Annotated in this window: 49 protein-coding genes, 1 tRNA gene and 1 pseudogene (1 of these 51 only partly in view); 16 read left to right on the plus strand and 35 right to left on the minus strand. The window is 64.9% G+C overall.

All coding sequences use genetic code 11. The features are described 5' to 3' along the window. From hisA to MLE27_RS08230, 3 genes are all read left to right on the plus strand, one after another. Window positions 1–634 carry the 3' portion of a 1-(5-phosphoribosyl)-5-[(5-phosphoribosylamino)methylideneamino]imidazole-4-carboxamide isomerase gene (gene hisA, locus MLE27_RS08220; protein ID WP_243311583.1) on the plus strand. The gene continues 101 nt to the left of window position 1, outside the view, so the window shows 634 of its 735 coding nt (coding positions 102–735); its start codon lies beyond the left edge, outside the window; the stop codon is at window positions 632–634. A gap of 273 nt (window positions 635–907) precedes the next feature. After that, a complete protein-coding gene (locus MLE27_RS08225; protein WP_243311584.1) occupies window positions 908–2,191 on the plus strand; it encodes a S1C family serine protease in 1,284 nt (427 codons plus the stop codon). 94 nt (window positions 2,192–2,285) lie between these two features. Further along, window positions 2,286–2,498, plus strand: a complete 213-nt coding sequence (locus MLE27_RS08230) for a heavy-metal-associated domain-containing protein (RefSeq protein ID WP_243311585.1) — start codon at window positions 2,286–2,288, stop codon at window positions 2,496–2,498. A gap of 337 nt (window positions 2,499–2,835) precedes the next feature. Here the strand turns inward: MLE27_RS08230 and MLE27_RS08235 are convergent, their stop codons facing one another. The 3 genes from MLE27_RS08235 to ade form a co-directional block, all read right to left on the minus strand. Beyond that, window positions 2,836–3,495 (minus strand): carbonic anhydrase, encoded by a 660-nt coding sequence (locus MLE27_RS08235; protein ID WP_243311586.1) that lies wholly within the window; start codon window positions 3,493–3,495, stop codon window positions 2,836–2,838. Further along, the gene (locus tag MLE27_RS08240) at window positions 3,492–4,388 is read right to left on the minus strand and encodes an isocitrate lyase/PEP mutase family protein (RefSeq protein ID WP_243311587.1); all 897 of its coding nucleotides are present in this window, start codon (window positions 4,386–4,388) and stop codon (window positions 3,492–3,494) included. Before MLE27_RS08240 ends, MLE27_RS08235 begins: the two co-directional genes overlap by 4 nt. 510 nt (window positions 4,389–4,898) lie before the next feature. Next, window positions 4,899–6,635, minus strand: coding sequence for an adenine deaminase (gene ade, locus MLE27_RS08245; RefSeq protein ID WP_243311588.1), 1,737 nt, complete (start codon window positions 6,633–6,635; stop codon window positions 4,899–4,901). 111 nt (window positions 6,636–6,746) lie between these two features. Here ade and yedF point away from each other — a divergent pair, with 111 nt between their 5' ends. Together yedF and MLE27_RS08255 are read left to right on the plus strand one after the other, a co-directional pair. Beyond that, complete coding sequence (gene yedF, locus MLE27_RS08250; RefSeq protein ID WP_243311589.1) at window positions 6,747–7,364, plus strand: sulfurtransferase-like selenium metabolism protein YedF; 618 nt, start codon at window positions 6,747–6,749, stop codon at window positions 7,362–7,364. Between the two features lie 82 nt (window positions 7,365–7,446). Continuing rightward, window positions 7,447–8,223, plus strand: coding sequence for a pseudouridine synthase (locus tag MLE27_RS08255; RefSeq protein WP_243311590.1), 777 nt, complete (start codon window positions 7,447–7,449; stop codon window positions 8,221–8,223). Between the two features lie 84 nt (window positions 8,224–8,307). Here the strand turns inward: MLE27_RS08255 and MLE27_RS08260 are convergent, their stop codons facing one another. Continuing rightward, the gene (locus tag MLE27_RS08260; protein WP_243311591.1) at window positions 8,308–9,282 is read right to left on the minus strand and encodes a C-type lectin-like domain-containing protein; all 975 of its coding nucleotides are present in this window, start codon (window positions 9,280–9,282) and stop codon (window positions 8,308–8,310) included. A 194-nt stretch (window positions 9,283–9,476) separates the two neighbouring features. Between MLE27_RS08260 and MLE27_RS08265 the strand changes: the two genes are divergently transcribed. Next, the gene (locus tag MLE27_RS08265; RefSeq protein WP_243311592.1) at window positions 9,477–11,705 is read left to right on the plus strand and encodes an ATP-binding protein; all 2,229 of its coding nucleotides are present in this window, start codon (window positions 9,477–9,479) and stop codon (window positions 11,703–11,705) included. Between the two features lie 16 nt (window positions 11,706–11,721). Here the strand turns inward: MLE27_RS08265 and MLE27_RS08270 are convergent, their stop codons facing one another. The 6 genes from MLE27_RS08270 to uvrB are packed head-to-tail and all read right to left on the minus strand — an operon-like array spanning window position 11,722 to window position 19,984. After that, window positions 11,722–13,386, minus strand: a complete 1,665-nt coding sequence (locus MLE27_RS08270) for an NAD+ synthase (protein ID WP_243311593.1) — start codon at window positions 13,384–13,386, stop codon at window positions 11,722–11,724. Continuing rightward, entirely contained in the window at window positions 13,383–14,168 is a 786-nt protein-coding gene (gene dapB, locus MLE27_RS08275) for a 4-hydroxy-tetrahydrodipicolinate reductase (RefSeq protein WP_243311594.1), read from the minus strand. The genes MLE27_RS08270 and dapB overlap by 4 nt, the downstream gene beginning before the upstream one ends. Before the next feature lie 17 nt (window positions 14,169–14,185). Beyond that, window positions 14,186–16,243 (minus strand): NAD-dependent DNA ligase LigA, encoded by a 2,058-nt coding sequence (gene ligA, locus MLE27_RS08280; RefSeq protein ID WP_243311595.1) that lies wholly within the window; start codon window positions 16,241–16,243, stop codon window positions 14,186–14,188. Next, window positions 16,240–16,911, minus strand: coding sequence for a DUF3431 domain-containing protein (locus tag MLE27_RS08285; RefSeq protein WP_243311596.1), 672 nt, complete (start codon window positions 16,909–16,911; stop codon window positions 16,240–16,242). Before MLE27_RS08285 ends, ligA begins: the two co-directional genes overlap by 4 nt. Continuing rightward, window positions 16,908–17,960 carry a potassium channel family protein gene (locus MLE27_RS08290; RefSeq protein WP_243311597.1) on the minus strand — a complete coding sequence of 351 codons (1,053 nt, stop codon included), beginning with the start codon at window positions 17,958–17,960 and terminating at the stop codon, window positions 16,908–16,910. The genes MLE27_RS08285 and MLE27_RS08290 overlap by 4 nt, the downstream gene beginning before the upstream one ends. Beyond that, entirely contained in the window at window positions 17,957–19,984 is a 2,028-nt protein-coding gene (gene uvrB, locus MLE27_RS08295; RefSeq protein WP_243311598.1) for an excinuclease ABC subunit UvrB, read from the minus strand. The genes MLE27_RS08290 and uvrB overlap by 4 nt, the downstream gene beginning before the upstream one ends. Window positions 19,985–20,057: 73 nt before the next feature. On the opposite strand from uvrB, the gene MLE27_RS08300 reads away from it, so the two are divergent. Both MLE27_RS08300 and MLE27_RS08305 read left to right on the plus strand, forming a co-directional pair. Next, on the plus strand, window positions 20,058–20,546 hold the full coding sequence (locus MLE27_RS08300; protein WP_243311599.1) for a hypothetical protein: 489 nt from the start codon (window positions 20,058–20,060) through the stop codon (window positions 20,544–20,546). Beyond that, window positions 20,543–21,124 (plus strand): LOG family protein, encoded by a 582-nt coding sequence (locus tag MLE27_RS08305; RefSeq protein ID WP_243311600.1) that lies wholly within the window; start codon window positions 20,543–20,545, stop codon window positions 21,122–21,124. The genes MLE27_RS08300 and MLE27_RS08305 overlap by 4 nt, the downstream gene beginning before the upstream one ends. Before the next feature lie 89 nt (window positions 21,125–21,213). On the opposite strand, the gene MLE27_RS18135 is transcribed toward MLE27_RS08305, so the two are convergent. The 8 genes from MLE27_RS18135 to MLE27_RS08345 all read right to left on the minus strand — a co-directional run bounded on the left by MLE27_RS18135 (window position 21,214) and on the right by MLE27_RS08345 (window position 27,631). Beyond that, complete coding sequence (locus tag MLE27_RS18135; protein WP_243311601.1) at window positions 21,214–22,242, minus strand: thioredoxin domain-containing protein; 1,029 nt, start codon at window positions 22,240–22,242, stop codon at window positions 21,214–21,216. A 258-nt stretch (window positions 22,243–22,500) separates the two neighbouring features. Then, entirely contained in the window at window positions 22,501–23,244 is a 744-nt protein-coding gene (aat, locus tag MLE27_RS08315; RefSeq protein WP_243311602.1) for a leucyl/phenylalanyl-tRNA--protein transferase, read from the minus strand. Between the two features lie 58 nt (window positions 23,245–23,302). Beyond that, the gene (locus tag MLE27_RS08320) at window positions 23,303–24,019 is read right to left on the minus strand and encodes a discoidin domain-containing protein (protein ID WP_243311603.1); all 717 of its coding nucleotides are present in this window, start codon (window positions 24,017–24,019) and stop codon (window positions 23,303–23,305) included. A gap of 12 nt (window positions 24,020–24,031) precedes the next feature. Next, on the minus strand, window positions 24,032–24,796 hold the full coding sequence (locus tag MLE27_RS08325; protein WP_243311604.1) for an OmpA/MotB family protein: 765 nt from the start codon (window positions 24,794–24,796) through the stop codon (window positions 24,032–24,034). 121 nt (window positions 24,797–24,917) lie between these two features. Continuing rightward, window positions 24,918–25,565 carry a fructose-6-phosphate aldolase gene (gene fsa, locus MLE27_RS08330; RefSeq protein ID WP_243311605.1) on the minus strand — a complete coding sequence of 216 codons (648 nt, stop codon included), beginning with the start codon at window positions 25,563–25,565 and terminating at the stop codon, window positions 24,918–24,920. Window positions 25,566–25,569: 4 nt separating this feature from the next. Next, window positions 25,570–25,845 (minus strand): transcriptional regulator, encoded by a 276-nt coding sequence (locus MLE27_RS08335; RefSeq protein WP_243311606.1) that lies wholly within the window; start codon window positions 25,843–25,845, stop codon window positions 25,570–25,572. Window positions 25,846–25,872: 27 nt separating this feature from the next. Next, window positions 25,873–26,442 carry a 2-amino-4-hydroxy-6-hydroxymethyldihydropteridine diphosphokinase gene (gene folK / locus MLE27_RS08340; protein WP_243311607.1) on the minus strand — a complete coding sequence of 190 codons (570 nt, stop codon included), beginning with the start codon at window positions 26,440–26,442 and terminating at the stop codon, window positions 25,873–25,875. A 16-nt stretch (window positions 26,443–26,458) separates the two neighbouring features. Beyond that, a complete protein-coding gene (locus MLE27_RS08345) occupies window positions 26,459–27,631 on the minus strand; it encodes an LL-diaminopimelate aminotransferase (protein ID WP_243311608.1) in 1,173 nt (390 codons plus the stop codon). 81 nt (window positions 27,632–27,712) lie between these two features. Here MLE27_RS08345 and xerD point away from each other — a divergent pair, with 81 nt between their 5' ends. The 3 genes from xerD to MLE27_RS08360 all read left to right on the plus strand — a co-directional run bounded on the left by xerD (window position 27,713) and on the right by MLE27_RS08360 (window position 32,060). Further along, complete coding sequence (gene xerD, locus MLE27_RS08350) at window positions 27,713–28,660, plus strand: site-specific tyrosine recombinase XerD (RefSeq protein WP_243311609.1); 948 nt, start codon at window positions 27,713–27,715, stop codon at window positions 28,658–28,660. Further along, the gene (locus MLE27_RS08355) at window positions 28,657–31,347 is read left to right on the plus strand and encodes a CBS domain-containing protein (protein ID WP_243311610.1); all 2,691 of its coding nucleotides are present in this window, start codon (window positions 28,657–28,659) and stop codon (window positions 31,345–31,347) included. Before xerD ends, MLE27_RS08355 begins: the two co-directional genes overlap by 4 nt. Before the next feature lie 95 nt (window positions 31,348–31,442). After that, on the plus strand, window positions 31,443–32,060 hold the full coding sequence (locus MLE27_RS08360; RefSeq protein WP_243311611.1) for a methyltransferase family protein: 618 nt from the start codon (window positions 31,443–31,445) through the stop codon (window positions 32,058–32,060). A gap of 7 nt (window positions 32,061–32,067) precedes the next feature. Here the strand turns inward: MLE27_RS08360 and MLE27_RS08365 are convergent, their stop codons facing one another. The 8 genes from MLE27_RS08365 to MLE27_RS08400 are packed head-to-tail and all read right to left on the minus strand — an operon-like array spanning window position 32,068 to window position 38,334. Then, entirely contained in the window at window positions 32,068–32,610 is a 543-nt protein-coding gene (locus tag MLE27_RS08365; protein WP_243311612.1) for a DUF4279 domain-containing protein, read from the minus strand. A gap of 50 nt (window positions 32,611–32,660) precedes the next feature. Continuing rightward, the gene (locus MLE27_RS08370; RefSeq protein WP_243311613.1) at window positions 32,661–33,629 is read right to left on the minus strand and encodes a tyrosine recombinase XerC; all 969 of its coding nucleotides are present in this window, start codon (window positions 33,627–33,629) and stop codon (window positions 32,661–32,663) included. Next, a complete protein-coding gene (locus MLE27_RS08375) occupies window positions 33,604–34,560 on the minus strand; it encodes a GGDEF domain-containing protein (RefSeq protein ID WP_243311614.1) in 957 nt (318 codons plus the stop codon). Before MLE27_RS08375 ends, MLE27_RS08370 begins: the two co-directional genes overlap by 26 nt. 2 nt (window positions 34,561–34,562) lie before the next feature. Beyond that, window positions 34,563–35,402, minus strand: coding sequence for an HDOD domain-containing protein (locus MLE27_RS08380; protein WP_243311615.1), 840 nt, complete (start codon window positions 35,400–35,402; stop codon window positions 34,563–34,565). A 42-nt stretch (window positions 35,403–35,444) separates the two neighbouring features. Next, window positions 35,445–35,783: a hypothetical protein gene (locus MLE27_RS08385; RefSeq protein ID WP_243311616.1), complete on the minus strand. Its 339-nt coding sequence runs from the start codon at window positions 35,781–35,783 to the stop codon at window positions 35,445–35,447. Window positions 35,784–35,805: 22 nt separating this feature from the next. Continuing rightward, a complete protein-coding gene (dprA, locus tag MLE27_RS08390; RefSeq protein ID WP_243311617.1) occupies window positions 35,806–37,053 on the minus strand; it encodes a DNA-processing protein DprA in 1,248 nt (415 codons plus the stop codon). A 7-nt stretch (window positions 37,054–37,060) separates the two neighbouring features. After that, window positions 37,061–38,149 (minus strand): tetratricopeptide repeat protein, encoded by a 1,089-nt coding sequence (locus MLE27_RS08395; RefSeq protein ID WP_243311618.1) that lies wholly within the window; start codon window positions 38,147–38,149, stop codon window positions 37,061–37,063. A 17-nt stretch (window positions 38,150–38,166) separates the two neighbouring features. Then, on the minus strand, window positions 38,167–38,334 hold the full coding sequence (locus MLE27_RS08400; protein WP_243311619.1) for a hypothetical protein: 168 nt from the start codon (window positions 38,332–38,334) through the stop codon (window positions 38,167–38,169). 34 nt (window positions 38,335–38,368) lie between these two features. Here MLE27_RS08400 and MLE27_RS08405 point away from each other — a divergent pair, with 34 nt between their 5' ends. Continuing rightward, window positions 38,369–39,295, plus strand: a complete 927-nt coding sequence (locus MLE27_RS08405; protein ID WP_243311620.1) for a hypothetical protein — start codon at window positions 38,369–38,371, stop codon at window positions 39,293–39,295. A 78-nt stretch (window positions 39,296–39,373) separates the two neighbouring features. Here MLE27_RS08405 and MLE27_RS08410 read toward each other — a convergent pair whose 3' ends face one another. From MLE27_RS08410 to MLE27_RS08440, 7 genes are all read right to left on the minus strand, one after another. Continuing rightward, window positions 39,374–42,358 carry a chemotaxis protein CheA gene (locus tag MLE27_RS08410; protein WP_243311621.1) on the minus strand — a complete coding sequence of 995 codons (2,985 nt, stop codon included), beginning with the start codon at window positions 42,356–42,358 and terminating at the stop codon, window positions 39,374–39,376. Window positions 42,359–42,388: 30 nt separating this feature from the next. Beyond that, on the minus strand, window positions 42,389–42,757 hold the full coding sequence (locus MLE27_RS08415; protein ID WP_243311622.1) for a response regulator: 369 nt from the start codon (window positions 42,755–42,757) through the stop codon (window positions 42,389–42,391). 9 nt (window positions 42,758–42,766) lie between these two features. Further along, complete coding sequence (locus tag MLE27_RS08420) at window positions 42,767–43,468, minus strand: chemotaxis protein CheW (RefSeq protein ID WP_243311623.1); 702 nt, start codon at window positions 43,466–43,468, stop codon at window positions 42,767–42,769. Next, window positions 43,465–44,235 carry a ParA family protein gene (locus MLE27_RS08425; protein WP_243311624.1) on the minus strand — a complete coding sequence of 257 codons (771 nt, stop codon included), beginning with the start codon at window positions 44,233–44,235 and terminating at the stop codon, window positions 43,465–43,467. Before MLE27_RS08425 ends, MLE27_RS08420 begins: the two co-directional genes overlap by 4 nt. A 73-nt stretch (window positions 44,236–44,308) precedes the next feature. Continuing rightward, on the minus strand, window positions 44,309–45,187 hold the full coding sequence (locus MLE27_RS08430) for a CheR family methyltransferase (RefSeq protein ID WP_243311625.1): 879 nt from the start codon (window positions 45,185–45,187) through the stop codon (window positions 44,309–44,311). Next, window positions 45,187–47,115: a HEAT repeat domain-containing protein gene (locus MLE27_RS08435; RefSeq protein ID WP_243311626.1), complete on the minus strand. Its 1,929-nt coding sequence runs from the start codon at window positions 47,113–47,115 to the stop codon at window positions 45,187–45,189. The genes MLE27_RS08430 and MLE27_RS08435 overlap by 1 nt, the downstream gene beginning before the upstream one ends. 42 nt (window positions 47,116–47,157) lie before the next feature. Next, entirely contained in the window at window positions 47,158–48,249 is a 1,092-nt protein-coding gene (locus MLE27_RS08440; protein ID WP_243311627.1) for a protein-glutamate methylesterase/protein-glutamine glutaminase, read from the minus strand. A gap of 176 nt (window positions 48,250–48,425) precedes the next feature. Between MLE27_RS08440 and MLE27_RS08445 the strand changes: the two genes are divergently transcribed. Beyond that, window positions 48,426–48,503, plus strand: a tRNA-Pro gene (locus tag MLE27_RS08445). Window positions 48,504–49,146: 643 nt separating this feature from the next. Beyond that, entirely contained in the window at window positions 49,147–50,931 is a 1,785-nt protein-coding gene (locus tag MLE27_RS08450; RefSeq protein ID WP_243311628.1) for a UDP-N-acetylglucosamine 2-epimerase, read from the plus strand. A 339-nt stretch (window positions 50,932–51,270) separates the two neighbouring features. Here MLE27_RS08450 and MLE27_RS08455 read toward each other — a convergent pair whose 3' ends face one another. Beyond that, complete coding sequence (locus MLE27_RS08455) at window positions 51,271–51,795, minus strand: phospholipase D family nuclease (RefSeq protein WP_243311629.1); 525 nt, start codon at window positions 51,793–51,795, stop codon at window positions 51,271–51,273. Between the two features lie 224 nt (window positions 51,796–52,019). Between MLE27_RS08455 and MLE27_RS08460 the strand changes: the two genes are divergently transcribed. Continuing rightward, entirely contained in the window at window positions 52,020–52,466 is a 447-nt protein-coding gene (locus MLE27_RS08460) for a 4Fe-4S binding protein (protein ID WP_243311630.1), read from the plus strand. Further along, on the plus strand, window positions 52,453–54,219 hold the full coding sequence (locus tag MLE27_RS08465; protein ID WP_243311631.1) for an aldehyde ferredoxin oxidoreductase N-terminal domain-containing protein: 1,767 nt from the start codon (window positions 52,453–52,455) through the stop codon (window positions 54,217–54,219). The genes MLE27_RS08460 and MLE27_RS08465 overlap by 14 nt, the downstream gene beginning before the upstream one ends. Before the next feature lie 69 nt (window positions 54,220–54,288). On the opposite strand, the pseudogene MLE27_RS08470 reads toward MLE27_RS08465, so the two are convergent. After that, a pseudogene (locus tag MLE27_RS08470) lies at window positions 54,289–54,522 on the minus strand (DJ-1/PfpI family protein); the annotation flags it as partial. Window positions 54,523–54,650 lie beyond the last annotated feature (128 nt).

Raw genomic sequence — 54,650 nt, forward strand, 5'->3', positions numbered from 1 at the left:
CGCCGCCGGGCACTGGCTGGGCCTAGGCGCCAAGGCTCTGCACGTGGTGGACCTTGACGGAGCCTTCGACGGCGAGCCCGTGAACATGAAGATCGTCGAGAAGATCTGCCGCTCATCCGGCGTGCCCGTGCAACTGGGCGGCGGCATCCGCGACATCGCCACGGCCAAGGCCTACGTGTCGGCGGGGGTCTCCCGCCTGCTCATCGGCACCCTGGCCCTGGCCGACCCGGACACCTTCGGGGCCATGTGCGCCGAGCTGCCCGGCAAGGTGGGCGTCTCCCTGGACGCCGACGGCGGCAGGCTCAAGACCAAGGGCTGGGTGGAGGACTCGGGCCTCACCGTGGACGACGTGATCCCGAGGCTCGAAGCCCAGGGCACGGCGTTCCTGGTCTATACCGATATCAGCCGCGACGGCATGCAGAGCGGGGTGAACCTCCAGGCCATGGAGTCCCTGCTTTCCAAGACCCGCCTGCCGGTGATCGCGGCCGGCGGCGTGGCCACCCTGGACGACCTCAAGGCCCTGGCTCCCCTGGCCTCGAAAGGCCTGGCCGGGGTCATCAGCGGGCGCGCCATCTACACCGGCACCCTGGATTTCGCCGAGGCCATGGCCTGGCTGGGCCAACAAGCCGCCTAGCCGCCGCGGTTCAATTGTCTGCCGGAAGGCCGGAGGGTTTCGCCCTCCGGCCTTTTTCTTTCCTGGGCGTGTGGCCTGCGGCGACCGGGCCCGATGTGCGTTTTCGCATACAATACCCGGGGAGGTGGAGCCGCAAGGGACCAACACTTCCGGCCGACATGTCGAACCACCACCATGATCTGGAATATCGGTACCATGCCTCATTGATTGACACGCGATATCGTGCACAGTACGGTTATTTCGAACGTTTTCACGCTTTTCAGGAGTACCGACATGCGCCAGTTGAAGTATTTCGCCTTCGCCGTGATCGCCTGTTGCCTCAGCGCCTGCGTCAGTTCTCAAACCGCATCCGTCAAGGATCATCCCGTCATCGAAGTGCCCGACGGCCGGGAGACCAAAACCATCGGCCTCGGCAGGGTGGTGGTCAAGCTGCCCCGGGGGCAGGTCTACGGCGACCTGAAATCCGGAGCGCTTTGCCTCCCCAATACCCAACTGGTGTGGGGGGCTGGCTCCAGGTCGCCCAAGGTGGAGGAATTCACCTCGATTTTCTATGAGGAGCTCCGCCGCAACAACTACAACGTCAAGGGCGATCCCACCGACCTCTTCAATCGTGAAGCCCCGGCCACAGAGATCACCGTGGGCGGGCTTATTACCGATCTGTACGTGGAAGCCTGTTTCCCGTGGTTCGGCTGGGGCAACGTGCGCAAGGGCACCTCAAAGGCCACCGTATCCGTTGAGTGGCAGGTCTACTCGAACTACCAGAAAAAAGTTCTGATGAAATCCACGGCTTCGGGCGAGGCCGAGTTCAAATTTGAGAACGGCAACTTCAACGAAGCCCTGTTCCTTGCTTTTTCCAGCGCGGTGCAAGGGCTGCTGGCCGACCCCAAGTTCAACAAGTTGCTTCTTGAACCAGAGAAGAACGCGGAGGCTCCCGACCCTGCGGTCCAAGCCGCGCCGCCGGCCGGCATCAAGGTCTCGGCCAATCCAAAGCAGACCTATTCCCTGGAGGAGGTCAAGAAGCGCGTGGTGGTGCTCCAGATGGGCGGCATGCACGGCTCCGGCGTCCTCGTGGGCGACGAGGGCTACATCCTCACCAACGACCACGTTGTCAAAGGCCTCAAGCGCATGAAGGTCATCTTCGAGAACGGAACGGCGACGGAGGGAATCGTCATTCGTTCCGACCCGGTCCAGGACGTGGGGCTGGTAAAAATCGAGAATCCACCTGTCAAAGGTCTAGCAGTGCGGCCTGAACGGGTCGCCACGGGCACGGAGGTGTTCGCCGTGGGCGCGCCCCTTGACGTCACCTTCCACGGGACGGTCACAAAGGGCATCATCAGCGCCTATCGCCCTAGGGAGGATGGCAGCCAGTGGATACAAAGCGATGCGATGATCAACGGAGGCAACAGCGGAGGCCCCTTGGTGGACGGGCAGGGCAGGGTTGTCGGGCTGACGTCCTGGAAGAGGATTGACACGAACAGCAACAACAGGAGCACAGGGCTCAACTTCTTTGTACCGATTGCGGAGGGCATGCGGGTCGTGGGCGTGGAGGCGAAATAAGGTTTGGGCTGTTCCAGTGCGGCAGGGCTAGGCTTTCCGCCCAAGCTGGAGTAGGGTGGCAGGGCTTCTCGCCGACACCGCACAGGAGGATTCCATGAGCACCAAGACCATAGAAGTCAAAGGCATGAGCTGCGGCAATTGCGTCAACTCCGTCACCAAGGCCCTTTCAAGCATTGAGGGCCTGGCCGACGTGAAGGTGGACCTTGCCTTCGGCACCGCGACCTTCGAGGAAAAGAAGCCCGTACCCGAGGATGAGATCAAGGCCGCCATCGAACGCATCGGCTTCACAGCGGGTGATTTCAAGTAGACGGCGACGACATCGCCGTGTTCGCGGGGCCTTGGCCCCGCCAGAACCATTCGCGTGGAATCGTCCGGGCAGGGAAACCTGTCCGGACGCTTTGTTTGAATCGGCCTGAATCCTGGCTTGAAAAGTATCGCCCTGGCAACGAGATACAAGCCCTCAGACTGGCCATCAGAACTCTGTACAGCAAATCGAAACCGTGCCCCCCACAAAATCAAGACCATGCCTTGCTCCGCCCGTGGAGCGGGGAGGGGCCTTGTAGTAGTGGGGCGTGCCAGATACCTGCGGAGCCAGCATGCGGGCGGAATGCTTGCCCGCTGGGCTCATCCCGCTTTGACGTGGGCTATGCTTTCGTGCGCTCCCGGGTGCAGCGCGGCACCAGGGCCTCGAAGGTGCCGGTTTCGGGCAGGTAGCTATGCAACTCGCCGGAATCCATGTCGAAATACCAGCCGTGCAGGTGGAGCTTGCCTTGCACCACCCGCTGCCAGACCCAGGGGAAGGTGAGCAGGTTGTCCAGCGAGACCAGCACCGAAGCCTGCTCGCAGGCTCTGCGCCGCAGATGATCTGGTTTCCCGGGCAGTTCCCTGTCCACTTCCATGAGCGCGGGCTCCGCGATCTTGACCCAGGGGGCGATGAACTCGCCCAGGTCCTCCCGATTGGGGGCGAGCAGCGCCTGGATGCCTCCGCAGCAGGAGTGCCCCAGGATGATGACGTGCTCGACCTCGAGGTTCTTGACCGCGTATTCCAGGGCCGCGGACACACCGTGGCGGCCTTCGGCGTTCTCGTAGGGCGGCACCAGGTTGGCCACGTTGCGCACCACGAACATGTCGCCGGGCTCGCAGCCCGTGAGGATGGCCGGGTCCACCCGGGAGTCGGAGCAGGCGATGACCAGCACCTTGGGGCTCTGCTCCTTCTGGAGGTTGTTGTAGAAGTCGCTCTCGGAGCAGAAGTAAGTGCGCTGGAATTCCTTGAATCCTGAAAGGAAACGAGCGATATCTTTCATTTATTTGTCTCCGCCGGATTCTCGCCGCCTGAGAACTGCGCCTCCCTCCGCCGGATTTCCTCCGCACCGATGAAGTGGAAGTACTCCTCGAAGGTCAGCATTGTCTCCGGCCCGGCGAAGCCTTGGCTGGTTCCATTATTTTTCAGGTGGTTCGCCCAGCGCTGCAAGGCCCGGACGGCCGTGAACACCGAGGCGCAGGGGTAGGCGGCCAGGGCGTAGCCCACGTCCTGGAGCTCGGCGGCGCTCAGGAAGGGCGATTTGCCGCCCTCGATCATGTTGGCCATGCTGGGCACGCTCAGGGCGCTGTTCACTGTGCGCATGTCCTCCACGGAGGTCACGGCCTCCACGAAGACCATGTCCGCACCGGCCTCGGCGTAGATCCTGGCCCGGCGGATGCCTTCGTCCAGGCCGTGCAGGGCCACGGCGTCGGTCCTGGCCATGATTACGAATTCCGGGTTGCGCCTGGCCCAGAGCGCGGCTTTGAGCTTGGGCAGGTATTCGTCGACGGACACCACGGCCTTGCCCGCCATGTGGCCGCAGCGCTTGGGGAAGGTCTGGTCCTCGATGAAGAGCGCGGCCGCGCCCATGGCCTCCACCTGGCGCACGGTGCGGATGACGTTGTTCACGTCGCCGAAGCCGGTGTCGATGTCCACCATGACGGGTATGTCCACACGCTCGATAATGCGCGCGTAGTGCGTGAGCATCTCCGTGAAGCTCATCAGCCCGAAGTCGGGCAGCCCGAGCACGCTGCCGGAGCTGCCGAACCCGGCTACGGCCATGGCCTGAAACCCGGCCTGGGCGATGGCCAGTGCGGAAAGGCCGTCGTGGGCCACGGGGAGCATGAGCAGCTCCGGGGCGTTGACCAGGGAACGGAAGGCTGCGCCGGGGTTCATAGAGGTAAGTTCCTTGAAGGCGGCCGAAGGCTCGCCACGGTTGGTTTGACCGGGGCAGTATCCGGTGTTTCGGGATGGAATGCAATGGGTGAAGGGCGCTACCCAGGCCCGCCAATGGAGCGTGAGTGGCTTAACCCGAACCTACCGAAATCATTCAAAAGCCCCCTCTTTCGCGCCCGTGCTATTGTCTCATAATGTAAATTATGTAAACTTTAAAAACTGGTCTGACCCAGGTAGCCCCCCAAAGCAAAAAGCGCCCGCGACCGGCATTCCGGTCACGGGCGCTTTGTCATCTCTTCTCCTGGGCAGCGACCCACCCACTTTCCCTTGTCAGGCTTTCTCGGGTCACCGAGGCGGCGTCGCGATGTCACACGTCGGTTGAATATGCCTTTGGCCGCACCGGGTCCTGCCTTGGCATAACTGACCCAGAATCGGGCTGCAAAATGACGCTCTGAGATCGATCCTGAGTAAAAATCCGGCCCAAGGGTCGGGCCTGTCCTCATTGTCGGCCTAGAGCCAGAGCCCGACCTTCTCGAACAGCGTGACGTCCACGAGCCCCTGATCGGTCAGTTTCAACTCCGGTATCACCGCCAGCGACATGAAGGACAAGGCCATGAACGGCCGTGCCCCTGCGGCGGGATCGACCGCGATGGATTCATAGGCGGCATGCAGCGCCTTCTGAGCCGCGACAACCTCCTCAAACGGCCTGAGGCTCATGAGCCCCGCAAAGTGCAGCTCCAGCTTGGCCAGCACCTTGCCGCCCGCCACCACCACATACCCGCCGCCGCATTCCGCTAGCACGTTGCCCGCCAGGGCCATGTCGGCGTCGTCCATCCCGGCCACGATCAGATTGTGCGCGTCGTGGGCAACTGTCCCGGCCACTGCGCCGCGCGCCAAGGAAAGGCCGTTCACGAACGCGAGTCCGATATTCCCGTTGCGACCGTGGCGTTCGACAACCGCAACCTTGGCGATGTCGCGCGACGGATCGGCCACGGCGAAGCCGTCCACGACTTTGGGCGTCACCTTCAGGGCCTTGCTGATGATCTGGCCCGGAATGGCCCCGATGCAACGAACCTCATGTGAAACTTGAGGTATTGCGAAGTCCTCCGCCCGCAATTTTCCGCCGGAACAGCTCAAATGAACAGTGTTTTCTTGAGGCACCTGCCCACTGGGGCCGAACGTCGTCTCCGCGACGTCGCGCCCTTTCAGGAAGGCCTTCCAGACCTTGAAGCCCTGGAGGTCGTCCAGCACGAGCAGATCCGCCCGGTAGCCCGGGGCCACCGCCCCCCGCCCGCGCAGGCCGTAGTGGCGCGCGGTGTTGATGCTGGCCATCTGGATGGCGCGCATGGGGTCGAGCCCGAGGCCGATGGCCATACGCACATTGTGGTCCATGTGGCCGTTGGTGGTCAGGTCGATGGGCTCGCGGTCGTCGCAGACCAGTGAGATGTTGGCAGCGTTGTGCTCGTTGACCACGCCCACCAGATCCGTGAGGTTGCGCTCGTCGCTGCCTTCGCGCATCAGCAGGTGCATGCCGGCGCGCAGCTTCTCCACGGCCTCCCGCGGGTCGGTGCATTCGTGGTCCGAGCTTGGGCCCGCCGCGATGTAGGCGTTGAGCTGCTTGCCGGAGAGCAAGGGCGCGTGGCCGTCGATGATCTTGCACTGGCAGGCCGCGATCTTGGCCATTATGGCCGGGTCCTTTGCCAGCACTCCGGGATAGTTCATCAATTCCGCCAAGCCCAGCACGCGCTCCGGGTAGCGCCCGGCGAGGTAGGCCACGTCCTCGGCGTTCAGCACCGCGCCGGAGGTCTCCATGTTGGTGGCTGGCACGCAACTTGGGATCATGACGTAGAAATCAAGCGGACAGTCCCGGGTGAGCTCCAGCAGGGTCTCGATGCCCGCCCTGCCCAGCACGTTGCCGATTTCGTGCGGGTCCCAGACCACGGCGCAGGTGCCTCGTGGGGCGGCTGCCCGGGCGAATTCCCAGGGCGTGAGCAGCGTGGATTCTATGTGGATGTGGCCGTCGATGAGCCCGGGGCAGACATAGCGCCCCTGGCAATCGACCACTTTTTTGGCCTGGTAGTCGCCGAAACCGACGATCATACCGTCAGCCACCGCGATGTCCGCCGGGTGGATGTCACCCGAAAGCACGTTGACCAGACGCGCGTTCTTGAGCAAAAGGTCGGCCGGGGCGTTGCCCAGGGCCAAGTCTATCCTGTGTTCGATCCCGTCGTGGACCTCGAAAACCATGCTGCCCTCCGTCATCGACGGCTGCGCGTCCTGCAGCCGCCATGTATAGGCGTATACTATTTGACCCATCCGCCCGTGTCTATGCTAATAGCTGGCGGAAGGAAGGCGAAAATGAACGTAAAGACTCTCGATTGCAAGGGCATGACATGCCCGCAGCCCCTCATGGAATGCAGGAAATGCCTCGAGGCCGAGGCCCCGGAGGCCCTCGACGTGCTTGTGGACGACGAAGCCGCCCTTGAGAACGTGAGCCGTTACCTGAAATCCAGCGGTTTCGGCGTGACCTCGAGCAAGGAAGGCGCTCGCTGGGCCATCCGCGCCAGGCGCGAGGGCGGACAGGCCGCACCGGCCGACCCGGCGGACTTCCCCTGCCCCGTGCCGGGCTCGGGTCAGGGGCAGCGCATCGTGGTGTTCCTGACCTCCGACGTGGTGGGGCGCGGCGACGACGGACTCGGGGCCAAGCTGATGCTCAACTTCATCAAGACCCTCCCCGAATTGGGTTCGGAGCTGTGGCGCATCGTCATGGTCAACGCCGCGGTGAAGCTGGCCGCCGAGGGCAGCCCGCACATCGAAACCCTGCGCGCCCTGGAGGCCGCCGGGGTGAGCATCCTAGTCTGCGGCACCTGCCTCGAATTCTACGGGTTGATGCAGCAACGGGCCGTGGGACAGACCACCAACATGCTCGATGTGGTCACCAGCCTGCAACTGGCCTCGAAAGTCATCGACATCTGATCCATTTCACCCGATAATCTTTCGGCGGCTTCCGGGATCACGCCCGGGAGCCGCCCTTTCCATTTCATCCACAGGAAGCCCCATGCCCCGCAGTCAGCCCCCCTCCCCTCCCGTGGCGGCAGAGCCCATCCGCCTGAACAAAGCCCTGGCCCAGGCGGGCGTCTGCTCCCGCCGCGCCGCCGACGAGCTGATTCGCTCCGGCAAGGTCACGGTCAACGGCCAGCCAGCCGACCTCGGCACGCCGGTTCGACCCGGTGTGGACGACGTGCGCGTGGAGGGCAAACCCGTGGCTTTCGCCCCCGGTGAGGAGCACCTCTATTTCATGCTCAACAAACCCGTGGAGGTGGTGACCACCGCCAAGGACCCCGAGGGCAGGCGCACCGTGATCGAGCTCATGGGCCGGGCCGCCGGGGGGCGCAGGCTGTTTCCCGTGGGCAGGCTGGACTATTTTTCGGAGGGCTTGCTGCTGCTGACGACCGACGGCGAGTTGGCCAACCGGCTCATGCACCCCAGGTGGCACCAGCCCAAGCTCTACCACGTCACCGTGCGGGGCGACGCCCCGGCCCAGGCGCTGGATGCCATGCGCTCCGGCATGCGCCTGGCCGAGGGCGAACGCCTGGCCCCGGTGAAGGTCCGCACGATGGAGGGGGCGCAACCCGGCCGCAGCATCCTGGAGATGGAGCTGATACAGGGGATCAACCGCCAGATCAGGCGCATGTGCCGCGACCTGAACCTGACCATCCTGCGCCTGGTGCGCGTGGCCCAGGGGCCGCTCAAACTGGGGGAGCTTGCTTCGGGTGCGCACAGGGCGCTCACCGGGCCCGAGGTGGCCGCGCTCAAGGCCAGCGTGGGCCTGTAGACCGCTTCCCGCGTCACATGGACGAAAAAAGGCCCGGCCGCCCATTCAGGGCGGCCGGGCCTTCTGTTATCCTGTCGTGCGCTGCTACATGGGCAGCTTGAGCACCTCGCGCGCGAGCCCGGCCATGCGCCGGGAGCGGGCGGCGCTCTTTTCCACGGCGTTGCGGGCCTGTTCCTCGCGGATGTTGAGCTGGATGGTTTCCAGGTCGGTGGCCGCGCCGTCCAGGCGGTCAGCCAGATGCTGCAGGGCGGCCTTGGCCTCGCCGGTGCGGGGTTTGGCGACGGTCTCGGCCAACTCCAGGCAGGCTTCCAGGGCTTTGTTGGTGGTCCGCACGTAGGCCCCGGAGAGGAAGCCCTTCTCCTGCACGGAAATCCCGTTGTCGGCCGTCACCAGGGCGGCCGTCTCGGACATGAGCCTGCGCAGCCCCTCCTGTTCGCGGGCCAGCGCGGCGCTGTAGGTCCTCTGCAGGTAGGCGGCCGTGTCCCCGGCCTGGGCCGGGTTGAAGCGCGCCTTGGACTCGACGTCCAGCGAGGTGAACATGGCGTTGAAGTCCTTCATGTACTTGGGGACTGTGCCGGCCTGGGCCACGCCGATCATCTCGATGCGCCCGAAGCCCGTGAGCACCACGGCGGCGTAGTACTCCACGCCCTGCCCGTCCACCGGGGCCAGCCAGTAGGAGAGCATCCTGCTCGATCCGTCGAGCAGGGCTTGCTTCTGCTGGTATTTGTCCTTGCTGACGTTCCAAAGCTCGGCGAAGTCCAGGTTGCGGTCCCTTGCCATGAGTTCGAGCACGCCCGGCGGGGTCGGCTCGTGGACCTCGCGCACGATCACGGTGGGGTAGCCCTTGCCCGAATCCACCGCGTCCTTGTGGGCCAGCACGGCGATGCGCCTGCCGTGTTCGGCGCCTTTTTCCTTTATAGTCCAATCGGGAGCGAGTTTGATGGAATAGGAGCCGTCCTGGGCGGTCAACGTGTTGCTTGATCCTGAGCCGGGCATCAGGGGAATTCCGGAGCAGCCCGCAAGGAACAGGCACAGCAGAGACGCTAGAAGTATGCGCATGATATCATCTCCTCGGGATAGGGGAAATGCTCCCCGGCGCGGGCATTTGTCAAGTGCGTGCATTCCGGCCCAGGCCGTGCGCCCCCTGTTGCAATAGCGGGCAAAGCTGCTATGAGTTTAAATATATGATCCTGAAGTACCCGCCAAGCCCATACCTCAGATTGCTGATTATCGACCCGTCTCCTGATTTTGTCATGTCCCTGCGCAACAGGCTCCAGGGGCTGCAACGGTTCGATGCGATCTGCCACACCGCGGCCACAGTCGCCGAGGCCTGGGAAGTGCTCGCTCTGCAACGTTTCGATGTGATCCTGGCGGGTTTGCCGCTGCCCTCCCCCGCCGACACCCCTCCGGCGGACCTGGCCACCGTGTTTTCCTCCATGCCCGTGATCGGGTTCAGCGATTCGGGCTCCTCGCTTTTCCTGCACGCCTCCCTGACGGAGAACGTGGTCATGGTTCTGCCGCGCACCCAGTTGGACAACCGCCTGCTGGAGCAGAGCATCGTCTGCGCGGTGAACAGGGCCAAGGTCTGCCGCCAGTTGGAAATCGCCCAGTCGGCCCTGCTCTCATCCGGGAAACGCTTCCAGAACATCATCGTGAACCACGCCGACGGCATCGTCGTGGTGGACATGGAGGGCCGCATCCGTTTCGTCAACCCGTGCGCGGAGCGCATGTTCGGAGCCAGCGCGGAGCAGCTCATCGGCGATCCCTTCGGCTACAACCTCATCCCCGACGGGAGCATGGAGATAGCGCTGCGCTCCCGCGACGGCAGGCAGACCACCGTGGAGATGCGCGTGGTGCGCTCCCGCTGGGACGGCGGCGAGCTGGTCTACCTGGCCTCCCTGCGCGACATCAGCGCGCGCAAGCGCCTGGAGCGGGATCTGACCACCATGAAGGAGGCCGCCGAGGCCGCCAACAGGGCCAAAAGCCAGTTCCTGGCCAACATGAGCCACGAGATCCGCACGCCCATGAACGGCATCCTGGGCATGAGCGAGCTGCTGCTGGCCACGGAGCTCACCCAGAAGCAGCGCGACTACCTGGACATGGTGCGCCAGTCCGCCGCGTCGCTCATGGACATCCTCAACGACATCCTGGATTTCTCCAAGATCGAGGCGGGCAAGCTCGAACTGGAGGAGGTGACATTCGACCTGCCCGAAACCCTCCGCAGCGCCATCGGCATCTTTACCGCCCTGGCCCAGAACAAGGGCCTGGCACTGAACTGCTCCCTAGCGCAGGACCTGCCCCGGCTGGTCAAAGGCGACCCGGGCAGGCTCCGCCAGATCGTGGTCAACCTGGTGGGCAACGCGGTGAAATTCACCAGCGCCGGGTCCGTGACGGTCCTGGCCGAGGCGGGCGGTCTTACGCCCGACGGACGCTTCCGGCTGCGCGTCAGCGTGCGGGACACGGGGCCAGGCATCCCCCGGCAGAAGCTGGACACCATCTTCGAGAGCTTCACCCAGGCGGACAACTCCTCCACGCGAAAATACTACGGCACCGGCCTGGGCCTGGCCATCTGCAGGCATCTGGTGGAACGCATGGGCGGCGTTATCGGCGTCGAAAGCGAGGAGCGCAAGGGCAGCCTCTTCCAGTTCGAGGTGGACCTCAAGCCCGAAGCGCGGCCCGGCGGGGGGGAAGCCCCGCAGAAGCCGGCAGGCAGGCCCGCCCTACCGCCCCTGGTCATCCTGCTCGCGGAAGACAACATGATCAACCAGCTCTTCGCCACGGAGATCCTGGAGCAGGACGGGCACAAGGTGCTGGCCGTGGGCAACGGGCGCGAGGCCCTGGAGGTGTTGGCCGAGAACCGGGTGGACGCGGTGCTCATGGACATCCAGATGCCCGAGATGGACGGCCTGGAGGCCACGCGGCGCATCCGCGCCGGGGAAGTGCCCAACACCCCCCGCGACCTGCCCATCATCGCCATGACCGCCCACGCCCTGAAAGGCGACCGGGAGCGATTCCTGGCCGAGGGCATGGACGTCTATCTCTCCAAACCGGTGGGCTCGGAGGAGATCCACGCCGCCCTGCACGAGGTTCTGCATGCCAGGAGCACCCCCACCTCGCCCCAGCCGGAACAGCCGCCGGCCGGTACCGAGATCCTCAACATCGCCTGGCTGCTGGAGAAGGCGCGCGGCAACCGGGAGTTTTTGAAGAAGCTCTTCGGCGTCTTCGTGGACCAGCAGCCCCAGAAGTACGAACAGATGCGCGAGGCGCTGGATGCGGGCGACATGGCCCAACTGGCCTTCATGGCCCACACGCTCAAGGGCGGGGCCGCGACCATGGGGGCGGAGGTGCTCAAGGACAGGGCTTTCGAAGTGGAAAAGGCGGCCAAGGCCGCCGACAAGGCCCTGGCCGCCCAAGAGATCGGGGCGATGGAATTCGAACTCGAACAGACCATGCTGGCCATGAAGCACTTCATGGACCAGTAAGCCTACACCCTACAGCTCAATACTCCATGCGGCAGGCCACGGGCATCCTCCAGCCCGTGCCGAAGGCCCTGTCCGTGATCTTGAGGCCCGGAGCGGCCTGGCGGCGTTTGAACTCAGCGTTCTTGACCAGCCTGCACACCTTGCCCACCACCACCCTGTCGAACCCGGCCGCGGCGATCTCGTCCACCGAGGCCTGCAGCTCCACGCGCAGGCGCAGGATGGCGTCCAGCTCGTCGTAGGGGGGCAGGCTGTCCTGATCCTTCTGGTCGGGGCGCAGCTCCGCCGAGGGGGCCTTGTCGATGATGCTCTGGGGGATCAGGTCGGCCCGGTTGGCGTTGCACCACTCGGCCAGGCGGTAGACCATGGTCTTGGGCACGTCCGAGATGACGGCCAGGCCGCCGGACATGTCGCCGTAGATGGTGCAGTAGCCCACGGCCAGCTCGGACTTGTTGCCCGTGGTCAGCAGCAGCTTGCCGAACTTGTTGGAGATGGCCATGAGCAGGTTGCCCCGGATGCGCGACTGGATGTTCTCCTCCGTGATGTCCGGGTCGCGCCCGGCGAAGGCCTCGGCCAAGGTGCTCTCGAAGCTGCCCATGATGCCCTCGATGGGCAGGGTCATGGTCTCGATGCCCAGGCGCGCGGCCAGCTCGATGGAGTCGTCCACGCTGCCCTGGCTGGAGTAGGGGCTTGGCATGAGCACCCCGAGCACCTTCTGCGGCCCCAGGGCCTCGGCGGCGATGGCCGCGGTCAGGGCGGAGTCGATGCCGCCGGAGAGCCCCAGCAGCGCCCCCTGGAACCCGCACTTGGCGGCGTAGTCCCGCACGCCCAGCACCAGGGCGCGCCAGGCCTCGGCCTCGGGCGAGAAGTCGTCCTGGGCCAGGGCCGGTTCGCAGTCCGGGGAGCAGGCGTCCAGTGCGTCAAGATCCACAACCAGAACGTCCTCCCCGAAACCCTTGGCGCGCATGGTCAGGCTGCCCTGGGCGTCGGCCGCCATGGAGCGGCCGTCGAACACCAGGTCGTCGTTGCCGCCCACCTGGTTGCAGTAGAGCACGGGCATGCCGTACTTGCGCGCCGCGCTGGCGATGAGTTTCTCGCGCATGGCCTGCTTGCCCAGGGTGAAGGGCGAGGCGGAGAGGTTGAGGATGGCCTGCGCCCCCTCGGCCACGAGGCGCTCCACGGGGTCTTCGCGGTAGCGGCGGCTCTGCCAGAAGTCCTTGTCGTTCCAGATGTCCTCGCAGATGGTCACGCCCAGCCTTTTGCCGCCGATCTCCACGAAGCCGAGGCTGTCGCCGGGCTCGAAGTAGCGGTCCTCGTCGAAGACGTCGTAGGTGGGCAGGAGCATCTTGGGGATGAACGCCTCCACGACACCGCCGCGCAACAGCGCCGCGCAGTTGTACAGGGGCTTGGCGTCGCCGCGCCCCGTGGGGACGGCCGTGCCCACCAGGACCGCCGGGCCTTTGGCCAGGCGTTCGGCCAGCCTGTTCAGCTCGTGGCGGGCCTTCTCGATGAAGGCCGAGGAGAGCAGCAGGTCGCGGGGGGGATAGCCCGTGAGGGCCAGTTCCGGGGTGACGCACAGCTCCGCGCCCTGCTCGGCCGCAGCCTCCGCGTTGCGGGCGATTCTGGCGGCGTTGCCGCAGAGGTCGCCCGCAACGGTGTTTATCTGGAGCAGCCCGATCTTCATGCCAGCATGTCGGCCATAGTATAGAGCTTGCCCGGCTTCCGGGAGCCGATCCAGCGCGCGGCGCGCAGCGCCCCCCGGGCGAAGTTCTCGCGGGAGTGGGCGCGGTGCGTCACCTCGATGCGCTCGCCTGGGCCGAAGAAGTAGACCGTGTGGTCGCCCACCACGTCGCCGCCGCGCACGGCCAGCACGCCGACCTCCTCCTTGGTGCGCGCGCCCACGATGCCCTCGCGCCCGCACTTCTTCACGTCGTCCAGGTTCAGGCCCCGTGCGGCGGCGATCACCTGGCCCAGCTTGATCGCGGTGCCGCTGGGGGAGTCCACCTTCTTGTTGTGGTGGATTTCGGTGATTTCAAGGTCGTAGTCGGGGCCCAGGGCCTCCACCAGCATGGGCAGGAGCTTCATGAGGGTGTTCACGCCCACGCTCATGTTGGGGGACCAGAACATGGGCGCCTTGGCCGCCGAGGCCTCCAGTTCGAGCAGCTGTTCCGGCTTGAAGCCGGTGGTGCCGAAGACCACGGGGTTGCCCAGCTCCGCCGCGGCCTTGGACACGGCCACGCTGGCCTCCGGGGCGGTGAAGTCCACCACCACGGCGCCGGGCAGCTTGGCGAAGACTTCCTTGGCGTCGGTGCCGCGCACGCAGGTGAATTTCTCGAGCGAGGCCTCGTGCTGGGGCCGCTCCACCACGCCCGCCAGGTTGAGTTCAGGGTCGGCCTGGGCCAACGCCGCCAGGGTGCCGCCCATGCGGCCGCCCGCGCCCATGATGATCACATCGCACACGCTCATGCTCGTCCTCGCTGGTATCAAAGGGTTTCGCCCCGGGTGAGGCGTTCGAATTCGTCCTGTGAGAGAATCTGTACACCAAGTGCTCTGGCTTTATCCAGCTTGGAGCCGGGGTCCGCGCCCGCGACCAGGTAATCGAGCTTCTTGGAGACGGAGCCCAGCACCACGCCGCCCAGCCCCTCCACTATGGCCTGGGCCTGGCTGCGGCCCATGCCGGAAAGCGTCCCCGTGAACAGGAAGCGCTTCCCGGAAAGCGGCCTGGAGGCGGCGTCCGCCGCGTTATCCTCTGCCTTGCGCGGCCACAGCCCGCATTCCTTGAAGCTCTGAAGCAGGTGGTGGTTGGCGGGGTTGTCGAAAAAGGCGCGGATGGCCCCGGCCACCTCCGGCCCGATGTCCGGCAGATCCTTAAGGGTTTCCGCGTCGGCTGCGGCCAGGGCGTCCAGATCGTCGAAGCGGGCGGCCAGGGTGCGCGCGGTCTGCGTGCCCACATGCCGGATGCCCAGCCCGGCGATCAGCCTGGCCAGGGGAGCCTGCGCGCGGGTTTTCTCGATGGAGGCCAGCATGTTCTCGGCCAGCTTCTCGCCCATGCGCTCCAGGGGCATCAGGTCATCCATGCTCAGGCGGAAGATGTCCGCCGGGGACTTCACCAGCCCCTTGTTGACCAGCACCTCGATCCAGCGCTTGCCCAGGCCCTCGATGTCCAGCCCGGACTTGGAGACGAAGAAGATGATGGACTGCACCAGCACCGCCGGGCAGGAGAGGTTCAGGCAGCGCCAGGCCGCCTCGCCCTCCAGGCGCTTCACGGGCGAGCCGCAGGCCGGGCAGGTGGGCGGGAAGCTGAATTCCTCCGCGCCTTGGGGGCGTTTCTCTAGCACGGGGCGCACCACCTCGGGGATCACGTCCCCCGCGCGCTGCACCACCACGATGTCGCCCGCGCGCAAATCCTTGGCGCGGATCTCGTCCTCGTTGTGCAGCGTGGCCCGAGAGACCGTGACTCCGGCCACCTGCACGGGTTCAAGGATCGCAACGGGAGTGAGCACGCCCGTGCGCCCCACCTGCACCTCGATGCTCTTGAGCTCCGTTTCGGCCTGCCGGGGCGGGAACTTCCACGCGATGGCCCAGCGGGGGGCACGGGCCGTGAACCCGGCCTCGCGCTGCCACTCCAGGCTGTCCAGCTTGACCACCATGCCGTCGATCTCGAAGGGCAGTTCGTCCCGGGTGGCCTCAAGCTCCTTGTAGAAGGCCTCGACCCCGGCGGCGTCCACCACCCTGCCCTGCTCCGCCACGGTGAAGCCCAGGGCGGACAAGCCGCGCATGGCTGCGGAATGGGTGCTCCAGGGCGGCACCAGCAGGGGCCAGCTCGTCTCGCCCAGGCCATAGGCGAAGAAGCGCAAGGGCCTGGAGGCCGTGATCCGCGAGTCGAGCTGGCGCACGGACCCGGCGGCCGCGTTTCGAGGATTGGCGAAAACCTTGGCCCCGGCCTCGTCCTGGGCGGTGTTGAGGGCGTGGAAGTCCGCCTTGGTGATGACCACCTCGCCGCGCACCTCCAGCAGGCTGGGCACCGGAAGCCCGGCCTTCCGGGCGGCCTCGCGGATGTCCAGCGGCAGGGAGCGCACGGTGCGCATGTTGTCCGTGACGTCCTCGCCCACTTCCCCGTCGCCGCGCGTCAGGGCGCTCGCGAGCCTGCCGTCCTCGTAGATGGCCTCCAGGGCCAGGCCGTCGAACTTGGGGTCGGCCCAGAAGCTGAACTCCCGGTCCGGCAGCACGCGGGCCAGGCGCTCCACGAAGGCGCGCCAGTCCTCCTCGGTCAGGGCGTTGTCCAGGCTGTACATGCGCTGGCGGTGCGGCCTGGAGGCGAACTCCTTGGCCACGGCCCCGCCCACGCGCCGCGTGGGGGAGTTGGGGTCGTCCAGCTCGGGGTGCGCGGCCTCGATGGCCTGGAGCTCGCGGAAGAGCGCGTCGTACTCGGCGTCGCTGATCTCCGGGGCGTCGAGCACGTAGTAGAGGCGGCTGTGGCGCTCCAGAAGCGCCCGGAGCTCCAGCGCGCGGGCGCGGGCGTCGGATGCGGTGTCGGTCATGCGTAGGACTCTTTGTTCAAGCCGGTCTTGCCGTTGAATATGATCTGCCACAGCCGCTCGAAGGCGTGGCCTGTGTTGCGTTCGTCCTCGGGGTCGGCCTCCACGAGGCTCAGGGCGAAGGCGTAGAAAGCCAGGGGCCGTGCCAGGATGCGCTCCCGTGAGACGAAGAACAGCCCGGCCGGGGCCGGGGCCAGAAACGACTCGGGAACATCCCCCCCGAAGAGCGCGGCGTGGACCTCCCCCACGGGGATGTCCTTCCCCCAGCCCTTCCAGCGGTCCTTGCCTTCGGTGTCGCGCATGGCGTGGGGCCTGCCCAGCCTGTCGCACTTGAGCTTGTACCAGGCGAAGCCGGTGAATTGCACCCCCAGACGGACGTTCCGGGCGATGCGTTCGCGCAGGGCGTTCACGTCCGCGCCCTCGCCCATGTGCCGGAACGGGTCGGCTTGCAGGAAAACGGTGAAATCCGCAAGCCTGCCGTAATTCCTGACGATGTGCGTCAGGTAGGTGTGGGTCTCGCGGCCGATGTTGGGCAGGGCCAGTGGCCCTGGCTGGCCGGATTTGTCGTAGACCAGCGCCTCCAGGCCCAGTTGCTCCACCCAGGCGGCGTCCTCCCGCCAGCGGGCCACCACCACCTGCACGGAGGGCGCGGCGGGATGGGCCGCGCTCATGCCAGGTCTTTCTGCATGGCGGTCAGGCTGTGCCTGTTGCCCACCAGGATGAGCGTGTCCCCGGCCTCCAGCACGGACTGGGGCTGCGGGTTGAACAGCAGCTTGCCATCGGGCTTCTTGATGCCGATGACGATGATGTTGTAGCGCTGCCTGAGCTGCGAGGAGATGAGGTCCTTCCCGGCCACCTGCGATTCGGGGGCGATGGTCAGCTGCTCCATCTGCAGGTCTTCGATGTCGCCGCGCATGGCCAGGTCCATGAAGCCCAGCACCGTGGGCCGCAGCACGGACTGCGCCATGCGCATGCCGCCGTAGAGGTGCGGGAAGAGCACCTGGTTGGCTCCGGCGCGGGTGAGGCGCTGGGAGTGGTCCGGGGCGTCGCTGCGGGCCACGATGAATATCTCCGGGTTGATCTGGCGCGCGGTGAGCGTCACGTAGACGTTGGCCGCCTCCTCGCTGAGCGCGGAAACCAGGGCCTTGGCGCGCTTGAGCCCGGCGGAAAGGAGCATCTCGTCCTTGGTGGCGTCTCCGGCCACGTAGGGGATGTCCTTGCGCTGGAGCTCCTCGATGAGGGCGGGGGTGCGCTCCACAACCACAACGTCCTGGCCCTCGGCCATGATCTCCTGGGCCACGATGGAGCCGATGCGGCCGTAGCCGCAGACGATGGTGTGCCCCTGCATCTTGTCTATGGCGCGTCGCATCCACCGCCTCCCGAAAATGTTTTGCAGATGCCCCTCGATGACCAATTGCACGATGGCGCCCGCGAGATAGAAGAACGTGCCCACGCCCGTGAGGATCACCATGGAGGCGATCACCCTGCCCGCCTTGCTCAGGGGGTGGACCTCGCCGTAGCCCACCGTGGAGAGGGTGATGATCATCATGTACACGCTGTCGAAGAGGTCCCAGCCCTCCACCTGCATGAAGGCGACTGTGCCGCAGGTGAAGATGGCGGCCACCGAGGCCAGGCCCGCCAGCACCGGCCAGAGCACGCCGAGCCTGCGGCGCATGCCCCAGAAGCGGTCGCGGATGCGTCTTATGCGGCGCCCCTTCATTTCCTGCCGCCTTGCAGTGCCGCGATGGCGTCGCGCAGCTCGGCGGCGCGCTCGAAGGCCAGCTCCTTGGCTGCGGCGCGCATGTCGCGCTCCAGGCGTTTCAGGAGCTTCTCCACGGTTTCCTCGTCCCTGGCCTGTTCCATGATCTCGTCCACGAAGCTTTCGCCCTTGCGTTTCGGGGCCTTCTCGGCCTTGCCCTGCGTGTAGATGGCGTCGAGCACGTTGTCGAGGTCCTTGACGACCGTTTTGGGGGTGATGCCGTGCTCCAGGTTGTGGGCCTGCTGCTTGGCGCGCCTGCGCTCGGTCTCGTCCATGGCTTCGCGCATGGAGCGCGTCACCTGGTCGGCGTAGAGGATGACCCGGCCCTGGAGGTTGCGGGCCGCGCGGCCGAAGGTCTGGATCAGGGAGCGGGTGGAGCGCAGGAAACCCTCCTTGTCGGCGTCCAGGATGGCCACCATGGACACCTCGGGGATGTCGAGCCCCTCGCGCAGCAGGTTGATGCCCACCAGCACGTCGAACTCGCCCGCGCGCAGGGCCTGGATGATTGCCACGCGCTCCAGGGTGTCCACGTCGGAGTGCAGGTAGCGGGTGTTCACGCCGTAGGTGTTCAGGTAGTCCGTGAGCTCCTCGGCCATGCGCTTGGTCAGGGTGGTCACCAGCACGCGCTCCCCGGCGGCGGCGCGCTTTTTACACTCCGAGAGCAGGTCGTCGATCTGGCCCTGGGTTTTGCGCACCTCCACCTGGGGGTCCAGCAGGCCAGTGGGGCGGATGATCTGCTCCACGATGAGGCCCTGGGCGCGCTCCAGCTCCCAGGGGCCGGGCGTGGCCGAGACGAACACTGCCTGGCCGATGCGGCTCTGGAACTCGTCGAAATTGAGCGGCCTGTTGTCCAGGGCCGAGGGCAGGCGGAAGCCGTAATCCACCAGGGTGGATTTTCGGGAGCGGTCGCCGTTGTACATGCCGGCGACCTGGGGCACCGAGATGTGGGATTCGTCCATGAACAGGATGAAATCCTTGGGGAAATAGTCGATCAGCGTGGCCGGGGGCTCGCCCGCCTTGCGCCCGTCCAGGTGGCGGGAGTAGTTCTCGATGCCGTTGCAGTAGCCCAGCTCCTCGATCATCTCCAGGTCGTAGAGGGTGCGCTGCTCCAGGCGCTGGGCCTCCACCAGGCGGTTGTCGCGCTTGTACTCGATCAGGCGCTCGCGCAGCTCGTCGCGGATGTCGCTCATGGCCCGGGTGAGGTTGTCGCGGTCCGAGACGTAGTGCGAGTTGGGGAAGATCACGGTCTTGGGCAGGTTGCGGATCACCTCGCCGGTGAGGTGGTCGGTCTCCAGCACGCGCTCCAGCTCGTCGCCGAAGAACTCCAGGCGCAGCGCACGCTCCCGGGCGTAGGCCGGGATGATCTCCAGCACGTCGCCGCGAACGCGGAAGGCGCCACGGTGCAGGTCGTAGTCGTTGCGCTCGTACTGCACCTCAACCAGCTTGCCGATGACCTCCTCCATGGAGATGTTCTGGCCCTCCTCCAGGGGGAGCACCATCTTGGCGTAGTATTCGGGCGAGCCCAGGCCGTAGATGCAGCTCACCGAGGCCACGATCACCACGTCGCGCCGGGTGAGCAGCGCGTGGGTGGCGGCGTGCCGGAGCTTGTCGATATCCTCGTTGATGGAGGAGTCCTTTTCGATGTAGGTGTCCGTACGCGGGAGGTAGGCTTCCGGCTGGTAGTAGTCGTAGTAGCTGACGAAGTATTCGACGGCGTTGTTGGGAAACAAGCCTTTGAATTCGTTGAAGAGCTGCGCCGCGAGAGTCTTGTTGGGGGCCATAATCAGCGCGGGCCGCCCCGTGCGGGCGATCACCTGCGCCATGGTGAAGGTCTTGCCGGTGCCCGTGGCCCCCAGCAGCACCTGGGCGGGCAGGCCGGAATCCAGGTTGGCGGTCAGCTCGTCGATGGCCTGGGGCTGGTCCCCCTGGGGCGAATATGGGCTGACAAGCGTGAACTCGGATTGACTTTTGTCCTGTTTTCTCAAATCTATCCCCTCGCGACGGCGCGAACATCTTTCTAAGGCCTCGCGGGCCATAAAACAAGCGCGGAGGGCAACCATGCTGATCGACATAGTCCCTGCACAGGAAAGGATCCCGGTGGACCGGGCCTGGTCCGTCTCCATCGTGATCAAGAGCTTCAAGGGCCGCAAGGACGTGGAGGTCCACCTGTTCCGCCCAGAATGGGACGAACTGGAAGAGGATGCCTACGACTGGAACGAAGTGCTGGGCGACCCCATGCACCCCGACATGGACGCGGACATGGCCTCCGGGCGCAAGCTTGTGCTTGAGTCCTTCACGGCGGAGGAGCGCGACATGATGGTGGCCTACTTCCAGGAGCGCTACGCGGACAAGCTGGACGCCATCCGCTCCTGCACCATCGACTTCCCCGTGCCCCTGGGCATCCCCGCCCTGTCCGACCTGCCCGAAGGCAAGGACGTGGGCTTCGTGCTCTTCGACAAGATCCCCAACTACACCCTGCCCTTCCCCGTGCGCGGCTTCTTCGACCTGAGCCAGCACGCGCCCATCGTCGAGGTTGACCAGAAATGAGGAACGTCTGCGTCTTCCTGGGCTCCAACCCCGGCAAGTCCCCCGCTTACGCCGAGGCCGTGGCCGAAGCCGGGCGCACCCTGGCCGAGCGCGGCATCGGGCTGGTGTACGGCGGGGCCAAGAACGGGCTCATGGGCGTGCTGGCCAACGCCGTGGCCGACGGCGGCGGTCGCGTGGTGGGCGTGCTGCCCGGATTCCTGAAAGCCAAGGAACTGGCCTTCGACCGGCTCACCGAGATGCACGAGGTGGAGACCATGCACGAGCGCAAGGCCAAGATGGCCGAGCTCTCGGACGGCTTCGTGGCCATGCCCGGCGGCCTGGGCACCCTGGAGGAGTTCTTCGAGGTGGCCACCTGGGGGCAGCTCGGCCTGCACGCCAAACCGGCCGGGCTGTGCAACGTGATGGGATATTACGACAAATTGTCGGGATTCCTGGACAACATGGTGCAGGAGGGCTTCGTGAAGCCCGTGCACCGGGAGAACCTGCTCCAGGCGGACAGCTTCCCCGCCCTGCTGGACATCATGAAGGGGTTCAAGCCGGTGGTCGCCGGAAAGTGGTTCGGGATCGAGAAGAGTTGACGGTTTTTTGAACCACGCAGCTAAAGGCATAAAGAAGAGGCCGCCGGGAACTGGATTCCCGGCGGCCTCTTTTTTATTCTGTACGATTGCTACTGCTTCTGCGCCTTGCTCTGCTCCAGCGCCTGGTCGATCAGGTGCTTGAACCCATCCAGGGTAGGCACGCCGGGCAGGTGCTCCCCATTGAGGAAGAACGTGGGCGTGCGATCCACGCGGGCGTTGTCCGCATCCTGGATGCTGGCCTCCACCGCGGCCTTGTACTTGTCCGTGCTCAGGCACTGACCGAAAGCCTGGGCATCCAGCCCGAGCTGCTGGGCGAACTGCTTGAGCAGGTCGTCCGGCAGGTCGCCCTGGGCCGCGTAGAGCAGATCCTGGTAGTCCCAGAACTTGCCCTGGTCACCGGCGCAGCGTGCGGCCTGCGCGGCGCGCGCGGCGTAGGGGTGCATCTGGAGCGGGAAATCCTTGAAGATCCAGCGGATTTTTCCTTCGTACAGGGGGCGCACCACCTTGATGCTCTCGTGAACCCTCTTGCAGCCGGGGCACTGGTAGTCGGAAAACTCCACGACGGTCACGGGGGCGTCATCAGGCCCCATGACGTAGCGGCGGTCGATGGGCAGCATGGTGATGTCCGGCTTGGGCTCGGGCGCGGCCTGGGCCGCCTGGCCCGTCACGACCGGGGCCTTGGGCACGGGGCGCGTCAGCCCCTGCTGCACCAGGATGAAGGACAGCAGCGCCAGGGCCAGCATCTGCCAGAAATGGCGGCTTCGGAACACGAAGGCCGCGCTCAGCACCACGAATACGCCGTTGGCGATGCAGAACACGCACGGGGCCTTCATGGCGATGAGCGTGCGTGCCAGTTCGGCTTCGAAGCCGAGCCCCGCGCCCACGATCCATACGGCTGCCGGAGGAAAAAAGTACACCGACGCGCACAGCAGCGCGAAATAGGCCGCGCCGAGCACCCACAACGGGTAGCCCAGCAGCGTAAAGCCCAGGGTCTGCTTGCAGCCGTCCGAAAACGCGGCGCAGAGCTGGGCGAACATGCCGTAGCTCTCGTACATGCCCGAGAGCACGGCCACGGCCGCGCCTGCAAGGCACAGGAGCGCCACCGCGCGCGTATTCACATCCTCTCCCCTACGAGCAGGATCTCTCCCTATCAGCAGCGCCGACATGCACACACTCCTCAGGTTTTTCTCGTGAAACGGAACACCACGTCAGCGCCGTTCTCCACTATCTCCAGACCCCATTGGCCATACATGGACGCGAGCTCCCAGAAGATGGGCGCCTGCGAGGGTTTGCCCCACACCTCCACGACGCTGGCCTGAACGAACCGGAGGTGCCACCCGACCTCCGCGCCTACGCCTCAACACGTGCGGCGAACATCAAGAGCGATCGTCACGGCTTCCATACAAACGCTCCTTCACGCATTGCGGATCGCTCCACCAGGCGGGCGCGGCCCAGGGGCCGGGCTCGGATGGCTGGGCGCAGGCAGTGCGCGCAAGGCGGGTGAACTCCACCCGGGGTATCTCCCGCGCGCCCAGGCGCATCACATGCGGGGTGGCCTGCTGGCAATCCATAAAGTAAAACCTTAAGTCTTTCAGGAGCCACATCAGGTGCACGAAGGCCACCTTGGAGGCCTGCCCCACGGTGTGGAACATGGATTCCCCGAAAAACGCCCTGCCGACGCCCACCCCGTATATGGCACCCACCAGCCGGCCGTCCAGCCTGCATTCCACGCTGTGCGCGTGTCCCTCGCGATGCAGGCGCGCGTAGGCCCGGATCATTTCGTCGGTGAGCCAGGTTCCGGCCTGTCCGGGCCGGTCGATTGTGGCGCAGGCGCTGATGACGGCCTGGAAGTCGGTGTCCACCGTGACGTCGAAGGGGTGGTTGCGCAGGTAGCGCTGGAAGCGCTTGTCCAGCGTGAGCCAGCGCGGGGTGATGATGGGGCGGGGGTCGGGCGACCACCACAGGATGGGGTGGTCCTCGTTGTACCAGGGAAAAATGCCGTTGCTGTAGGCCGCGATCAGCCGCCTGGGGCTCAGGTCGCCCCCCACGGCCAGCAGGCCGCCCGGATCGGCGTTCTCTGGGTCCGGGAAGACCGTGGAGGAAGACAGCAGCGTGATCACCGTGCACCCCCGGCCGGGTAAGCGCCGCCCACGAATCCGCATCCGCCGGACATGGACCCTATTTGGCCGGCGTGGCGGCCAGGACCTCCAGGACGTTGCCGGGCCTGACCACGGCCGTGACCTGCAGGCGCACGTTGACGAGATCCTTGGTATGGAAGCAGAGGTCGTCCATGCAGCCGAAAACCCTGCCGTCGTCGGCACGGAAGCGGGAGCAGTAGTACAGCGGGTCCTCCGATCCCTCCCAACTGGAGCTTGAGCGCGAGCGCACGCAGCCCTCGAAGCGCCCGGTCAGCTTCACCTGCTGCAGTTCCGGATCGAACCCCTCGAAGAACACCCCGGAAAGATAGGGAACCTCGGAGGAGCCGCCGCCGTAGACCTCGGTGACGGTCATGCGCACGCTGGAGGTGGTGGCCTTGAGCGCGAAGCTCTGGGGCTTGGGTGAATCCTTGAGGGTGATGGTCTGCTTGCCGCCGTTCGAGAACTGCAGGGTCATGGTCCTGACGCGGCCCATGCGCTTGAACTCGCCGGTGTCCGCCCAGCCGTTGACCACGGTCAGGCGCGTCACCACGTTGGGCTTGCCGAACTCGAACTCCATCCACTGGCCGATGGCCACGCCGGTGGTGTTCTCCTTGCGGGTCAGCGCGGAGAGCTTCTCGGCGGATTCACCCGTGGCCGAGGCGTTGATCTGGTAGGCCAGAGGCAGGGAGACGTTGCCCTGGGCCCAGGCGGCCGGAGCGGAGAGAGCGAGGAGCAGGAGCAGGACGAATGTGCGCATGGTATCCCGTGGCTAGTAGAGGTTGGCCATCTCCGGCGAATGGTACAGGAACTCCACCCGGCGGTTGATGGCGCGGTTCTGGTCGGAGGTGTTGGGCGCGATGGGCTGGCTGTCGGCGTAGGCCGCCGCCTTCACACGGGTGGACGGTATGCCGCCCTTCTCCACGATGTAGCGCACGCAGGCCGCCGCGCGCATGGCCGAAAGCTCGAACTTGGACATGCCGTTGCCGGACTCGGCGTCGTCGGTGTGGCCGCGCACCACCAGGTCCACCTTGATCTTCTTGAGCACGCCCACCACGTCGTCCAGCAGCTTGTAGGCCTCCGGCTTGAGCTGCGGGGAGCCGGGCTGGAACATGACCGCGTTGTTGACGTGCAGCAGCACCCCCACCTTGTCCGAGCTGATGCCGGAGTTCTGCTTCAGGTTGGGGTTGTTGTCCATGAGCTGCTTGATCATCAGGGCCACTTCGTACTTGTACTTCTCCTCCTGGGAGAGCTTGAACTGTGGGGTGCCCTGGGTGCTGTCCTTGGCCACGTAAGTGGGCAGGACCACCGTTTCCTGCGGTTTATCGCGCTTGGGCAGATCCTGGTCCTGGAAGAACATGGCGATCTGCTCCTTCACCTGGGGCTTGAGCGCCATGGTCAGCCACAGGAGCAGGAACAGGGCCATCATGGCCGTGACGAAGTCCGCGTAGGCGACCTTCCAGCTGCCCCCGTGGGGGGCGGCGTGGCCTTCTTCCTCGCGCTTGACGATTATGGGAGCCGGTTTGTTCTTGGACATCAGACACCTGGGGGGCGCTCGGCGCGTCTAAACGGCGCCGCCTTACGCCCGCCTTGAACGGCGGATAAACGGTTTCCGGTTTCGGGGGCGAACATATGCAGCCGCTGTGAAAAACGCAACGTCAGCCTTTGACCACCTTGCCCCAATCCTTCAGGAAGGTTTCAAGGCCGCTCTCCGTCAGGGGGTGCTTGGCCAGCTCCTTGAGCACGGCGAAGGGCACGGTGACCACGTCCGCACCCATCAGGGCGGCGCGCACCACGTGCAGGGGGTTGCGCACGCTGGCCACCAGCACCTGGGTATCCAGGTCGTAGTTGCGGAAGATGGAGATCACCTCCTCCACCATGCCCATGCCGTCGCCGCCGATGGCGTCGATGCGGCCCACGAAGGGGCTCACGTAGGTGGCGCCGGCCTTGGCGGCCATGAGCGCCTGCAGGGGCTGGAACACCAGGGTCACGTTGACGGCCACGTCCGCCGCCTTGAGCTGGCGCACGGCCTTGAGCCCTTCCAGGATCATGGGGATCTTCACCACCACGTTGGGCCCGAAGGAGATGAGGTCCCTGGCTTCGGCCAGCATGGCCTCGGCCGTGGTGCCCACCACCTCCAGGCTGACGGGGCCGGGGCATTCCTTGCAGATCGCCTGTGCCACTTCGCGCCAGTCGCCCTTCTCCTTGGAGAACAGGGTGGGGTTGGTGGTCACGCCGTCGAGCAGGCCCATGTCGGCCGCGGCCTTGATTTCGTCCAGATTGGCGCTGTCCAGAAAGAATTTCATGGAATCACCCCTTGTTGCCGTTGGAGCCGGAACGCAACTGCTTGATGTAGGCGTCGCGGCACTCGTAGCTGCAGAAATGCATGGTCCTGCCTTCGATGCTGGCGTGCACGGAGTCCTCGGGAGAAACGTAGGCCCCGCAGGCCGGGTCCTTGACCATCTCTCCCCTGACGATAAGGGTCTCTCGTTCCTGCTTGGCTTCTTCCTTGCGACGTTTCGTGTCGCCCATGAACATTTTCCAGAGCATGTAGGCCGCAGCGGCGGCTATGATGAACTTCCACATGGATGAGGAATCCTTTGAATCAGGCGTTCAGAAGATGATAGTGCCTGATTGGGAAAATGACAAACCCTCAAGCCTTTCATCCGGCACCAATTCCGGGGCGACCTCCCGCAGGGGCAGCAACACGAAGGCGCGCTCCCACATGCGGGGGTGCGGCAGGGTCATGGCGGGGTCGCCGCTGCGCTCACTCCCGAAGAGGAGCAGGTCCACGTCGAGGATGCGCGGCCCCCAGCGGCGCTCCATGACGCGGTTGCGCCCGAGCCGGGCCTCCAGCCCCATCAGCGCGGCGAACAGCGCTCTCGCCGTGACCTCCGGGGCGCACTCCAGGCGCACCACCATGTTGGCGTACCAGGGCTGGCCCGGCGGACCCAGCGGGGCCGTCTGCCACAACCTGGACCGGGCGGCCACGCGCACGCCGGGCAGCAGGCCGTCGAGTGCGGTGGCGCAGCGTTCGAGGGTTCTGGCGGGTTCGCCCAGGTTGGAGCCCAGAGCGACGAAAGCCGGCCTCCAGCCGCGCCGGGTCGCGGCGTGCGGCTGAAGGCCGGCAACATGTGCGGGCTCCCCTTGCGGCGGGGAGCCCGGATCGTTCGGATGGTGCAAAGCCAGTTTTGCGGCCCTACATTTTGGCCAGGCGCGACAGGGCCTCTTCGATGCGGTCCTTGCCCACGGTCATGGCGATGCGGAAGTAGCCATCGCCAGCCTGGGGCATGCCGAAGCCGTTGCCCGGGGTGACGACCACGCCCGTCTCCTGCAGGACCTTGGTCACGAAGGCCTTGGTCTCGTAGCCCTGTGGCACCTTGCACCAGGCGTAGAAGGTGGCTTCCGGCTCCCGGCAGGAGATGCCGATCTTCTTCAGGCCCGCCATGAGAATGTCGCGGCGCTCCTTGTAGATGGCGCGGAACTTCTCGGCGTAGGGGTCGCCATGCTGGAGCGCGGCGATGCCCGCCTCCTGCACGGCCTGGAAGATGCCGGAGTCCACGTTCTCCTTGATCTTGCCCAGGCCCTTGACCAGCCCGGCGTTGCCCACGGCCATGCCGATGCGCCAGCCGGTCATGTTGTAGGTCTTGGAGAGGGAGTGGAACTCGATGGCCACGTCCTTGGCGCCGGGGATCTCGAACACGGAGATGGGCTTGTTGGCCGGGTTGTAGTACATCTCCGTGTAGGCGGCGTCGGCCACCACGATGGTGTTGGTGGCCTTGGCCTTGGCGATCAGCTTCTCATAGAAGCTCTTGGGCACGCAGGCCGAGGTGGGGTTGTTGGGGAAGTTGGTGAAGATCATCTTCGCCTGCTCCCACTCCTCGTCGGTCACGGAGTCGAGGTCGGGCAGGAAGTCGTTGTCCTCGCTCATGGGCAGGTACTTCACGCGCCCGCCGGCGAAGTTGGTGGCGATGCCGTACACGGGGTAGTTGGGCGTGCAGACCAGCACCAGGTCGCCGGGGTTCACGTAGGCCAGCGGGAAGTGGGCGATGCCCTCCTTGGAGCCGATGAGGGAGACGACCTCCTCGTCGGGGTCCAGGTCCACGCCGAAGCGGCCCTTGTACCAGTCCGCCACGGCGGCGCGGAAGGTGCGCAGGCCCACGTAGTCGGGGTACTGGTGGTTCTCGGGCTTCTTGGCCGAGGCGTAGAGGGCCTCGATGATGAAGTCCGGAGTGGGCAGGTCGGGGTCGCCGATGCCCAGGCTGATGATGTCGACGCCGCGAGCCTTGACCTCTTTCTTGACGCGGTCGATCTCGGCGAAAAGGTACGGGGGCAGGGCCGCGATGCGGTCAGCCATCTTGAACTGGGACATGAGGAGACTCCTTGGAGCGATTGCGCGCTGGCGCAAGAAATGTAAGAAACGAGCCCAGGTCATAAAAAGAGGGCCTGTCCGGTGTCAATAAAAACCAATGCGTTGCGCGGCGCGCCACATCCCTGGGTGGACGCCTGGCTCGAACATCTGCTGGTGGTCAAGGGCCTCTCCGAGAACAGCCTGACCGCATACTCGCAGGATATCGTACATTTCCAGATATTCCTGGAGGAGCGCACGGCCAGCGTGGAGGCCGTGAGCGACCAGACCATTTTCCTCTACCTCATGTTCCTGCGCCAGAAGGGGCTGACCAGCCGCTCCCTGGCGCGCCACCTTTCCAGCCTGCGCAGCTTCTTCGCCCACGCCGTGAGCGAGGGCTGGCTGGCGGCGAGCCCCGTGGCCCTGGTGGAGGCCCCCAAGCTGCCCCGCACCCTGCCCGGCGTGCTCACCCGGGAGGAGGTGGAGGCCCTGCTCGCCCGCCCGGACGCAAGCACCAGCCTGGGCTTCCGCGACCGGGCCATGCTGGAGCTTCTCTACGCCGCCGGGCTGCGCGTGAGCGAGCTCATCACCCTGCGGCCGCTTGATTTCGACGCCCAGGCCGGGGTGCTCCGGGTGATCGGCAAAGGCGACAAGGAACGCCTGGTGCCAATCCACTCGCTGGCGCAGGATCTGCTCTCCCGCTACGCCCAGAACGTGCGCCCCGGGTTCAAGCCCGTGACGGACCTGCTGTTCCTGAACCGCTCCGGCAAAGGCCTCACCCGCCAGGGAGTCTGGAAGCTCATCAAGCGCTACGCGCTGGATGCCGGCATCCGCAAGGAGATATCCCCCCACAGCCTGCGCCACTGCTTCGCCACACACCTGTTGGAGGGCGGGGCCGACCTGCGCACCGTGCAGATGCTCCTGGGCCACGCCGACATCTCGGCCACCGAAATATACACCCACGTCCAGGCCGACAGGCTCACGGCCGTGCACCGCAGCCACCACCCCCGCTCCAGGCCTTCAGCCCCCAAAAGCCCCAGAGAGGATTCATGACATCCAAGCCCCAGCACGGCTTGGCCGCCCCCACGGTCATCACGTCCCACATCAACGCCGATTTCGACGCCCTGGCCGCCATCATCGCCGCCGGGAAGCTCTACCCCGGCGCGGTGCTCATCTTCCCCGGCAGCCAGGAGAAGAACCTGCGCAACTTCTTCATCCAGAGCGCCACCTACGTCTTCAACTTCAAGGCCTTCAAGGAGATAGACCCCGCGACGGTGCGCACCCTCGTGGTGGTGGACACCAGGCAGCGCTCCCGCGTCTCCCACGTGGAGGCCCTGTTCTCCCAGCCCGGGCTGGACATCCACCTCTACGACCACCACCCCGACACCGAGGAGGACCTCCAGGGCAGCGTGAGCGTGGTCAAGCCGTGGGGCTCCACCACCACCATCCTCACGCACATGATCTTGGAAAAGGGCATGAGCCTCACGCCCGACGAGGCCACCTTCCTGGCCCTGGGCATCTATGAGGACACGGGCTCCTTCACCTTCAACTCCACCACGGAGAAGGACTTCACCGCCGCCGCCTGGCTCAAGGGCCAGGGCATGGACATGTCCACCCTCTCCGAGCTGCTCACGCGGGAGCTTTCCGCCGAGCAGATCACGCTCATGAGCACCCTGCTGGAGAACTGCACCACCTTCGACGTCAACGGCGTGGAGGTGGTGCTCACAGAGGCCGTGCTGGACAACTACGTGGGCGACTTCGCCCTGCTGGCCCACAAGCTCATGGACATGCAGAACGTGCGCGTGCTCTTCGCAATGGCGCTGATGAAGGACCGCGTGCACCTTGTGGCCCGCTCCCGCACCCGCGACGTGGACGTTGGCCGCATCTGCGCATCCCTGGGCGGGGGCGGCCACGCCTTCGCCGCCTCGGCCTCCCTCAAGGACAAGACCCTTCCCCAGGCCAAGCAGGAACTGCTGGCCCTGCTCTCCTCCCAGGTGAACCCGCAGATACTGGCAAGCGCGCTCATGAGCCGCCCGGCCATCGTCATCGCGGACGACCGCCCCCTCACCGAGGCCGCCGAGACCATGACCCACTACGGGCTCAAGGCCATGCCCGTGGTGGACGCCGAGGACCGGCGCTGCGTGGGCATCCTGGAGCACGACATCGTGGACAAGGCCGTGAAACACGGCCTGGGCGCTTCCGCCGCCGGGGATTACATGATGCAGGGCGCGCACACCATCACCCCGCAGACCGACCTCTATCACATTACTGAAATCATCCTGGAGCAGCGCCAGCGCCTGATCCCCGTGGTGGAAGGCGGCGAGGTGGCGGGCGTCATCACCCGCACGGACCTCATCAACGTGCTGGTGCGCGAACCCGCGCGCATACCCGAAAGCGTGGGGCCGGAGCGCAAGAGCGAGCGCAACATGGCCGGGGTGCTGCGCGAGCGGTTGCCCGGCAGGCTCTTCGCCCTGGTCAAGCGCGCCGGGGCTCTGGCGCAGGAAATGGGCTACGAGGCCTACGTTGTGGGCGGCTTCGTGCGCGACCTCATCCTGGGCCGCCCCAACCTGGACCTGGACCTGGTGGTGGAGGGCGACGGCATCCGCTTCGCCGAGGCCCTCTCGGCGGAGATGGGCGGCAGGATCAAGTCCCACCACAAGTTCAAGACGGCCGTGCTCATCCTGCCCGACGGCAACCGGGTGGACGTGGCAACCGCGCGCCTGGAGTACTACGAATATCCCGCTGCCCTGCCCACGGTGGAGCTGTCGTCGATCAAGATGGACCTCTACCGGCGCGACTTCACCATCAACGCCCTGGCCGTGCACCTCTCGCCGGGAAGTTTCGGCAAGCTGGTGGACTTCTTCGGGGCCCAGCGCGACATCAAGGAGCGCGTGATCCGGGTGCTGCACTCCCTCTCCTTCGTGGAGGACCCCACCCGCATCCTGCGCGCCATCCGCTTCGAGCAGCGCTTCCAGTTCCGCATCGGGGCGCAGACCGAGCGGCTCATAAAGAACGCCATCGTGAACAACTTCGTGCACAAGCTCTCGGGCTCGCGCGTGTTCCACGAGATCATCCACATCTTCGAGGACGGCAACGCCCTGGCCTGCATCCGGCGCATGGACGAGTTCAAGCTGCTTGCCGCCATCCACCCCCTGCTGGCCCTGGACCCGCGCAAGGACGAGGTGCTGGCCGAATCCGAGCGGGTCATCACCTGGTACCAGCTGCTCTACATGGAGCCCTCGCCCGAGGTCTGGCGCATCTACTTCCTGGGGTTGTGCGCCGGCATGGAGGACGATCAGGTCTCAAGCGTGGCCGAGCGCCTCGGTTTCAACCGGCAGCGCGTAGAGGGGTTCCTTTCCCTGCGCCACTGCATCCGCAACATCGCCCAGTCCATCTACGAGTGGGATTATAGGCACGGCCTGCACAGCGAGTTGTATTTCATGCTCAGGGACCTGCCGCTGGAAGGGGTGCTCTACCTCATGGCCCGCCACCCCAAGGAGACGGTGCGCAAGGCCATCTCGCTGTTCCTGACCACATTGCGCCCGCAGCGCGTGGACATCACCGGGCAGGACATCAAGAAGCTGGGCGTGGAGCCCGGCCCCCTGTACGGCGAGATTCTGCGCCGGGTCACGGCGGCCATGCTGGATGGAAGGGCCAGTTGCCGGGCGGATCAGTTGGAGATGGCCAGGAAGCTGGCCGGTGGCAGCGAGGGGATGGGGGACCTGCGGGGGCTGGCGTGACGGTGGGATGCTCGCTGTCGGGATTTGGCCTGTGAGACTGTCCACACAGCTGACGACGACAACACGCGCGGACGTAACCCGGCCACGGGGTGGGCATGGCTGAAGCCGCTCAATTTCTCGGTATTCTAAGCGCCTGGGCGCTCCTGCACAGCCTGAGCATGTGCCAGACCTTCAAGCGCGCACTCATGCGCGCGCTGGGGGAGCGCTACGCCTTCTACCGGCTCGGCTTCACGGCGTTCTCCCTGGTCAGCTTCGGGGTCGCGCTGCTCCTGCTGCCGAGGCTGGAGAACGAGATCTACCATGTGCGCGGCCTGTTCGCCGCCCTGCTCTGGCTGGTGCGCCTGGCGGCCGCCGCGTTCTTCGTCTGGACCTTCAAAGCCTTCGACATCCGGGAGTTCATCGGCCTGAGCCAGGCCAAAGCCTTCCCCAACGCCCGCCTGGGCCAGGACGGCGAGTTCAAGGGCTCTCATGGATTGGCTATCTCAGGCGCCTACCGCTATGTGAGGCACCCCATGTACTCCGCCTCGGTGGTGTATCTTTTCGCTGAACCGCACATGACGCTGGAAACGCTGCTCTTCGCGGTGTTCGTGACGGGCTACAGCCTGATAGGCTCCGTATTCGAGGAACGGCGGCTGGTGGAGAAGTTCGGGGAGGTTTACAGGCGGTATCAGAAAGAAGTGCCGAGGCTCATTCCGCGTATTTCACATCGGTAAGCGGACATCACGGGGCAACCGTTTCAGTTACCCCCGTGTCGTTCTTTGCATCCGCCTTTTCGAGCCGCACTTTGCAGCATTTTCCATACGTCAAGCCGCTTGCGCACGGGCAAGGATCGTCGTCCAGCAGTTCCTTGTCGGGGTCGTAAATGTCAAATTCGATCATGATGCCCCGCTGGCCCAAGGCCAACAAGATGACTGGAGACAGCGAGACTCCCTCATTCCCTTTTTCCATGAAGAGGCCGACAGACAAAAAGATTTCATGCTCCTTATGGAGAGCTTCCCAGACGCTCAAATCCTGCGTGAGCTTGCCGAGCAGTTCCGTCACCTGCGCATCAAGATCGGCAGGCTTGCGGTCCTCCGCCGAAAGAGTCCAAATGCTGTGCCTCCTGATCCACGTGCTCCCTGAAGCTTTACTTCGCCCCGTTTCACCCTTGGAGTGGGTATAGGTCGGCTCGCAACCCAACATATGGGTGATGTACTGGGGACAAAAGAAATCCCCATGGACTCTCAGCGCGGCAACGGACTGATTTAGTGCAGGCATTTTCATGCTCCCTCTTGACGATGTGTGGGAGATGTCATGATCCAGGCAATCGAGAACTAACCTTCCTCGCTTTCGTCCCCGCCCTCCCCCCCCTTCCCTGCCCGGGGGTGCGCGTGATCGTAAGCCTTGGTCAGCTGCGCCAGGTTCAGGTGTGTATACCGCTGCGTGGTGGAGAGCCGCTCATGCCCCAGCAGTTCCTGCACGGCCCGCATGTCCGCCCCGGATTGCAGCATGTGGCTGGCGAAGCTGTGCCGCAGCACGTGGGGGCTGATGGCCGTGGGCAGCCCGGCCTTGGCCGAGAGCGCCTCGATGATCCTGTTGGCCTGCCTGCGCTGGAGCGGCTTGCCCCGCGCCCCCAGAAACACCGCCTGCTCCGCCGGTTCGGGCGAGAAGGCGTGGCGCACGGCCATGTAGCCCCGCAACGCCTCCGCCGCAGTGTCCGAAAGCGGGGCCAGGCGCTGCTTGCTGCCCTTGCCCATGACCCTGGCGATGCGCGCGTTCAGGTCCAGGTCGTTCAGCTTCATCCCCAACGCTTCCGAGATGCGCAGCCCCGAGCCGTAGAGCAGCTCGGCCAGGGCCGCGTCCCGCACGGACTCCGGGTCCGCCCGGCTGGGCTGCGGGGCGTCCAGCAGGGCGAAGGCCTGGTCCACGTTGAGGCTTTTGGGGTGCGGCTTGGAGAGCTTGGGGTTGGCCAGCCCCTCCACCGGGCTCTTGGCGATCAGGCCCCGGCGGATCAGGTGCTTGAAGAAGCCGCGCAGGCTGGAAAGCCGCCGAGACATGGAGGTTTTAGCCTGCCTGGCGCGATGCTGCTCCGCCAGGAAGCCCTGGATATCCCTGCGGGAAATGGCCTTGGGCTCCGCAACCGTGAGGCTGCGGTTGTTCAAGTATCGCTCGAAGTATTGCAGGTCGTTGCGGTAGGCGGCCAGGGTGGCCGGGGAGTAGCCCTTCTCCACCGAGAGCCAGGCCAGAAAGCCCAGCGCCGCCTCGGGCAACGGCGTTTCAGGAGAGTCGCTTGTCGAGGACATAGCAGCTCTTGGGGTTCTCCTTGGCCTTCTTCTTGAGGGTCATGGCGATCTGGGAGGCCTCGCCGTAGTGCTGGAGCCGCCCGCCCACGTTGAGCACCACCGCGATGGAGATGGCCATGAGCGGGAAGGTGCGCATGTTGCCCTCCCGGTCCGTGGACTGGATGAAGCCCCTGGCCCGGTCCTCCTCGTCGTAGAAGTGGGGCACGATGGAGTCGAAATTCTCCACGATGCGCTGGCAGGCCAGCTCGATCTTGTCCGGCGGCAGGATGAACACGAAGTCGTCCCCGCCCACGTGGCCCACGAAGGAGCGTACGCCCGTAAAACCCCGGATGGTGTTCACGATGATGCGCGCGCTCATCATCAGCACCTCGTCCCCGCGCGAGAAGCCGTACTTGTCGTTGAAGCTCTTGAAGTAGTCCAGGTCGGCGTAGGCCAGGGCGAAGTCCTCCCGGCGGTCGATCATCTCCTGGATGCGCTGGATGATGGAGGTGTTGCCCGGCAGCTTGGAGAGCGGGTTGGCGTCGAAGGCGCGCGAGGCCCGGGTGATGGTCAGGAAGATGCGCACCTTCATGCGCGCGGCGGAGCTGGGCAGGATGAGGATGTCGTCCACCTCGGCGGAGCACCAGTCCGCGCCCTGGTCCAGGCTTTCTTCCCGGATGGCCAGGATCACGGGCAATTGGCGGTAGACGTTCTCGCTCTTGACCAGATTGACCACGTCCAGGCCGGGCATGTCAGGCAGGTCGTGGTCCACGATGAGCAGGTCGGGCAGCTCGTTGAAGAGCACCTCGATGGCTCCCCTGCCCCGCTCGAAGTGGGTGATCTCAAGGTGGCCGTCGCCCCAGAGGGCGCTCAGTGCGTCCTTGAGCCCGGCGTCGGCGGAGAGCAGGTAGACCCGCTGGGGGCGTTGCAGGCGGCAGGCGTCGGCGTTCATGCTCAGGTGAAGCTCAGATCGGCGATGTCGAGGAACTTCTCGCTCAGCTCGTCAAGCACCGCTTCGAGGTCGGCGGGCTTGAGCTTGAGCTTCTTGAGCGCCTCGGGCTCCAGATAGGGCACGTTGTCGTCCCCGCCGGAGCCGTACTCGTACACGCGCACCAGAAAGTCGCCCAGGTGCACGCAGCAGGCCACCTCGGGGTAGAGCCGCGCCAGTTGGGGCTTGTGGTGGTAGCTCATGCCCTCCTTGATGGGGGGCGGCAGCTTCCAGTGGTCGGACAGCCAGGCGTTCACGCGGTCGTGCCCGAAGCCCATGACGGCCTTTTCGGCCTCCAGGTAGCTCTTGTCCTGGGTCTTCACCAGGGCTTCCACGCCGGTTTTCAGCTCGGGAAGCTGCACGGAGGTGACCACCTTGCCCAGGTCGTGCAGGAGCCCGGCCACGGAGATGTCCTCCACGTCCTTGAGCCCGCACTGGCGCGCCACGGTGGAGCTGGCCAGGGCGCAGCCCACGGAGTGCTCCCAGAGCCCCACCATGGTCTGGTTCATGACGTCCATGACCGATGTGCTCACGATCACCCCGCGCAGCACGTTGAAGCCCAGCAGCACCAGGGCGTGGTGGATGGAGCCGATTCGCCCGGGAAAGCCGTAGATGGGCGAGTTGACCATCTTGAGCACCTTGGCGGAGAGCACCTGGTCCATGGCGATGAGCTTGGCGATCTGTTCGGTGGAGGAGTCCGGGTCCTTCACGAGGCGGGAGACCTCGTCGAGCACCTTGGGCAGGGTGGGCAGGTCCTTGGCGGCCAGGATCTGGTCCTTGCGCTCAAGCTTCAAGTCCTCGGCCATGCGAAACTCCTCGTGAGGGGGCGGTACATCCTGGGGCGGGCATCAGCCCTCTGCGGGCCCGGCCTTGGAGGCCACTTTCATCTTGAAATAGTGTTGCAGCAGCGCCTTGACCTGGTTCATCCAGGGGTCCTGGGCGTGCTTGCGGAAGAGGTGATCCAGGCGCTCAAGCCGCTGGTCGTAGTTGGTGCCGGAACTGACTCCATCGGTCTGCACCGGTTCGCCCTCCACCACCACCTGGTCCACGCCCATCATGTCGAACTTGTCCAGCAGGGCCTCGGTGAGCTCCGTGCCCTGGGCGGCCACGACCATGCCGTCGGCGCGGGCCACGGGCTTGGCCAGCATGTAGCCGGGCTTTGCCAGGTTCAGGGGTATCTTCTGCATCGGGCGGGGCTCCTTGCTGCGATCAGGCGCTGAGATAATATCCGCCGGGCAGTCTGCGCACAACCCCTTTTAGTTCCAGCAACACCAGCGTCCGGCTCATCTCGGCGGCGTCGCGCCCGAAGGCGCGGCAGAGCGCGTCGATGTGGGTCGCTCCCATGGCGGCAAGATGGCCCTGGAGGTCGCGCTCGAAGGGCGTGCCCGGCTCCGGCGGCGGTGTTTGGGCTGGCGAGGGCAGCGGCGTAGGCGCGGTGCGGGCGCCTTTTTTAGCTTTTGGGGCTGCGGGGGGCTCCTTGGTGAGCAGGCTCAGGCGCTCCTGTCCGGGCTTGGGCCCCGGCCTGGTCATCGGCGCGCCCGGGGGCCGTTTGCGCTCCTCCAGGTGGGCCTCGAGCTGGGGCTTGAGCTCCAGCAGGATGTCCTGGGCGTCGTGCACCAGCTTTGCGCCCTTGTTGATGATCTCGTGGCAGCCCCGGTAGCTCTTGAGGGAGACAGGCCCGGGCACGGCGAAGACCTCCCTGCCCTGCTCCATGGCCAGGCGCGCCGTTATCAGGCTGCCGGACTTGGAATGCGCCTCCACCACCAGCACCCCAAGGGAGAGCCCGCTGATGATCCTGTTGCGCAGGGGGAAGTTGGCCGCCAGCGGCTTGGTGCCAGGCGGGAACTCGGAGAGGATCAAGCCCCTGGAGGCCAGATCCTTCCAGACGTCGCGGTTGGAGGCCGGATAGATGAGGTCCGGCCCGGTGCCCATGACCGCGATGGAGCTGCCCGCTCCGGAGAGCCCCGACATGTGGGCCTGGCGGTCGATGCCCAGGGCCAGCCCGGAGACGATGGTCACGCCGGATTCGGCCAGGTCGAGCGATATGCGCTGGGCCAGTTCCAGCCCGTAGCGGGAGCAATCGCGCGAGCCGACCACGGCCACGCAGGGGTTGTCCAGCAGGGACGTATCGCCCAGGCAGTACAGGAACACGGGGGGATCGGGAATCTCGCGCAGGCGGCGGGGGTAGCGCGGGTCGCTCCAGAGCAGCGTGGGGACGCCCTTCTCCTCGGCGTTGCGCAGTTCGGCTTCGGCCGCGCCCCGCCACGATTCAGCAAGAAAGCCCTGGCACTGGGAGCTGTTGGCCAGGCCGCGCTCATGCCAGCCGCGGCAGCGGCGGACGGCCTCCGAGGCGCAGCCGTAGGCGTCCAGCAGCTTTCTGGCCGTGCGCGGCCCCAACCCCGGCGCGTGCTTGAGGCTGATGCTGGCCCAGAGCTCCTCTCGGGCGTCTGCGTTCAATCCGGTACTACTGGCCAAGCTGTTTGAGCTTCTGTTTGGCCTTGGCCGCGAATTCGGATTTGGGGTGTTCGTCCACCAGCAGCTTGAGGTGGAAGACGGCGTTGGATTTATCCCCCAGGCGCTCGTAGGCGTCCGCGATGCGGTACAGGGCCTCTTCCGCCTTGGGGTCGTTCGGGTAGCGGACGGTCACTTCCTTCAGCGAGAGGATGGCCTGGTTGTAGCTCTTGTCCGCCACGTAGCTCTCGCCGATCCAGTACATGGCTTCGGGAGCCTTGGCGGAGTTGGGATACTTGGCCAGGAAGTCGTTGAATTTGCGGCGGCCCTCCTCGCTCCGGTTGGCCGAGACGGCGCGAAGGGCGTCGGTGTAGAGCATCTGCTCATCCATTCCGGGCGCCGCGGAAGGCTTGGCGCCGGCGGAAGGCGCTGCCGCGGGGGCCGTGCTCGCGGGCGCGGGCGCGGGAGCCCCGGTTTTGGCCTTGGCGGAGGACTGGTCCATGGGCACGGGCTGGCGCGGCTGTCCCGAGGCCGGGGCGGCGGGGGCCCCGTAGGCGGACGCGGGGCGGGACGCGGATCCGTCGTCCAGGGTAACCACGGGCGGCTTGAGCGGCAGGGGCTGCGGCTGAGGTGTTGCCTGGGCCGAGGGTGCCGGAGGCGGGGCCAACGGCTGGGGCTGGCTCATGGCGGAAGGCGCGGGCATCGACACCGGTGCAGGGGGTTGCGCGGACATCGGGGCCGGAGCCTGTTGGGGCGCTCCCTGCGCCAGGGAGGCATAAGGGATGACCTGCCCGGCCACCAGGGGCTGCCTGCCGGAAACGGTGCGCACCGTGGCCTGGGGGGCGGCGGCCTCCTGGGCCTTGGCTGGCCTGTGGGCCGGGGCCTTGCCGGAGGAAAGGCGGTCGAGCCGGTCGGCGATGTCGCGCAGGCGCATGTCGATTTCCGAGTCGCGCAGGCGCTGCTGCTCCTGGAAGCGGGTCATGGTGGCTTCCAGTTCGCCCAGCCGCGCAGACGCGGGAGCTTCCTGCGCTTTTCGCCCGCCGCTCTGGGCGCATCCGGCGCAGACGAGCGCCAGCATCGTAACGGCCAGGACTCTTTGCATTCCGATCCTCCGATGTTTCAGCGTCGATAACCGATGCAGCCCTGTAAAGGCAAGCGCCGCAGGACAATCCGGCTGTCTTTTCGGCTGTTTCCTCCGTTTTCGCCCGCGGAGTCCATGTCCGCTTCCGCGCCGTCCATATCCGGATTGCGCGGAAACGATTTTTGAGGCAAAAAGACGCCGCGCATCGGTGCGCCACCAGCCAAAGGAGTATCATCCCGCGTGAGTGAGCTTACCCTTTTCGCAGCCCTTACGGCACTCGTCTGCCTCCCCTTGTGCTTTGCGCTGGCGGCGGCCGCGCTCCCGCTGACCAGCGCCGCGCTTCTTTTCAATCCACCCAAGCGGGTCAAGGTATTCCGCGACAAGTACGGCCAGCAGACCTCCACCAGCTGTCTGCTCTGCGGCCTTGTCGCCGTGCTTGGCCTGGTCGGCGGCGCGCTGGCCCTGCAATCGCTCGCCCCCGCCTCCGCCGCGTTCTGGCTGGGCTGGCCCCTGCCACTGCTGCCCCTGTGCGCGGGCCTGGCGGTCAGCGCCGCGCTGGCCGTGGTCTACCGGGCCGTGTGGCAGAACCTCAAGGACAACAGGCCGCTTCACTCGGCCATCGGCGTGGCCGCCACGCTCGCGGCCTGGGCTCTGGGCTACCTGTTCGTGAGCTTTTTCCGGCACTACGTGCTGAGCCCCCTGCAGCCCTCGGAAGACCCTTTTCTGTTCATTCCCCCGCTGGATTCTGTTGCCTGGCTGCTGCTTCCCGCCGCGCTGGGCATGTCGCTGGCCCTGGCCGGGTCCGTGGGCACCCTGTATCTGATCCACCGGCGCGACAAGGACGACTTCGGGCGCGACTACTACAACTACGGGCTGAAGATGGGCAGCCGCTGGTCAATTGCCGGTGCGGCCCTGGCCGTGGCCAGCGCCGCCGTGGCGGCCGTGCGGCTGTGGCCCTCCGTGAGGGACCTGCCCGTGCGCCCCGTCTTCTTCTGGGGCGAGGCCGTTTTCCTCTGCGCCCTGGCCATGGCCGCCATCCTCTGGGGGCTGGTGCTGCGCAACCAGAACGCCCTGCGCCTGAAGGTGCACCTGGTGGCTGCGTTCGCCCTCTCCTGGCTGGCGCTCAGCGCGCAGGCCCTGGTGAACCTGAGGTTCTTCCTGGGCTGATCCCCAGTCGCAACGCGAGCAAAAAGGCGGCGCCCCCTTCCGGGAGCGCCGCCTTCTTCATTTGTCGCTTTTGCCGCCTCAGATGGAGGATGCCCCGCGCTGCGAGGTGGCCATCAGGTAGATCTCGTGCGGGTCCAGGATGAGCACCACGGAGCCGTCGCCCATGATGGTCGCGCCGGAGAGGCCGCGCATGTCGAAATCCGAGAGGTAGGCGCCCAGGGGCTTGATGACCACTTCCTGCCGCTCCAGCAGCCTGTCCACGATCACGCCGAGCCTGCGGTCGTTGTCCTGGAGGATGACCATGGAGACTATCTCCTTCTCGTCGTCCCCGTCGGGGGGAATCTCCAGCACCTCGCGCAGTTCGATGATGCCCAGCACTTCCCCGCGCAGGGTCACGGCCTTGCGCTTGTTGACCTCTGTCATGCGCCGGACCTCGATCTTGGTGGTCTCGGAGACGGCGTCCAGGGGGATGGCGTAGGTCTGGTTGCCCACCATGACCATCAGGGCGTCGATGATGGCCAGGGTCAGCGGCAGGGTCATGGTGAACTTGGTGCCCTTGCCGATCTCGCTGCTGACGCTCACCGCGCCCTTGAGGTTCTTGATGTTGGTGCGCACCACGTCCATGCCCACGCCTCGCCCGGAGATGTCCGTGATGGTCTCCGCGGAGGAGAAGCCGGGCATGAAGATGAGCTCCAGGGCGTCGCGGTCGTCCAGGTTCTTGGCCTCGTCGGGGGAGATGAGGTTCTTGCGCACCGCCACTTCGCGCATCTTGGCCGGGTCGATGCCCTTGCCGTCGTCCTCCACCTCGATGGCCACGGAGTTGCCCCGGTGGTAGGCGCGTAGCCAGACCTTGCCCGCGGGGGACTTGCCAGTAGCGCGGCGCGTCTCCTCGGTTTCGAGGCCGTGGTCCACGCTGTTGCGGATCAGGTGCACCAGCGGGTCGCCGATGACCTCCACCACGGACTTGTCCAGCTCCGTCTCCTCGCCTTCCATGATGAGCTCCACTTCCTTGCCCGACTTGCGGGAAAGGTCGCGCACCAAACGCGGGAAGCGGGCGAACACGGAGGATACGGGCACCATGCGCACCTTCATGATGGTGTCCTGGAGGTCGTCGGAGAGGCGCGCCATGGCGTAGGTGGTCTCGGTGAGCTGCTGGGCGATGGCCTGGACGTCCAGCTTACCCTCCTCAAGGGAGCGGGCCAGCAGGGCGTAGCGGTTGCGGTTGATGATGAGCTCGCCGATGAGGTTCATGAGGTGGTCGAGCTTCTCGTGGTCCACGCGGATGGTGGAGGACACCTTCGCGCCGCCCTGGGCCTGCGCCTGGGCTTGGGCGGCAGGAGCCTGCGAAGCGGGAGCGGGCGCTGCTTTGGGAGCAGGTTCCGCGGCCTTCGCGGGGGCCGGCTTGGGCTCCTGCTTGGGCTTGGGCGCGGGTTCCTCGGCCTTCGTGGCCGCGGGTTCGGGAGCTTTCTTGGCCGCAGGCTTGGGGGCGGCCGTTTCGGCAACCGGTTTCGGGGCTTCTTTCAAAGGCTCAGGCGCGGCGGGTTTGGCTTCCGGTTTCGGCTCCTCAGCCTTGACCTTGACCTCGGGCACCGGCTCGGCAGCGGGCCCGGATTTCGGCGCGGATTCGGGCTCCGCGGCGGCGGGAGCCTTCACCAGCGAGCTGATGGTCTTCTTGAGCATGTCCTCAAGTATCGAGCACTCCTGGCGGAGGATGTCCACCATCATCTCAAAGTCCAGCCCGGCCTTGCGGGCCTGATCAACCATTCCCGCCGTGCGTTCGGCGTAAACCTTGATGTCGGCGAAATCCATGTAGCTGGCGGAATTGCGCAGCGTGTCCAGGGAGCGGTACAGGCCGTCGATGTATTCCTTGTTGGTGCCGTCCTTGGCCAGCTCGTCCAGGGCCATGTGGATGTTGGCCAGTTGCTGGGTGACGGTCTCCTCGAAGATTTCGCTGTCCTCGTCGTCGAAGCCTGAAGCCTGGCCGCCCTCCCCGCCGGAAGGAGCCGCCGGTTCCACGGCTGCGGGCTCGGGCGCGGCGGCTTCCGCAGCGGCCTCTGGGGCCGGAGCGGGCCCCAGGTCCACGTCGCCGGTGGCCACGGCCTCCTGGAGCTTCTCCACCAGGAAGTCGATGTCCACGGGTATGGCCTGGTTGTGCTTGGCGTCGATGCGCGTCACCAGGGACTCCATCATGTCGACGGAGCCAAGCAGCAGGTCGATCATGCCCCTGGTGGGGACCATCTCGCCCTTGCGCACCTTGTTCAGCAGGGTTTCGGCCTCGTGGGTCAGGGCGTTGAGCTCCTTGTGGCCGATGATGCCGGAGTTGCCCTTGAGGTTGTGGAAGAAGCGGAAGATGTCGTTGACGAGCTCGCCCCCGGCGGTGGGGTCTTTCTCGAGTTCCAGCAGCGAGTCGTTGAGGCTGGCGATGATCTCCTGGGCTTCCTCCAGGAAGTCGTTGAGGTGGCCCTCGCCGATGGCCTGCAGGCTGTACGGCGGGCCTGTCTCCACCAGTTCGGGCATGATGAAGCCGCGGCCCTGGCCCCCGGCTTCGCCGTCGTCCGGAGCGGGCGTGCTTTCGGGGGCGTCCTCTGCCACGGCGGCTTCCTCCTGTTGGGGGGCGTCCTCCACCTGGGTTCCGTCTCCGGGGGCCGCCGGGGATTCGGGCTCCGCCTCCCCGGCAAGGATGGAGTCGATGCGGGCGATGATGTGCGCGGTCTCAACCTCGCCCTCGTAGCCAACGGTCTCCAGGTTGTCGATCATGGTGCGCAGTGCGTCGGTGGCCGCGAGGATCACGTCCATGATGCCGGAGGTCACCGCGATCTTGCCCTTGCGGAGTTCGTCGAGGATGTTTTCGGCGCGGTGGGCCAGGCCGTTGATGTGGTTCAGGCCCAGAAAGCCCGATGCGCCCTTGAGCGAATGCATCGGACGGAAGATCTCGTTGAGCAGGCCGAGGTTGTCCGGATTCTTTTCGAGCTCCAGGAGGTTGGGCTCGATGGTTTCCAGGTGCTCTTTGGCTTCGACGATAAAATCCGCGAATAGTTCCGGATCCATGAAATCCTGACTCATGATGACCCCTGTAAGGCGTATTTCCGGTAACTATCCAAGAAGCATCTTGATGTTCTTGACCATCTTCTCGGGCTGGGCCGGTTTGACCATGTACATATTGGCCCCGATGGACAATCCCGCCTGGATGTCCTTCTCCTGGCCTTCGGTGGAGAGCACCACGATGGGTATGTCCCTGTAGGCGTCCTGCTCGCGAACGCTTTTGATGAACGTGAAGCCGTCCATGCGCGGCATATTGATATCTGATATTATCAGATTTATCTCGCCGGAGGAATAGAGTTTTTCCAGACCGTCCAGGCCGTCTTCCGCAGTGACGACCTTGAAGCCTTCCTTTTTCATGATGAAGGCGACCAGGTTGCGAACTGTCTTGGAATCATCAACGATTAGAATCGTCTTGGACATGTTCGGCTCCTAACTCTTGAGCACTTTCTGGAAAAGCCGGCTGACGGAAAGTATCTTGATCAGCCTCTCCTGGGCTTTGAGCAGCCCGGCCATCAGGTCGGCGTTCACCCCGACCTTCGCCTCGATGCCCCATTCGATGTCCTCTCGCGGGGCCTTGTACATCGTATCGATCGCCCGCACCAGCATGCCGATCTGCATATCGCCGATGCGGCAGACGATGAGGAAGTTGTCCGGCTCCTGATCCTTGCGCTCGATGTCCAGGAGCACGCTCAGATCCACCAGGGGCGTCACCCTGCCGCGCAGGTTGGTCACCCCGGCAAGGAAGGCCGGCGCGGCGGGCAGCTTGGTGGCGGGAACGGCCCGGAGCACCTCCTGCACGAGCATGATGGGCACCGCGAAAAGCTGCCCGGCCACATGAAAGCTCACCAGGCGCAGCTCCGGCTCGGCCATGAGCCCGGCCTCCAAATCCTCCCCGGGCTGGAGGGCGGGCTGCTCCTGCGGGGCGGCCTGTATCGGAGACTGCCCGGCGGGCATCAGCACGCGTTCTGGCTCCACCGGCCGCGAGAGCTGCCCGGCGGCCTCGGAGCCTTCCCACCCGGCGCCGACGTATTTCTCCAGGAAGGCCTTCTCGGAGTTGGTCAGGCCCGGCATGCCCCCCGGCGCTTCGGGCAGGTTCACGTCCTGGGCGAAATAGTTCTCGAGGGTCTTCATAACGTCAGAATTTCCTTTGCCAGGGTCATGTATTCCCGGGCCCCGCGCGAATCCGGGGCGATGTCGAAGATGACCTTGCCGGAGGCGCTGGCCTCGCGGAACTTGGTGTCCAGGTCGACGACGGTTTCGAACAGCTTGTCGCCGAGCTTCTTCCGCAACAAGAGCATCACGCGCCTGCATGCGCCCGCGCGGCGGTCGTACATGGTGGCCAGGGCCCGCCAGGCCACCGGCCTGGGCAGGACCTTGTTGAGCAGCCGGATGGAGTCGAAGATCAGCCGCAGACCGTGCAGCGCCAGGAAATCGGTCTGGATCGGGATGATCAGCAGGTTCGACGCCACCATGGCATTCACCAGAAGCACTCCCATGTTGGGCGGGCAGTCGAGGATCACGTAGTCGTAGCCCCCGGAGGCCTCGCCGAGCAGGTTCTTGAGCAGAACGCCCTTGTTGTCGCGGCCCCGGAGGTCCAGGTCCAGCTCGGTGAGCTTCACGTTGCTGGCGATGACGTCCATGGCGCCATCCTCACCCCGCAGCAGGCTGCGCCCCCAAAGCTCCTGGTCGTAGGTTTCCGCCAGGAGCAGGTCGTAAGCCGAAAACGGGACGTTCTCGGGGTAATGCCCGAGATGCACCGAGGCGCAGCCGTGCGGGTCCAGGTCCATGAGCAGGACCCGCTTGCCAAGCCGCACGAGCGCCGCCGCCAGCGAAAGCGCCGTCGTGGTCTTGCCCACACCGCCCTTCTGGTTGGCGATCGCCACAACGAAAGCGCTCACGTTCCCCACCCTCTGGCGCGGTCCGGCAAGTGCCGTCCCCGCGAGTTCACATTCGGCCAACAACCGGAAATCTTTATCCTTCCTTCAGATAAACAATCGCCCCCGGGAAGTGCTTTGGCTTGAACGCCCGGGAGATGTTGTGCAGCGACTCCGAGTGGCCGATGAGCAGGAAGCCGCCGGGCTGCAGGTTGTCGTAGAAGGAGCCGATGACGTTCTTCTTCATCTCGTCGTCGAAGTAGATGATGACGTTGCGGCAGAACACGATCTGGGAGCGGTCGACCCGCTTGAGCATGACCCGGTCGCTCAGGTTGATGGGCCCGAACTGGACCAGGCGCTTGACCTCGGGCTTCACCTTGAACTTGCCCGCGTCCGCGGTGAAGTACTTCGCCACGATCTCCTTGGGGGTGGTGCGCAGGGTGTAGTCGTTGTAGACGCCGTTGCGCGCCGCCGCCAGGACGGCCTCCGAGAGGTCGTTGGCGGTGATGCGGATGTCCCAGGAGTTGATCTCGCTCCTCAGCACCTCATGCAGGATGATGGCGATGGTGTAGGGTTCCTCGCCGGTGGAGCACCCGGCGGACCAGATGCGGAGCTTCCTGGCGCCCAGCTTGCGCTGCTTCTCCAGCACCTCGGGCAGCACGTTGTTCTGGAACACGGCCAACTGCGGCGGGTTGCGGTAGAAGCTGGTCTCGTTGGTGGTGACCACCTCGAAGAGTTTGGAGAGCTCCTGCTTCTTGGACGGGTCGTACTGCAGAAAATGGTAGTACTCGGCGAAGCTGCGGAGGTTGAGCTCCTTCAAGCGGTTGGCCAGGCGGTTTTCCAGCAGGTATTTGCGGTTGTCCGCGATGTAGATGCCGGCCTGCTGGTAGATGAAATCCCGCAGCTGCACGAACTCGGAGTCGGATATCTTGAGTTCCGTGCGCAGGGAGATCGTTTTTGAGAAAAGCGAGGACATCAGCGATCCTCTCCATGTTCGGACTGGATTCTGGAAATGGCCGTCTCCGCTGCCTCTACGAGTTCCTGGTCTTCAGAGTTGAGGATTTCCAACAGTTCACGGAAGGCCGCCTTGCCCCCGATCTCCCCGAGGGTCTCGATCACCCGCAGTGCCAGGAGCTTGTTGGGGCTGTCCAGCAGGCTCACGAGCTTGGGGACCGCATCGGCGGACATGCGCATGCCAAGCGCCTCCATGGCCCGGATGCGCACCCAGTCGTCCGGATCATCCAGGGCCTGGATAAGGTAGGCATTGCCTTCGGTGAGCGAGCAATGGCCGATCTGCTCGACGGCGGCCAGCCGGACCTCGCGTGATTCGTCGGACAGGCGCGAGACCAGAAGCTCAAGCCCGTCCAGGTCCGTGCTGCACATCGAGGCCACGGCCTCCAAGGCGATCTTGCGGATGTCGGGGATTTCGTCCTCAAGGGCGTTCTTGAGCGTGTCCAGGTTGGCTTCGGGGTCCATGCGGCCCAGGGCGAAGATCGCCATAAGCCTGTCCAGGGGGTCGTCCGATCCGGCCATGACCCTGAAGCGCTCCACCATTTCCTGCCCGCCCAGGGCCACACAGGCGTCCAGAGCGGTTTCCTTCACGTCGTCGTAGGGGTGGTGGAGCAGGCCGAAGAGAAGGTCGGCCGCGCGGGGCTCGCGCATCTTCTGCCCCAGGAAGGTCAGGGCCGCCTTGAGCACGTTGCCGTCCTCGTGGCGTTCGAGCACGTCCAGGAAGAAGTCGACCGCTTCCGCCCCGCCCATAGTGAGCAGGGCCGTGACGATGGCGCGTTGCACGTCGCGGTCGCGCTCCCAGAAGGCGCCCATCAGCACGCCGGAGACGCTCTCGCCGCCGATGTGCTCCGCGGCCTCGACAGCCACCAGGGCCTGCGGCTGCGGCCCGGTGAGGATGGCCTCCTCCAGGGCGGGGGTCAGGCCGATGCCCGCGAGGGTGTTCACGGCCAGGGCGATGCGGTCCTGGTCGCGGTCGGGGTCCCACGAACCGGCCAGGCCCAGGACAACGCCCGAGGCCTTTTCGCCACCGACGTAGCCCAGGCCGAGGATGGCGGCGTCCTGGATCTCCTGATCCTCGTCGGAGGTGGCGGCCAGCAGGTATTCCTGGAACTTGGTCCGGTCGTTCTCGGAGAGCAGGTTGAGCGACTTGCCGCCCAGAATCTTCACCACGGCCTTGCAGATCTTGTTGCGCAGGGCCGCGGGGGATTCGTCCAGGCGCTTGATGAGCATGGCCACGGCCTTGACGTTGCCGATCTCGCCCAAGGCGTCCACGATCATGGAGGCCACCAGGTCCGTGGATTTGGACAGGGCGCCCACCAGCGCGCTCACGGAGGAGTCGTCGCGTATCTTGGCCAGGGCCTCGATGACGGCGAACTGAACCCACTCCTCGTCGTTCATGGCCTTGTTCAGGCACTTGGCCGCCTCGGACTTGCCCAACTCGCCCAGGCTGACGGCCGCCTGGTAGCGGACGTTCACTTCGGGGTCCTTGAGCAGGGCCTCGCAGAGCGGATCGACGGCCATGAGGCTGTCGGTGGAGCCGAGAATGTCGGAGGCGAAAATGCGCATGTCGGCGTCGTCGTCGTGCAGCAGCGCCACCAGCGTGGGGAAATCCTGCCCGCCCACCTCGCGCATGACGTCCATGGCGATGTTGCGGGCCGGCGGGTCGTCCGAGCGCAGGAGCGGCGCCACGGCGCGGACCACGACCGGCCCTCCGATCCTGCGCAGGGCGCGGTCGGCCGCCTCCTGAACGCCGAGGTTCTGGCTCTGCACCAGCCTGGCCAGGTGAGGGACGGCCTCCTCCACCTTCTTGTCGCCAGCGGCGAAGGCGGCCTCACGCTCCAGTTCGACATCTCCGGAACCGAGTTGCCTCAGCAGTTCGTCGTGATCACCCATAAGCTCCCCGGCTTTCGTCCAGATACTGAACGAGGTTCACGCTTATTTGTAGAGGTTCGTCATGATGGCCTGGGCCATGTCGTCGATGTCGATGATCTCGTCGGCGAGCCCGGCGTCCACGATGGCCTTGGGCATGCCGTAGACCACGCAGGTGGCGTCGGACTGGGCCAGCGCCCGCCCGCCCTTCTGCTTGAGCACCTTCACGCCTTCGAGGCCGTCCGAGCCCATGCCCGTGAGGATCACGCCCAGGGCCCGCTTGCCCACGGCCTCGGCGGCGGAGGCCACCAACACGTTGGCGGAGGGTTTGTAGAGGGCGTCGGCGGGCTCCGTGGTGATCTCGATCTCCACGCGGCTCACCTTCTGGTGCAGCTTCAGGTGCTTGCCGCCGGGGGCGATGAACACCTTCCCGGGCGCGAGCCTGTCGCCGGTCTCGGCTTCCTTCACGCTCACCTGGCAGACGCTGTCGAGCCTCTTGGCGAACGGGCCGGTGAAGGCGGCGGGCATATGCTGGGCGATGATGATGGAGGCGGGAAAATCCGCCGGAAGCGCGGAGAGCACCTTCTGCACAGCCGGGGGCCCGCCGGTGGAGACGCCGATGGCCACCACGTCGTGCAGGAGGCTGCCCGAGGGCCTGTGGAACTCCTTGCGGGGCTCGGCCTCGTGCGTGTGCGACGAGGCCGTCTGGGCCGGGGCGGCCGGGACGTGGGCGGGCCTGCGGACATGGGAAGGCGGCAGAAACCTGCGCCGGGCGATCTGCTTGACCTTGGCCCGCAGGTCGTCCTCGATCTTCACGATGTCGAGAGACACCTTGGAAAGCTGCTTGGGAATGAAGTCCACCGCGCCCAGCTCCATGGCCTTGAGCGTCGCCTCAGCACCCTCCACCGTGAGGGAGCTGACCATGAGCACGGGCTTGGGCATCTCCATCATGATGTGCTTGAGGGCGGTGAGCCCGTCCATGCGGGGCATCTCGATATCGAGGGTGATCACGTCGGGGTTGTGTTTGCGGATGAGCTCGAGGCCTTCCTGACCGTCACGGGCCGTGGCCACCACGCTGATATCGGGGTCTTTCTCCAGCATGGAGGCGAGGGCCTTGCGCATGAAGGCGGAGTCGTCGACAACAACAACACTTATCACGATAGCGTTCCTTTGAGTTGATCGGGCCAGGGCCCGTCCTGGAGCTGACGCCTCGGTATGCGCGTCAAATAACCGAAAAAAGGCATTTCCTTTTCTACGTGAAAAGGAGGCGCACGACAACCCGAAATCATGCTTGCCAAATCCCGGACAAGTGTATAGTTACCGTCCTCTCGCATCGGGATGTAGCTCAGCATGGCTAGAGCGCTGCGTTCGGGACGCAGAGGCCGGAGGTTCGAATCCTCTCATCCCGACCATGAAAACCAAGGGGTTACAGCACAAAAGCTGTAACCCCTTTGTATTTCAGGCCCTATCCCCGGCCCGCTTGCCTCGCGGCGGCAGTAAAGCTTCGGCCTGCCAGCTCAACCGGCGTACCCTTCACTAACAATTCCAGTTAGTAACGGCTCAAGGCTGACCGCCAACGGAGCCCATGGCACTTCTGCCCATCCCCAATCACGCGCCCTCGATGCCGAAATGCCCGTCGCATTTCAGGCCTGGGTACCCAGCGTGGGGCGCCCCCCTCTGCCCAACGAAGGTTGCCCGCCATGAAATGCTCAGTCGCCAAAGGATCGCCGGCACGGCCCCGGTCGCTTCGACCGCAATGAAGGAGGGTTGCCGTCACCGCCATGGGCTGACTGGCAAGGTTCGGCAAGACGGCTCGAATCGAGAAGCAATTCACGCTGGAAACCCTCGACGGCAACAGGAACGCACAATCCGAAGCCATGTTGCATCATCCGGATGATTCCATTGCGCAGGAATATTCAATGCTGCATTTAATTCTGGACTGCAACGTCTTCTTTGACCTACAAAGCCCGAAAATAGTATGGGCAATCACGGCGGACCACGCCGGGGCTCGTCCGGTGAATTCGATTGGCTTCCGCAGCTATTAAAGGATGCAAGATGAATAAGACAGCCTGGGTCCATTCCTGCCAAGAAGAGGACGACGCTGAACAGGAAAAGAAAGAACTCGTCGGAAATGTGTTGGAGTTAAGAAAATCTTATCCTGATGCACGTGTCGTCAACATGTACCACACCTTTCGAGGTGAAACGCTCCCCTTTGAACACACCTACTACAAAGACTTGATCCCATACCAGGACGAAATAGCGCTCTACGCAAAAGCATACGATACCGCAGACATCATAATAAGCCAGGCTGCCTTGACACAGAATCCTTTGGTGGAGGCTTCATTCTCGGCCTTATACCACAGCATCGCCTCGCAATTCTTCTACTATTTCTCCTACGAATATTTGCTCGACAAATTCAAAGAAGACGGCATCATACTCATTTCGAGCTACAATTGCGGCTCGACAGATGAATTACTTGAAACAAAAAAACTTCTCGACAAGATGAAACTCCTTATACTTGAAACTCAGGGCGATGAAGTTGATGCACTCGACCGTCCGAAAGATCACATTGTATCTCCGGATAAAACCATTTTGCTGTCATGCGAAGACTCTGGCTCAGGGATCAACCGCAAGACATACATGTCTATTGGCAAGCAGTTGATCGACATGGGATTTGATGTCTATTTTTACTGCCTGACCGAGGAAACTGAAACGCAGCTGAAAAATTTTGCTGCGCATGTCATAAGGCATTCAGAAAAGGACGGCGATAATCCATTGGCATGCACTCTTGCCCTAAGCAATTGCATGGACACGTTGATAACAGGCTTCCTTGCCGCCCGGACACGCGGCCTTCTTCCTCGAATATCATATCGTGCACCACTGATGGCTGGACCTGATGCGTTGAACAGCTTCCTTGTAACTACCCTATTTTCTATTTATGAAAAATTTGCCCACTACATGGCTTCATTCGAGTTTGCTTTCGCTTCGGTGAAAAACATCGCTGCGCAAGGTGTGCGAAAAGTCGTGGCCGTCAATGAGGGCGACACCTCCAGCAGCTTTCTTCTCAACGCCGCATCACATTTTGACCTGGACTCCATAGGAGTGAGCCCTATCCTCTATTCTGACCACCCGGCGAGCAGATTTTTTCCAGCCAAGAAACACCTGGTGTACGGCTCCCAACTCGCCGATCTGATGGTCAAATCCGGTATCGAGGCGGATTCCATTATCCCGGTGGGTTCCGTTCATTATGATCAAGCCTATGGCCGGGACAAGTCAGTCGACGTGGCGTACACGCAGAGAATAATCCCCGAATGGGACGGCAGGCCGCTTATCGTCGTCGCAACGGAGAATCGCTCAAACCAGTTGACGGAAATACGACCCACTCTGGAAGCCCTGCGGCATCGCACTGATCTTTTTGTCGTCATCAAACTTCACCCGGGCGACCCGATTGACCTGTTCGAGAGCCTGTTGGCCGACCTAGGCAACCCAGGCCACTTCAAGCTCATCGAAAAATGTGACGTCCTGGCGGTTATCCATGCTTCATCGTTGCTTATCACAATGAGCAGCAACCTTGTCATCGAGGCTGCGGTGATGGGCAACATTTCGCTTTCCTACAATTATTCCTCGTCCATACCGATATTTGATTTTGTCGCTGAAGGGCTCTGCCTTGGCGCGCGCTCACCAGATGAATGTATTTCCAAGATTGACATGCTCGTATCAGACACTCCGATGAGGCGCGATGCATTCGCCATGCTAAAAAATGTGGAAAAATTTTGCACAGCTGTCGATGGCGCAAGTGCAGACAGGATACTGAAACATATTCTTAACTCCGACTCCTGACAACATTCTGTGTCAGCAATTTCATTCACCATTTTTGCGAATCGTGTTTGCATTCATTTTCGCATTTTATTGCTTAGCCATGTGGCGATACAATGTCGATCTCCCAATTCGGCCACTGATCCAAATCATCGGTGAGTTTTTCGACTTGAAGCGGCGGGCGAGCCCTCTGAACGATTTCTGCGCGGGTTTCAACGGGCCGGAGATTCCACAAGGCATCCTGTGACCCTTTCATTCCGCCCCACTGACTCCAAGGGGCTGCCGTAACTCCGGCCCCCCTGTTCTTTTGTCGTCCTCGGCAGGCAACACCCTGCAAAGCCGCATTTTCCGGCCACCCGGCGTTCACTTCCGGGCGCTGTGCTCCAGGTGCGCCCGGAAGTTCTCAAGATAGATGGCGGCCAGTTCCGGGCTGTGCAGGATGAGTATGTTCTCGGCAAAGTCCTTCTCCGCAGAGACGGTGAAGTTGAAGCTCCCTGTCAGCACGGTGCGGCCGTCCACGAGCATCAGCTTGTTGTGGGCGATGGCGTGCTGGTCGTCCACCAGCACCTCCACCCCGGCCTCGCGCAGGGCGGGCGCGATGGACCGGGGGTTCTCCCGGTTGGACTTGTCCACCAGCGCCAGCACCTGGACGCCCCGCTTCTGAGCCCGAATGAGCGCGTCCCGGATTGGGGGAGAGGTGAAGCCGAAGGCCTGCACGTAGACGGAGGAGGCGGCCTTGTCGATGAGCTCGACGATGGCTTCGGTGCAGCCGCCCTTGGGCGAGAAGAACACCTGCGCCGGGCAGTCGAGCCTCAAGTCCCTGGCCTGGGCCGCGCTGGCGGCCAGCAGGACGGCGAGAAGAGCGGTCAGCACGTGGTGGATGCGCATGGAACCTCCAAACGGGCGGAGTCCCCGCCCGGCCTGAATCAGCCAACGATACGGCCAATCCCCCCGGAACCGCAAGGCTGGCTTCCCATCACATCATGCGATTGACCGCAATCGCGGGCGCGGAGTATTGGACAGGCCGACTAGCCGGGATCCGCCCCGCTCCGTACGGCCCGCATCGCATCGGCCGCCGCGGGGAAAACCACCTCCTCCGGCTGGGAGGTCATATGAAAGTCCACCGCGCTGTCCGCATGGAGCGCTGTATCGGCTGCCACTGCTGCTCCCTGGCGTGCGCGAGGCTGGTGTACAAGTCGGTCTCATGGAACACTGCGGGCATCCGCATCAAATCCTCGGGCGGCCTGACCAGCGGCTTCCAGGCCCAGCTCTGCGTGGCCTGCGACCCGGCCCCCTGCGCGGCGGCCTGCCCCACCGGGGCCATCTCGCAGCGCAAATCCGGCGGCGGGGTGCTGCTCAAGCGTGCGATATGCATCCAGTGCGGCCAGTGCGCGGCGGCCTGCCCCGTGGACGCCATCGCCCTGGACCAGGACACCAACCCCTATGTCTGCATCCACTGCGGGCAGTGCGTCAGCTTCTGCCCGCACGACTGCCTGGCGCTGCTGGACGCTGAAACACGCCCCGCACCGTGCACGGAGGGCTGCCATGTTCCAGAATAACCCGGATACCTTCCGCGTGCTGGTCTATGACCTGGCCGCCGCCAAGGGCGACATCCAGATGCTGCCCGGCCGCTCGGTATGGTGCGGTGGGTCCGGCCTGGCCGCCATGCTCTTCGCCAAGTACGGCGACGTTGCGGCCCCTGCTTTCGACCCGCGCCAGCCGCTGATCTTCGCAATCGGCCCCCTCAACGGCTATTTCCCGCTGATGAGCAAGACCGTGTGCGGCTTCAAGTCGCCTTACAACGAGAACTACGCCGAGAGCCATGCGGGCGGGCGCAGCTCCCTGGCGCTGCGCTTCGCGGGGCTGGACGCCCTGGTGCTGGTGGGGCGCGCCGACGCGCCCTCCTGCCTTGTTGTGGGCTCGCGGCAGTTGCGCCTGGTGGACGTGCACTACCTCTGGGGCGCGGACGTGGCCACCACGGGCAAGCTGCTGCGCAAGGTGGTGCCGGGCAACTCGGGGCACCGCAGCATCCTGCGCATCGGCCCAGCGGGCGAGAACCTCAGCTCCTACGCCTGCATCAACGCTGACACCTTCCGCCACTTCGGGCGGCTGGGCTCGGGCGCGGTCATGGGGGCGAAGAACCTCAAGGGCATCGTGATCCACGGCGACGGGGACATGCGCCTGCCCGAGGACAAGAACTACCCCAAGCTCTACAAGGCCATCCACGAGCAGATGACCGCCACCGAGATGATGGAGAAGTACCACAACCTCGGCACCCCGGTGAACGCCCTGCCCCTGAACGAGATCAAGTCCCTGCCGTGGCGCAACATGACCGCCACCGCCGACCCGGACGTGGCCAAATGCTCCGGCGAAGCCTTCGCGGACAAGGTGCTCATGCGCAACGCCGCCTGCTCGGGCTGCCCTGTGGGCTGCATCCACGTGGGCATGCTGCGCGAACAGTTCTCCGACCAGCACCGCTTCGCCATCCACCAGGTCTCCTACGACCACGAGCCCAACTTCGCCGTTGGCACCATGCTGGGCGTGGTGGACCCTGCGAGCATCCTGTCGCTCATCGACATGTCCGACCGCCAGGGGCTCGACGTCATCTCGGCGGGCGTGGCCCTGGCCTGGGCTACCGAAGCCTTCCAGAAGGGGCTCGTCACCCAGGAGCAGACCCTGGTGCCGCTCGCCTTCGGGGATCTGGAGGCCTATCGCAAGGCCATGTGGCACATCGGCCACAAGAGCAACGACTTCTACGGCGCCCTGGGCAAGGGCACCCTGGAGGCCGCCAAGAGCTACGGCGGGGAGGACTTCGCCTGCGTCATCGGGCAGGAGATGGCCGGGTACGCCACGGGGGAGACGTACTTCGTCTCGCAGACAGTGGGTTTCCGGCACTCGCACCTGGACACCTCCGGCTACTCCTACGACCAGAAGCACGCCGAGAAGGACGTGGAAAAGACCGTGAAGTTCCTGCTGGACGACGAGACCGAGCGCGTGATGCTCACCAACATGGTGGCCTGCCTGTTCGCGCGCGGGGTCTACAAGCCAGAGAGGGTTGCCGAGGCCCTGGACTGCCTGGGCTACAAGGAACTGGCGCAAGGGCTCATGCCCGCCTCCGAAGGCGTGCGGCGGGAGCGCTGGCGGCTCAAGATAGCAACCGGGTTCGACCCCATGGCCACCAAGATTCCCAAGCGATTCAGCGAGATCACCACCTGGAAGGGCCCGGTGGACGCCGAATACATGGAGGCGTTGCGCAAGGGCTATGCCGCGAGCATCGCGGAGTTCGGCGGGGAGAAGGCGACCACATCCTGAGGACGCGACGTCAATAGTGAGCGGGAGCAGGCACAGCCTGCTCCCGCTTTTCAATGATCTTCGCCGCGATTAGGGCTCGATCTTCGTGCCCAAGAGCTCCAAAAACTTGCGGATCAGCTCCGGGTGCGCGGGCCAGGCCGGGGCGCTGACCAGCTTGCCCGAAACCTGGGCGTCGCTGAAGGTGGCGTTGAAGTCCAGCCAGACACCACCGGCGGCCACGATGTCCGGCTTCACCGCCGGGTAGGCCGTGCAGCCCTTGCCGCCAGCCAGCACCCCTGCGGCCACCAGCACCTGCGGGCCGTGGGGTAATCCTCCCCTTTTTAGGCTGTCTGAAAAGTAGGGCTATGCAGCCGTTCTCAGTTTCTGCCTCGGAGTGATGCCGCCGATGCCCATGTTGGGCCGTTCGTTGTTGTAAGTCCAGAGCCACTTGG

The organism is Fundidesulfovibrio agrisoli (genome assembly GCF_022808715.1).
GTDB classification, from domain to species: domain Bacteria; phylum Desulfobacterota; class Desulfovibrionia; order Desulfovibrionales; family Desulfovibrionaceae; genus Fundidesulfovibrio; species Fundidesulfovibrio agrisoli.

What these genes read in the sequence shown, in the direction of transcription:
- MLE27_RS08430 (WP_243311625.1), bottom strand. Translation starts at nt 45,187, where the DNA reads ATGTCCTCGCTTTTCTCAAAAACGATCTCCCTGCGCACGGAACTCAAG.
- MLE27_RS08420 (WP_243311623.1), bottom strand. Translation starts at nt 43,468, where the DNA reads ATGAAGACCCTCGAGAACTATTTCGCCCAGGACGTGAACCTGCCCGAA.
- MLE27_RS08265 (WP_243311592.1), top strand. Translation starts at nt 9,477, where the DNA reads ATGTCCCTGCGCAACAGGCTCCAGGGGCTGCAACGGTTCGATGCGATC.
- MLE27_RS08270 (WP_243311593.1), bottom strand. Translation starts at nt 13,386, where the DNA reads ATGAAGATCGGGCTGCTCCAGATAAACACCGTTGCGGGCGACCTCTGC.
- fsa (WP_243311605.1), bottom strand. Translation starts at nt 25,565, where the DNA reads ATGAAATTCTTTCTGGACAGCGCCAATCTGGACGAAATCAAGGCCGCG.
- MLE27_RS08375 (WP_243311614.1), bottom strand. Translation starts at nt 34,560, where the DNA reads ATGAACGCCGACGCCTGCCGCCTGCAACGCCCCCAGCGGGTCTACCTG.
- MLE27_RS08380 (WP_243311615.1), bottom strand. Translation starts at nt 35,402, where the DNA reads ATGGCCGAGGACTTGAAGCTTGAGCGCAAGGACCAGATCCTGGCCGCC.
- MLE27_RS08320 (WP_243311603.1), bottom strand. Translation starts at nt 24,019, where the DNA reads ATGCGCACATTCGTCCTGCTCCTGCTCCTCGCTCTCTCCGCTCCGGCC.
- MLE27_RS08465 (WP_243311631.1), top strand. Translation starts at nt 52,453, where the DNA reads ATGTTCCAGAATAACCCGGATACCTTCCGCGTGCTGGTCTATGACCTG.
- MLE27_RS08400 (WP_243311619.1), bottom strand. Translation starts at nt 38,334, where the DNA reads ATGCGCGGCGTCTTTTTGCCTCAAAAATCGTTTCCGCGCAATCCGGAT.
- MLE27_RS08235 (WP_243311586.1), bottom strand. Translation starts at nt 3,495, where the DNA reads ATGAAAGATATCGCTCGTTTCCTTTCAGGATTCAAGGAATTCCAGCGC.
- MLE27_RS08395 (WP_243311618.1), bottom strand. Translation starts at nt 38,149, where the DNA reads ATGCAAAGAGTCCTGGCCGTTACGATGCTGGCGCTCGTCTGCGCCGGA.
- MLE27_RS08385 (WP_243311616.1), bottom strand. Translation starts at nt 35,783, where the DNA reads ATGCAGAAGATACCCCTGAACCTGGCAAAGCCCGGCTACATGCTGGCC.
- MLE27_RS08260 (WP_243311591.1), bottom strand. Translation starts at nt 9,282, where the DNA reads ATGCGCATACTTCTAGCGTCTCTGCTGTGCCTGTTCCTTGCGGGCTGC.
- MLE27_RS08410 (WP_243311621.1), bottom strand. Translation starts at nt 42,358, where the DNA reads ATGAGTCAGGATTTCATGGATCCGGAACTATTCGCGGATTTTATCGTC.
- MLE27_RS08335 (WP_243311606.1), bottom strand. Translation starts at nt 25,845, where the DNA reads ATGTGGAAGTTCATCATAGCCGCCGCTGCGGCCTACATGCTCTGGAAA.
- ade (WP_243311588.1), bottom strand. Translation starts at nt 6,635, where the DNA reads ATGGTTTTCGAGGTCCACGACGGGATCGAACACAGGATAGACTTGGCC.
- MLE27_RS08290 (WP_243311597.1), bottom strand. Translation starts at nt 17,960, where the DNA reads ATGAAGGGGCGCCGCATAAGACGCATCCGCGACCGCTTCTGGGGCATG.
- MLE27_RS08435 (WP_243311626.1), bottom strand. Translation starts at nt 47,115, where the DNA reads ATGGGTGATCACGACGAACTGCTGAGGCAACTCGGTTCCGGAGATGTC.
- MLE27_RS08255 (WP_243311590.1), top strand. Translation starts at nt 7,447, where the DNA reads ATGCCCCGCAGTCAGCCCCCCTCCCCTCCCGTGGCGGCAGAGCCCATC.
- dapB (WP_243311594.1), bottom strand. Translation starts at nt 14,168, where the DNA reads ATGAGCGTGTGCGATGTGATCATCATGGGCGCGGGCGGCCGCATGGGC.
- MLE27_RS08225 (WP_243311584.1), top strand. Translation starts at nt 908, where the DNA reads ATGCGCCAGTTGAAGTATTTCGCCTTCGCCGTGATCGCCTGTTGCCTC.
- MLE27_RS08360 (WP_243311611.1), top strand. Translation starts at nt 31,443, where the DNA reads ATGGCTGAAGCCGCTCAATTTCTCGGTATTCTAAGCGCCTGGGCGCTC.
- ligA (WP_243311595.1), bottom strand. Translation starts at nt 16,243, where the DNA reads ATGACCGACACCGCATCCGACGCCCGCGCCCGCGCGCTGGAGCTCCGG.
- MLE27_RS08415 (WP_243311622.1), bottom strand. Translation starts at nt 42,757, where the DNA reads ATGTCCAAGACGATTCTAATCGTTGATGATTCCAAGACAGTTCGCAAC.
- MLE27_RS08305 (WP_243311600.1), top strand. Translation starts at nt 20,543, where the DNA reads ATGAGGAACGTCTGCGTCTTCCTGGGCTCCAACCCCGGCAAGTCCCCC.
- MLE27_RS08365 (WP_243311612.1), bottom strand. Translation starts at nt 32,610, where the DNA reads ATGAAAATGCCTGCACTAAATCAGTCCGTTGCCGCGCTGAGAGTCCAT.
- yedF (WP_243311589.1), top strand. Translation starts at nt 6,747, where the DNA reads ATGAACGTAAAGACTCTCGATTGCAAGGGCATGACATGCCCGCAGCCC.
- MLE27_RS08345 (WP_243311608.1), bottom strand. Translation starts at nt 27,631, where the DNA reads ATGTCCCAGTTCAAGATGGCTGACCGCATCGCGGCCCTGCCCCCGTAC.
- MLE27_RS08455 (WP_243311629.1), bottom strand. Translation starts at nt 51,795, where the DNA reads ATGCGCATCCACCACGTGCTGACCGCTCTTCTCGCCGTCCTGCTGGCC.
- MLE27_RS08460 (WP_243311630.1), top strand. Translation starts at nt 52,020, where the DNA reads ATGAAAGTCCACCGCGCTGTCCGCATGGAGCGCTGTATCGGCTGCCAC.
- MLE27_RS08240 (WP_243311587.1), bottom strand. Translation starts at nt 4,388, where the DNA reads ATGAACCCCGGCGCAGCCTTCCGTTCCCTGGTCAACGCCCCGGAGCTG.
- MLE27_RS08370 (WP_243311613.1), bottom strand. Translation starts at nt 33,629, where the DNA reads ATGTCCTCGACAAGCGACTCTCCTGAAACGCCGTTGCCCGAGGCGGCG.
- MLE27_RS08355 (WP_243311610.1), top strand. Translation starts at nt 28,657, where the DNA reads ATGACATCCAAGCCCCAGCACGGCTTGGCCGCCCCCACGGTCATCACG.
- MLE27_RS08450 (WP_243311628.1), top strand. Translation starts at nt 49,147, where the DNA reads ATGAATAAGACAGCCTGGGTCCATTCCTGCCAAGAAGAGGACGACGCT.
- MLE27_RS08230 (WP_243311585.1), top strand. Translation starts at nt 2,286, where the DNA reads ATGAGCACCAAGACCATAGAAGTCAAAGGCATGAGCTGCGGCAATTGC.
- MLE27_RS08285 (WP_243311596.1), bottom strand. Translation starts at nt 16,911, where the DNA reads ATGAGCGCGGCCCATCCCGCCGCGCCCTCCGTGCAGGTGGTGGTGGCC.
- MLE27_RS08325 (WP_243311604.1), bottom strand. Translation starts at nt 24,796, where the DNA reads ATGTCCAAGAACAAACCGGCTCCCATAATCGTCAAGCGCGAGGAAGAA.
- MLE27_RS08300 (WP_243311599.1), top strand. Translation starts at nt 20,058, where the DNA reads ATGCTGATCGACATAGTCCCTGCACAGGAAAGGATCCCGGTGGACCGG.